General features: G+C 62.7%; 55 protein-coding genes and 1 other RNA gene (1 of these 56 only partly in view). 24 read left to right on the top strand and 32 right to left on the bottom strand.

The window, feature by feature from the left end:
- Positions 1-110: 110 nt before the first annotated feature.
- Complete coding sequence (hslO, locus tag HAQ05_RS14825; protein ID WP_190421882.1) at positions 111-1,013, bottom strand: Hsp33 family molecular chaperone HslO; 903 nt, start codon at positions 1,011-1,013, stop codon at positions 111-113.
- Between the two features lie 108 nt (positions 1,014-1,121).
- Here hslO and HAQ05_RS14820 point away from each other — a divergent pair, with 108 nt between their 5' ends.
- A complete protein-coding gene (locus HAQ05_RS14820) occupies positions 1,122-1,919 on the top strand; it encodes a phosphatase PAP2 family protein (RefSeq protein ID WP_190421880.1) in 798 nt (265 codons plus the stop codon).
- A 10-nt stretch (positions 1,920-1,929) separates the two neighbouring features.
- On the opposite strand, the gene HAQ05_RS14815 is transcribed toward HAQ05_RS14820, so the two are convergent.
- On the bottom strand, positions 1,930-2,325 hold the full coding sequence (locus HAQ05_RS14815; RefSeq protein ID WP_190421878.1) for a S4 domain-containing protein: 396 nt from the start codon (positions 2,323-2,325) through the stop codon (positions 1,930-1,932).
- A gap of 180 nt (positions 2,326-2,505) precedes the next feature.
- Between HAQ05_RS14815 and rimB the strand changes: the two genes are divergently transcribed.
- Positions 2,506-2,988: a retropepsin-like aspartic endopeptidase RimB gene (rimB, locus tag HAQ05_RS14810; RefSeq protein WP_190421911.1), complete on the top strand. Its 483-nt coding sequence runs from the start codon at positions 2,506-2,508 to the stop codon at positions 2,986-2,988.
- Complete coding sequence (rimK, locus tag HAQ05_RS14805) at positions 2,985-3,890, top strand: 30S ribosomal protein S6--L-glutamate ligase (RefSeq protein WP_190421876.1); 906 nt, start codon at positions 2,985-2,987, stop codon at positions 3,888-3,890. The genes rimB and rimK overlap by 4 nt, the downstream gene beginning before the upstream one ends.
- 31 nt (positions 3,891-3,921) lie before the next feature.
- Here rimK and HAQ05_RS14800 read toward each other — a convergent pair whose 3' ends face one another.
- Both HAQ05_RS14800 and ompR read right to left on the bottom strand, forming a co-directional pair.
- On the bottom strand, positions 3,922-5,232 hold the full coding sequence (locus tag HAQ05_RS14800) for an ATP-binding protein (RefSeq protein WP_190421874.1): 1,311 nt from the start codon (positions 5,230-5,232) through the stop codon (positions 3,922-3,924).
- A 90-nt stretch (positions 5,233-5,322) separates the two neighbouring features.
- A complete protein-coding gene (gene ompR, locus HAQ05_RS14795) occupies positions 5,323-6,063 on the bottom strand; it encodes an osmolarity response regulator transcription factor OmpR (protein WP_190421873.1) in 741 nt (246 codons plus the stop codon).
- 239 nt (positions 6,064-6,302) lie between these two features.
- Between ompR and HAQ05_RS14790 the strand changes: the two genes are divergently transcribed.
- The 3 genes from HAQ05_RS14790 to gshA all read left to right on the top strand — a co-directional run bounded on the left by HAQ05_RS14790 (position 6,303) and on the right by gshA (position 10,890).
- Entirely contained in the window at positions 6,303-8,615 is a 2,313-nt protein-coding gene (locus tag HAQ05_RS14790; RefSeq protein ID WP_190421869.1) for a Tex family protein, read from the top strand.
- Positions 8,615-8,998 (top strand): PaaI family thioesterase, encoded by a 384-nt coding sequence (locus tag HAQ05_RS14785; protein WP_190421867.1) that lies wholly within the window; start codon positions 8,615-8,617, stop codon positions 8,996-8,998. The genes HAQ05_RS14790 and HAQ05_RS14785 overlap by 1 nt, the downstream gene beginning before the upstream one ends.
- Positions 8,999-9,306: 308 nt before the next feature.
- Positions 9,307-10,890: a glutamate--cysteine ligase gene (gene gshA / locus HAQ05_RS14780; RefSeq protein WP_190421865.1), complete on the top strand. Its 1,584-nt coding sequence runs from the start codon at positions 9,307-9,309 to the stop codon at positions 10,888-10,890.
- 27 nt (positions 10,891-10,917) lie between these two features.
- On the opposite strand, the gene argA is transcribed toward gshA, so the two are convergent.
- Both argA and argE read right to left on the bottom strand, forming a co-directional pair.
- Entirely contained in the window at positions 10,918-12,237 is a 1,320-nt protein-coding gene (argA, locus tag HAQ05_RS14775; RefSeq protein WP_190421863.1) for an amino-acid N-acetyltransferase, read from the bottom strand.
- Positions 12,238-12,365: 128 nt separating this feature from the next.
- A complete protein-coding gene (gene argE, locus HAQ05_RS14770; RefSeq protein WP_190421861.1) occupies positions 12,366-13,514 on the bottom strand; it encodes an acetylornithine deacetylase in 1,149 nt (382 codons plus the stop codon).
- 137 nt (positions 13,515-13,651) lie between these two features.
- On the opposite strand from argE, the gene HAQ05_RS14765 reads away from it, so the two are divergent.
- Positions 13,652-15,019 (top strand): CYTH domain-containing protein, encoded by a 1,368-nt coding sequence (locus HAQ05_RS14765; protein ID WP_190421859.1) that lies wholly within the window; start codon positions 13,652-13,654, stop codon positions 15,017-15,019.
- Here the strand turns inward: HAQ05_RS14765 and HAQ05_RS14760 are convergent.
- Entirely contained in the window at positions 15,009-15,479 is a 471-nt protein-coding gene (locus HAQ05_RS14760) for an Lrp/AsnC family transcriptional regulator (protein ID WP_190421857.1), read from the bottom strand. The two genes, HAQ05_RS14765 and HAQ05_RS14760, sit on opposite strands and share 11 nt — an antisense overlap.
- A 124-nt stretch (positions 15,480-15,603) precedes the next feature.
- Between HAQ05_RS14760 and HAQ05_RS14755 the strand changes: the two genes are divergently transcribed.
- The 3 genes from HAQ05_RS14755 (at position 15,604) to HAQ05_RS14745 (ending at position 18,146) form a co-directional block, all read left to right on the top strand.
- Positions 15,604-15,921, top strand: coding sequence for a hypothetical protein (locus tag HAQ05_RS14755; protein ID WP_190421855.1), 318 nt, complete (start codon positions 15,604-15,606; stop codon positions 15,919-15,921).
- Positions 15,922-16,018: 97 nt separating this feature from the next.
- Positions 16,019-17,770, top strand: coding sequence for a GspE/PulE family protein (locus HAQ05_RS14750; RefSeq protein ID WP_194719608.1), 1,752 nt, complete (start codon positions 16,019-16,021; stop codon positions 17,768-17,770).
- 55 nt (positions 17,771-17,825) lie between these two features.
- Positions 17,826-18,146: a DUF2388 domain-containing protein gene (locus HAQ05_RS14745; protein ID WP_190421852.1), complete on the top strand. Its 321-nt coding sequence runs from the start codon at positions 17,826-17,828 to the stop codon at positions 18,144-18,146.
- Positions 18,147-18,153: 7 nt separating this feature from the next.
- Here the strand turns inward: HAQ05_RS14745 and gcvH are convergent, their stop codons facing one another.
- From gcvH to HAQ05_RS14705, 8 genes are all read right to left on the bottom strand, one after another.
- Positions 18,154-18,540, bottom strand: a complete 387-nt coding sequence (gcvH, locus tag HAQ05_RS14740) for a glycine cleavage system protein GcvH (RefSeq protein WP_190421850.1) — start codon at positions 18,538-18,540, stop codon at positions 18,154-18,156.
- Positions 18,541-18,587: 47 nt separating this feature from the next.
- Positions 18,588-19,670 carry a glycine cleavage system aminomethyltransferase GcvT gene (gene gcvT / locus HAQ05_RS14735; RefSeq protein ID WP_190421848.1) on the bottom strand — a complete coding sequence of 361 codons (1,083 nt, stop codon included), beginning with the start codon at positions 19,668-19,670 and terminating at the stop codon, positions 18,588-18,590.
- A gap of 129 nt (positions 19,671-19,799) precedes the next feature.
- Positions 19,800-21,395: an ABC transporter permease gene (locus tag HAQ05_RS14730; RefSeq protein WP_190421846.1), complete on the bottom strand. Its 1,596-nt coding sequence runs from the start codon at positions 21,393-21,395 to the stop codon at positions 19,800-19,802.
- 5 nt (positions 21,396-21,400) lie between these two features.
- Positions 21,401-22,402, bottom strand: a complete 1,002-nt coding sequence (locus HAQ05_RS14725; RefSeq protein WP_190421844.1) for an extracellular solute-binding protein — start codon at positions 22,400-22,402, stop codon at positions 21,401-21,403.
- A 231-nt stretch (positions 22,403-22,633) separates the two neighbouring features.
- On the bottom strand, positions 22,634-23,854 hold the full coding sequence (locus tag HAQ05_RS14720; protein ID WP_190421842.1) for a 2-octaprenyl-3-methyl-6-methoxy-1,4-benzoquinol hydroxylase: 1,221 nt from the start codon (positions 23,852-23,854) through the stop codon (positions 22,634-22,636).
- Positions 23,855-23,877: 23 nt separating this feature from the next.
- Entirely contained in the window at positions 23,878-25,074 is a 1,197-nt protein-coding gene (ubiH, locus tag HAQ05_RS14715; RefSeq protein ID WP_190421840.1) for a 2-octaprenyl-6-methoxyphenyl hydroxylase, read from the bottom strand.
- Complete coding sequence (pepP, locus tag HAQ05_RS14710) at positions 25,071-26,399, bottom strand: Xaa-Pro aminopeptidase (protein ID WP_190421838.1); 1,329 nt, start codon at positions 26,397-26,399, stop codon at positions 25,071-25,073. The genes ubiH and pepP overlap by 4 nt, the downstream gene beginning before the upstream one ends.
- 200 nt (positions 26,400-26,599) lie before the next feature.
- The gene (locus HAQ05_RS14705) at positions 26,600-27,160 is read right to left on the bottom strand and encodes a YecA/YgfB family protein (RefSeq protein ID WP_190421836.1); all 561 of its coding nucleotides are present in this window, start codon (positions 27,158-27,160) and stop codon (positions 26,600-26,602) included.
- A 161-nt stretch (positions 27,161-27,321) separates the two neighbouring features.
- Here HAQ05_RS14705 and HAQ05_RS14700 point away from each other — a divergent pair, with 161 nt between their 5' ends.
- The 5 genes from HAQ05_RS14700 (at position 27,322) to HAQ05_RS14680 (ending at position 29,470) form a co-directional block, all read left to right on the top strand.
- Positions 27,322-27,531, top strand: a complete 210-nt coding sequence (locus HAQ05_RS14700) for a TIGR02449 family protein (protein ID WP_190421835.1) — start codon at positions 27,322-27,324, stop codon at positions 27,529-27,531.
- Positions 27,528-27,845: a cell division protein ZapA gene (locus HAQ05_RS14695; RefSeq protein WP_190421833.1), complete on the top strand. Its 318-nt coding sequence runs from the start codon at positions 27,528-27,530 to the stop codon at positions 27,843-27,845. Before HAQ05_RS14700 ends, HAQ05_RS14695 begins: the two co-directional genes overlap by 4 nt.
- Before the next feature lie 31 nt (positions 27,846-27,876).
- A non-coding RNA gene (gene ssrS, locus HAQ05_RS14690) (6S RNA) lies at positions 27,877-28,055 on the top strand.
- 37 nt (positions 28,056-28,092) lie between these two features.
- Complete coding sequence (locus tag HAQ05_RS14685; RefSeq protein WP_190421831.1) at positions 28,093-28,731, top strand: 5-formyltetrahydrofolate cyclo-ligase; 639 nt, start codon at positions 28,093-28,095, stop codon at positions 28,729-28,731.
- A 286-nt stretch (positions 28,732-29,017) separates the two neighbouring features.
- Complete coding sequence (locus tag HAQ05_RS14680) at positions 29,018-29,470, top strand: EVE domain-containing protein (protein WP_190421829.1); 453 nt, start codon at positions 29,018-29,020, stop codon at positions 29,468-29,470.
- A 126-nt stretch (positions 29,471-29,596) separates the two neighbouring features.
- On the opposite strand, the gene HAQ05_RS14675 is transcribed toward HAQ05_RS14680, so the two are convergent.
- From HAQ05_RS14675 to HAQ05_RS14640, 8 genes are all read right to left on the bottom strand, one after another.
- The gene (locus tag HAQ05_RS14675) at positions 29,597-30,007 is read right to left on the bottom strand and encodes a flagellar basal body-associated FliL family protein (RefSeq protein ID WP_190421821.1); all 411 of its coding nucleotides are present in this window, start codon (positions 30,005-30,007) and stop codon (positions 29,597-29,599) included.
- Between the two features lie 58 nt (positions 30,008-30,065).
- Positions 30,066-30,752 (bottom strand): gamma-glutamylcyclotransferase, encoded by a 687-nt coding sequence (locus HAQ05_RS14670; protein ID WP_190421819.1) that lies wholly within the window; start codon positions 30,750-30,752, stop codon positions 30,066-30,068.
- 167 nt (positions 30,753-30,919) lie between these two features.
- Entirely contained in the window at positions 30,920-31,888 is a 969-nt protein-coding gene (locus tag HAQ05_RS14665) for a CDP-6-deoxy-delta-3,4-glucoseen reductase (RefSeq protein WP_190421817.1), read from the bottom strand.
- Complete coding sequence (gene ubiD / locus HAQ05_RS14660; protein ID WP_190421815.1) at positions 31,888-33,354, bottom strand: 4-hydroxy-3-polyprenylbenzoate decarboxylase; 1,467 nt, start codon at positions 33,352-33,354, stop codon at positions 31,888-31,890. The genes HAQ05_RS14665 and ubiD overlap by 1 nt, the downstream gene beginning before the upstream one ends.
- A gap of 215 nt (positions 33,355-33,569) precedes the next feature.
- Positions 33,570-35,552 carry an acyltransferase family protein gene (locus HAQ05_RS14655; RefSeq protein WP_190421813.1) on the bottom strand — a complete coding sequence of 661 codons (1,983 nt, stop codon included), beginning with the start codon at positions 35,550-35,552 and terminating at the stop codon, positions 33,570-33,572.
- A gap of 219 nt (positions 35,553-35,771) precedes the next feature.
- Complete coding sequence (gene rho / locus HAQ05_RS14650; protein ID WP_190421811.1) at positions 35,772-37,031, bottom strand: transcription termination factor Rho; 1,260 nt, start codon at positions 37,029-37,031, stop codon at positions 35,772-35,774.
- Between the two features lie 349 nt (positions 37,032-37,380).
- Positions 37,381-37,710: a thioredoxin TrxA gene (gene trxA / locus HAQ05_RS14645; RefSeq protein ID WP_190421809.1), complete on the bottom strand. Its 330-nt coding sequence runs from the start codon at positions 37,708-37,710 to the stop codon at positions 37,381-37,383.
- Between the two features lie 110 nt (positions 37,711-37,820).
- Entirely contained in the window at positions 37,821-38,519 is a 699-nt protein-coding gene (locus HAQ05_RS14640) for a FadR/GntR family transcriptional regulator (protein ID WP_190421807.1), read from the bottom strand.
- Between the two features lie 249 nt (positions 38,520-38,768).
- On the opposite strand from HAQ05_RS14640, the gene HAQ05_RS14635 reads away from it, so the two are divergent.
- The 5 genes from HAQ05_RS14635 to ppx all read left to right on the top strand — a co-directional run bounded on the left by HAQ05_RS14635 (position 38,769) and on the right by ppx (position 43,174).
- Positions 38,769-39,554, top strand: coding sequence for a transporter substrate-binding domain-containing protein (locus HAQ05_RS14635; protein ID WP_190421805.1), 786 nt, complete (start codon positions 38,769-38,771; stop codon positions 39,552-39,554).
- A 14-nt stretch (positions 39,555-39,568) separates the two neighbouring features.
- On the top strand, positions 39,569-40,234 hold the full coding sequence (locus tag HAQ05_RS14630) for an amino acid ABC transporter permease (protein ID WP_190421804.1): 666 nt from the start codon (positions 39,569-39,571) through the stop codon (positions 40,232-40,234).
- Positions 40,231-40,881: an amino acid ABC transporter permease gene (locus HAQ05_RS14625; protein WP_190421909.1), complete on the top strand. Its 651-nt coding sequence runs from the start codon at positions 40,231-40,233 to the stop codon at positions 40,879-40,881. The genes HAQ05_RS14630 and HAQ05_RS14625 overlap by 4 nt, the downstream gene beginning before the upstream one ends.
- Complete coding sequence (locus HAQ05_RS14620; protein ID WP_190421803.1) at positions 40,868-41,596, top strand: amino acid ABC transporter ATP-binding protein; 729 nt, start codon at positions 40,868-40,870, stop codon at positions 41,594-41,596. The genes HAQ05_RS14625 and HAQ05_RS14620 overlap by 14 nt, the downstream gene beginning before the upstream one ends.
- A gap of 75 nt (positions 41,597-41,671) precedes the next feature.
- Positions 41,672-43,174, top strand: coding sequence for an exopolyphosphatase (ppx, locus tag HAQ05_RS14615; RefSeq protein ID WP_190421802.1), 1,503 nt, complete (start codon positions 41,672-41,674; stop codon positions 43,172-43,174).
- Positions 43,175-43,227: 53 nt separating this feature from the next.
- On the opposite strand, the gene ppk1 is transcribed toward ppx, so the two are convergent.
- Positions 43,228-45,432: a polyphosphate kinase 1 gene (ppk1, locus tag HAQ05_RS14610; RefSeq protein WP_190421801.1), complete on the bottom strand. Its 2,205-nt coding sequence runs from the start codon at positions 45,430-45,432 to the stop codon at positions 43,228-43,230.
- 291 nt (positions 45,433-45,723) lie between these two features.
- Between ppk1 and HAQ05_RS14605 the strand changes: the two genes are divergently transcribed.
- Positions 45,724-46,311 carry a DedA family protein gene (locus HAQ05_RS14605; protein ID WP_190421800.1) on the top strand — a complete coding sequence of 196 codons (588 nt, stop codon included), beginning with the start codon at positions 45,724-45,726 and terminating at the stop codon, positions 46,309-46,311.
- A 68-nt stretch (positions 46,312-46,379) separates the two neighbouring features.
- The gene (elbB, locus tag HAQ05_RS14600; protein WP_190421799.1) at positions 46,380-47,051 is read left to right on the top strand and encodes an isoprenoid biosynthesis glyoxalase ElbB; all 672 of its coding nucleotides are present in this window, start codon (positions 46,380-46,382) and stop codon (positions 47,049-47,051) included.
- Here the strand turns inward: elbB and HAQ05_RS14595 are convergent, their stop codons facing one another.
- Entirely contained in the window at positions 47,052-47,684 is a 633-nt protein-coding gene (locus HAQ05_RS14595) for a LysE family transporter (protein ID WP_190421798.1), read from the bottom strand.
- 32 nt (positions 47,685-47,716) lie between these two features.
- Positions 47,717-49,630: an ATP-binding cassette domain-containing protein gene (locus HAQ05_RS14590; RefSeq protein WP_190421796.1), complete on the bottom strand. Its 1,914-nt coding sequence runs from the start codon at positions 49,628-49,630 to the stop codon at positions 47,717-47,719.
- Positions 49,631-49,680: 50 nt separating this feature from the next.
- Here HAQ05_RS14590 and HAQ05_RS14585 point away from each other — a divergent pair, with 50 nt between their 5' ends.
- Complete coding sequence (locus tag HAQ05_RS14585; protein WP_190421787.1) at positions 49,681-50,133, top strand: TIGR02444 family protein; 453 nt, start codon at positions 49,681-49,683, stop codon at positions 50,131-50,133.
- 4 nt (positions 50,134-50,137) lie between these two features.
- Here HAQ05_RS14585 and HAQ05_RS14580 read toward each other — a convergent pair whose 3' ends face one another.
- Positions 50,138-51,199 carry an AlgP family protein gene (locus HAQ05_RS14580; RefSeq protein ID WP_190421785.1) on the bottom strand — a complete coding sequence of 354 codons (1,062 nt, stop codon included), beginning with the start codon at positions 51,197-51,199 and terminating at the stop codon, positions 50,138-50,140.
- Positions 51,200-51,400: 201 nt separating this feature from the next.
- On the opposite strand from HAQ05_RS14580, the gene HAQ05_RS14575 reads away from it, so the two are divergent.
- Positions 51,401-52,069 (top strand): FKBP-type peptidyl-prolyl cis-trans isomerase, encoded by a 669-nt coding sequence (locus HAQ05_RS14575; RefSeq protein WP_190421783.1) that lies wholly within the window; start codon positions 51,401-51,403, stop codon positions 52,067-52,069.
- A gap of 159 nt (positions 52,070-52,228) precedes the next feature.
- Here the strand turns inward: HAQ05_RS14575 and rsd are convergent, their stop codons facing one another.
- From rsd to HAQ05_RS14550, 5 genes are all read right to left on the bottom strand, one after another.
- The gene (gene rsd, locus HAQ05_RS14570) at positions 52,229-52,702 is read right to left on the bottom strand and encodes a sigma D regulator (RefSeq protein ID WP_190421781.1); all 474 of its coding nucleotides are present in this window, start codon (positions 52,700-52,702) and stop codon (positions 52,229-52,231) included.
- A gap of 168 nt (positions 52,703-52,870) precedes the next feature.
- Positions 52,871-53,359, bottom strand: a complete 489-nt coding sequence (locus HAQ05_RS14565) for a disulfide bond formation protein B (RefSeq protein WP_190421779.1) — start codon at positions 53,357-53,359, stop codon at positions 52,871-52,873.
- Between the two features lie 112 nt (positions 53,360-53,471).
- Complete coding sequence (locus tag HAQ05_RS14560) at positions 53,472-54,716, bottom strand: heme biosynthesis HemY N-terminal domain-containing protein (RefSeq protein WP_190421777.1); 1,245 nt, start codon at positions 54,714-54,716, stop codon at positions 53,472-53,474.
- On the bottom strand, positions 54,713-55,807 hold the full coding sequence (locus HAQ05_RS14555; protein WP_190421776.1) for a uroporphyrinogen-III C-methyltransferase: 1,095 nt from the start codon (positions 55,805-55,807) through the stop codon (positions 54,713-54,715). Before HAQ05_RS14555 ends, HAQ05_RS14560 begins: the two co-directional genes overlap by 4 nt.
- A gap of 26 nt (positions 55,808-55,833) precedes the next feature.
- Positions 55,834-56,025, bottom strand: partial view of a uroporphyrinogen-III synthase gene (locus HAQ05_RS14550; RefSeq protein WP_190421775.1) — the final stretch only. 570 nt of this gene lie beyond the right edge of the window; 192 of the gene's 762 nt are visible here — the last part of the coding sequence; its start codon lies off the right edge, out of view; its stop codon occupies positions 55,834-55,836.

The raw sequence follows: 56,025 nt of genomic DNA, 5'->3' as shown, positions 1-56,025 counted from the left end.
GCTGAAAATGGGCCGGATTATGCCAGAAACGCCCGAGAAAAGTAGAGCCCTCCGGTCGACAATGGCGCTATTCCGGCGCTTTCACGCTCACTTGGCAGTGGTAAAACGCTTCAGTGACGGGTCTCTGACGGAGCTTCGACCCCACCTCCGGCAAACAGTTGCGCTACATCATTCTGATCATAAAGATAACGTTCGTTGCAGAACTGGCAGTCGATTTCGACCTGGCCGCCCTGCTCTTCGACCAACCGCAACGCATCTTCCTCACCGAGGCTGGCCAACGCCCGCGCGGAGCGCTCCCGCGAGCAACTGCACTGAAAATGCAGCGGCTGCTCTTCGAACAGGCGCACAGCCTCTTCGTGATACAGCCGGTGCAACAGGGTTTCGTTGTCCAGGCCCAGCAGTTCCGCGCCGGTGAGCGTTTCGGCCAATGCCAGCACATGCTGCCAGTGGTTCGCGCGCTCATCATCGTCGCGCTGTTGCTCGGCCGGCAACTGTTGTAGCAGCAAACCACGGGCTTGCTCGCCATCGGCCTGCAGCCAGAAACGGGTGCCCAACTGTTCCGATTGCGAAAAGTAGTTATCGAAGCACTCGGCAAGGGTTTGCCCATCGAGCTCGACGATGCCTTGGTAACGCTTGCCCCGGCGCGGGTCTATGGTCATTGCCAGGGTGCCGCCGGGCATCAACTCGCCCAACTGCGTAGCGCCCGCCAGTTGCTCGCCGTTATAGCGCGCCAACCCGCGGATTTCGCGTTCGCTGGAGCACTCTATCATCAGCAGCGGTATCGGCCCGTCGGAGCGCGCCTGTAGCACCAGCAGCCCGTCGAACTTGAGCGTGCCCACCAGCAGCGCCGCCGCGGCCATGAACTCGCCCAACAAGCGCGCGACCGGCTCGGGGTACGGGTGGCGCGCCAGCACTTCGGCATAGCTACCAGCCAGTTCCACCAGCTCGCCACGCACGTCGGCGTTGTCGAAGATGAAACGTTGGGAAAAGTCAGAAGGCAAAGAATGTGACATAGGTTCTGGAATCGTAAAAAGATGACAAAATAGATACCAATAGAAATAAAAACACTGCTTGGCGGCCTATCAGCGTGCCGCTTGAAACTGCCACCACAGAGGTATCTTATGAACAAACCGGGACCGTTCCAAGCAAGGTGGAACGCCAGCGGTCTTATTTTCTGCAACATTGCTGCCTTGGCGCTGCTGTGTTTGTGGCTATGGCCCACAACACACAACCTTATGGCAGCCTTTGACGAAGGTTTCTACCGCTTGCTGAACCAACCCTTGGCCAGCAATGCCGCGTGGCGGTACATCTGGACCGCGGGCAGCCTGCGCCCCTTCGACGCGGTGGTAGGCCTCATTCTACTGTTTTTATTGATCCGAGGTGGCTGGGCGTTCGAAGCTGCGCAGCTTCGCCAGGGGTTTTGGGGCTTCGTAGCGGTGCTATTGCTGCTGGTGGCGGTGCGCACACTGTTTTCCAAACTGTGCGACGGCCTGGGCTGGCAGCATGACAGCGTGTCGATGATGGTGCCCGATGCGGTGCACCTGAGCGACTGGTACCCGCACTTGGACAAAACCTGGCAACTCAAGGACCAATCAAGCAACAGCTTCCCCGGCGACCATGCCTCGGTGCTGTTGATTTGGGCCATGTACATCAGCGTTTCGGCCCGGCGAGCTGGGCCGGTGGTCGTGGCCTGGGCCTTGGCCGTGCTGTTCAGCATGCCGCGGTTGGTCGCCGGCGCGCACTGGGCACAGGACGACTACATCGGCGGCTTGTTGATGGCCCTGCTGGCGTTGGGTTGGGGGTATTACACACCGTTCGTGGCCCATGCCAGCCAGTGGCTGACGCGCGTAACAGCACCCGTGTTTCGGCTATTGCAACGGGTGCCGTTGATCAACCGCCTCAGCGTGGTCAGCGCCTGAGCGAAGGCGGCTAGCCGCGGTGCAGCCCGAGCAACTGGCGGCGCTGCTTCTTGGTGGGCCGGCCGTCGGTTTCGATACCGACGGCGCCGGCCTTGCGCAGGGCCGCCGCTTGCTCGCGGCGGGCCACGCTGCTGGCGGTTTCTTCATACAGCGCCTGGGCCTGCGGTGCGCCCCGGCGTACCGCCGACAATGCCTTGACCACCACCGTGCGCTGGTCAAAGCCTGCGCGGACCTGATACTCGTCGCCAATGCGCGGCTCTTTGCTGGGCTTGCAGCGCTCGCCGCGGTGGTGGACCTTACCGCTTTCTATCGCGGCCTTGGCCAGCGCGCGGGTTTTGTAGAACCTTGCCGCCCATAGCCATTTATCCAGGCGGACCTTGTCATCTTCTGCAACTAGGTTGGGCACAGCGACACCTCATCTTGAAACATAACCGCACTCTACTACCCTCGCCGGTGGATGCAATCACACCCAGGTTACGTTTACAGTTCAGCCCAGTTACGGCGACGCAGCCAAACGTATCTGCGCGCGGTCTACCCTGTGCAAGTATCGCCCTTGCCAATTTCAACCCTTAGGCAACTGAACGCATTGAAAACCTTCGACCACCTTTCAGTGATCGGCCTTCGCGAATGGGTGGCGCTACCCGAGTTGGGTGTCGCCGGCCTACGGGCCAAAATCGATACCGGCGCCAGTACCTCCAGCCTGCATGCCACGGAAATCGAACCGTTCGAGCGCAATGGCGAAGGTTGGGTGCGCTTCAACGCCCACCTGGGCTCGGTGGTGCAGTTGCGCCACCGCCGCTGCGAGGCGCCGCTGGTAGCGATGAAAACCATCAAGAGCTCCAACGGCCATGCCCAAGTGCGCTACACCATCTGCACGCCCTTGGCGCTAGGCGGCCGGGTTTGGCACGTGGAATTCACCCTCGCCTGCCGCAAGGCCATGCGCTATCGCCTGCTGCTCGGCTCCAAGGCCCTGGTGGCCGGCCAATGGGTGGTAGACCCGGGCGCCACGTATGTACAAAACAAGCCGGAGTTTCCGGTAACCATACCCTCCACCACAGGTGTTGCATGAAGATAGCCGTACTTTCGCGAAACCCGCGTCTGTATTCCACACGCCGCCTGGTCGAAGCCGGCGAGCAACGCGGTCACGAAATGGTCGTGGTCGATACGCTGCGCGCCTACATGAACATCGCCAGCCACAACCCGCAAATCCACTACCGCGGCAAACCGTTGGCGGGGTTCGATGCGGTCATCCCGCGTATCGGCGCGTCTGTCACGTTTTACGGCTGCGCCGTGCTGCGCCAATTCGAGATGATGGGCGTGTATCCGCTGAACGAATCAGTGGCCATCGCCCGCTCACGCGACAAGCTGCGCTCGCTGCAACTGCTCTCGCGGCGGGGCTTGGGCCTGCCGGTCACCGGCTTCGCCCATTCCCCGGACGACATCCCGGACCTGATCCGCATGGTCAATGGCGCACCGTTGGTAATCAAGGTGCTCGAAGGCACCCAGGGCATCGGCGTGGTGCTGTGCGAAACCACCAAGGCGGCCGAATCGGTAATCGAGGCGTTCATGGGCCTGAAGCAAAACATCATGGTGCAGGAATACATCAAGGAGGCTGGCGGTGCGGACATCCGCTGCTTCGTAGTGGGTGACAAAGTCATCGCGGCCATGAAGCGCCAGGCCAAGCCCGGCGAGTTCCGCTCCAACCTGCACCGCGGCGGCACCGCCAGCCTGATCAAAATCACCCCCGAAGAGCGCGTTACCGCCATCCGTGCGGCCAAAGTGATGGGCTTGTCGGTGGCCGGGGTGGATATCCTGCGCTCCAATCATGGCGCGCTGGTGATGGAGGTGAATTCCTCACCAGGCCTGGAAGGCATCGAAGAAACCACCGGCAAGAACGTTGCCTCGATCATCATCGAACACCTTGAGAAGAACAGCGGGCCAAACCTTACGCGTACCAAGGGCAAGGGGTAACGGCAACCCGGCTGCACGCCTGAGGCAGCGGCTATATCGCATCCCGCGGCAGCATCAGCGTCAAGGGTAAGCGCACCCGCGCCTCCAAGCCCCCGCCCTCGCGGTTGCGCAGTTCCACATTGCCGCCATGCATGGCGGCAATGCGCTTGACGATCGCAAGCCCGAGCCCGGTTCCCTTGCTGCGCGCACGGTCGCCACGGGTAAAGGGGTTGAAGATGCTTTGCAACTCCTCGTCGGCCAAGCCCTCGCCCCGGTCAAGTACGCTGAGCACCACATAGGGGGCGCCGGAGTCGCCTGCCACATGCGCGTGCACTTCTACCGCCTCGCCGCCGTGATACAGGGCATTGTCGATCAGGTTGGTGAGCAGGCGTTTGATCGCCACCCGCCGCAGCGGCACCGGCGGCATCGGCTCGAGTACCAACGCCACCTGTTGCTTGGCCTGGTTGAACGGCGCGACGGTTTCCCGTACCAAGGCGCCCAGGTCTGCTTCATCGAGGGTTTCGTCGCGGCCATCACGCATGAACGCCATGAACTGATCGAGAATCGCGTCCATGTCTTCGATATCGCGCACCATGTCATCGGTGAATTCGTTTTGGCTGCCGATCAGCGCGAGCGACAGGCGCAAACGGGTCAGTGGTGTGCGCAGGTCGTGCGATACCCCCGCCAGCATCAGTTCACGCTCGCGCCCGGCCTGCTCGACGTCTTCGGCCATCTGGTTGAAGGCGCTGTATACCTCGAGCATTTCGCTGGGCTGGTCGCTGGTAGGCAAGCGCACACTGCGGCCCTTGCCCAGCTCGCGTGCGGCGGTGACCAATAGTTTGAGCGGGTGGATCAGTTGGCTTACGAATATCCAGGCCGACAGCGTGGACAGCACGCCGATGGCCAGGAACCACCCCAACACACTCCAGATTTTTTGCCCACGCAGTGGGTGCGGATACAACGGCACCTTCATCCAATCGGGGCCCAGGCTCGGCGCGCGCACCCATAACGCCGGGGGCACATGCACCCGCAGGCGCACTTCGGTATCTTCGCCCAACTCGGCCTGCATCTGGCGCTGGTAGATTTCGCTGTAGGGCCAGTGCTGCTCGCCCTGTGGCACAGCGTTGCCGGCTACCCGAATAAGCCCAGCCGCCGAGGCGATTTTTTCACGGTTCGCTTCGTCCGCCGCCCAGTACGCGCGAAGGGTCAGGCCCACACCGTGGCTGTATTGGCGGTCGACCAGCACGTCTTCATTCATCAAGAGGTAGACAAGCGTCAAGGCCTTGGAAAACAGAACGGCGATCAGCACCAGCCACAGGGTGCGGGCAAAGAAGCTTTGGGGGAACCAGAGCGGCGCTTTCATAAAGGGTCATCAAATGGTGGGCGCAAAAACGACCTGCCCGTCGCTGGCACAATGGCCGACGACGGGCAGGTCACGTGCCGCCCTGAACACTTACTTGCCGGCGTTGCCGTCCGGCACGAATACATAGCCCACACCCCATACTGTTTGAATGTAGCGCGGCTTGGCCGGATCGGGTTCGATCATGCGCCGCAAGCGGGAAATCTGCACATCGATGGAGCGCTCCAGGGCGTCCCACTCCCGGCCACGCGCCAGGCTCATCAGCTTGTCACGGGTGAGCGGCTCGCGGGCGTGCATCACCAGTGCCTTGAGCACGGCGAATTCCCCGGTGGTCAGCATGTGCTTCTTGTCGCCGCGGGTAAGCTCGCGGGTGGCCAGCGACAGCTCATAATCACCGAAGGTCACGACTTCATCCGTGCTGCCCGGTGCCCCTGGCACCGGCACTTGCTGGCGGCGCAGCACGGCTTTGACCCGCGCCATCAACTCGTCGGGGTTGAAAGGCTTGGCCAGGTAGTCGTCCGCGCCGAGTTCCAGGCCCCGGATACGGCTCAACTCGTCGCCCTTGGCGGTGAGCATGATGATCGGTACCTGGTTGTTGGCCGCGCGCAGCCGACGGCAAGCGGACAGGCCGTCTTCGCCTGGCAGCATGAGGTCGAGCACCACGAGGTTGAATACTTCACGGCCCAGCAGGCGGTCCATTTGCTCGGCATTGGGGACGGCGCGCGCGCGATACCCCTTGCTTACGAAGAAACGCTCCAGCAGGCGGCTCAACCCCGGGTCGTCATCGACGATAAGAATTTTTTCGCCTTCAGGTGTTGAGGCAGTGCTACTCATGAAAAACTCCTGGTTAGGGGCGGGGCGTATTATGACCTGCTCGCTCATGCCCGTGCTGCAAGCATTGTTAGCAGATTTTTCACCGCTCGGCAGCCCGCCCGCTCAGCACGTTCGCCCACACGTCTGACCCACACAGCGTTCGGCTGGTTATAATGCGGCCTTTTCGAGCTCGGGCAGCGCCCGGAATGTGCCTGCCAGGCCGCTTCATGGCCCGGCCCCAAACGTTTGCAGGTGGTTTTATGGAAAGCATCAACAGCCGCATCGCCGAGGAACTCGGCGTTCGCCCCCAGCAGGTCGAAGCGGCGGTGGCCCTACTCGACGAAGGTTCCACGGTGCCTTTCATCGCGCGTTACCGCAAAGAAGTCACCGGCAGCCTCGATGACACCCAGTTACGCCACCTCGAAGAGCGCTTGCGCTACCTGCGCGAGCTCGATGAACGCCGTGCCAGCATCCTGGCCAGCATCGAAGAGCAAGGCAAGCTGACCCCGGAGTTGGCCCGCGAAATCAAACTGGCCGAGACCAAGACCCGCCTCGAAGACCTCTACCTGCCGTATAAGCAAAAACGCCGCACCAAGGGCCAAATCGCCCTGGAGGCCGGCCTCGGCGAGCTGGCCGACGGCTTGCTGGGCGACCCCATGCTGGCCCCGGAGCAAGAAGCGGCGCGGTTCGTAGACGCTGAAAAAGGCTTCGCCGATACCAAGGCGGTGCTCGAAGGCGCCAAGTACATCTTGATGGAGCGCTTCGCCGAAGACGCCACGTTGCTGGAGAAACTACGGGGTTTCCTCAAGCAGGAAGCCACGCTGAGCGCGCGCCTGGTCGCCGGCAAAGAGGTCGAGGGGGCCAAGTTCCGCGATTACTTCGAACACGACGAAGCGCTCAAGAGCATGCCGTCGCACCGCGCACTGGCGATCTTCCGGGGGCGCAACGAGGGTGTGTTGAGCGCTGTGCTCAAAGTGGGCGACGAACAGCCCGGTACCCTGCACCCATGCGAACTGATGATCGCCGAGCGCTTCGGACTCAAGAACCAAAACCGCCCCGCCGACAAATGGCTGGCCGAAGTGGTGCGCTGGACATGGAAGGTCAAGCTTTACACCAGCCTTGAAAACGACCTGTTCGGCGAACTGCGCGAAGGCGCCGAGGGCGAGGCGATCAGCGTGTTCGCGCGCAACCTCAATGACCTGCTGCTGGCCGCCCCGGCCGGCCCGCATGCCACGCTCGGGCTGGACCCGGGCCTGCGCACCGGCTGCAAGGTGGCGGTGGTCGATGCGACCGGTAAAGTGCTCGACACCGCCACCGTATACCCCCATGCGCCGAAGAACCAATGGGACCAGACCATCGCCGTGCTCGCCGCGTTGTGCGCCAAGCATGCGGTCGACCTGATCGCCATCGGCAACGGCACCGCCAGCCGCGAAACCGACAAGCTGGCGATGGAACTGATCAAAAAATACCCTGGCCTGAAAATGACCAAGGTGGTGGTGTCTGAGGCGGGCGCCTCGGTTTATTCGGCATCGGAGCTGGCAGCCCGGGAATTTCCCGACCTGGACGTAACATTACGGGGTGCGGTGTCGATTGCACGGCGCCTGCAAGACCCGCTGGCGGAGTTGGTGAAGATCGACCCCAAATCCATCGGCGTGGGCCAGTACCAACACGATGTGTCGCAACTGCAACTGGCGCGCAGCCTCGACGCGGTGGTAGAAGACTGCGTGAACGCCGTGGGGGTAGACGTGAACACCGCGTCGGTGGCGCTGCTGACGCGTATCTCCGGGCTGAATGCGACCCTTGCGCAGAACATCGTCACCCATCGCGACGCCAACGGCGCCTTCCGCACCCGCGATGAGCTGAAAAAAGTCAGCCGGCTGGGCGAAAAAACCTTCGAGCAAGCCGCAGGCTTTTTGCGGGTGATGAGCGGTGACAACCCGCTGGACGCCTCTGCCGTTCACCCCGAAGCTTACCCGCTGGTGCAGCGTATCGCCCAAGACACTGGCCGTGACGTGCGCTCGCTGATCGGCGACAGCGGCTTTCTCAAACGCCTGGACCCGAAAAAATTCACCGACGACACGTTCGGCCTGCCCACCGTGACCGACATACTCCAGGAACTCGACAAACCCGGCCGCGACCCGCGCCCGGAATTCAAGACCGCCGAGTTCCAGGAAGGCGTGGAAAGCCTGGCTGACCTGCAACCGGGTATGGTGCTCGAAGGGGTGGTCACCAACGTTACCAACTTCGGTGCGTTCGTCGATATCGGCGTGCACCAGGACGGCTTGGTGCATATTTCGGCGCTAAGCGAGAAGTTCGTGAAAGACCCGCGCGAAGCGGTCAAGGCCGGTGACGTGGTGAAGGTCAAGGTGATGGAAGTGGATATCCCGCGTAAACGCGTGGGGCTGTCGATGCGCATGGGTGACACCCCCGGTGAGAAAACCGAAGGCCCCCGTGGTTCGCGCCCGGCGGCGGCGCCCCGTGCTGCCCAGCCGCGCAAGCACGAGGCCAAGGCACCGCCCAGCGGGGCGATGGCCGCCTTGTTCGCCAATGCTAAACAACTGAAGAAACGCTGATGGACTTGCCCGACGACTACGTACAAAGCCCATTCAGCCAGTTATTGGGCTGCCGCGTGCTGCGGCTCGAAGAGGGGCTGGCCGAGGTTGGCCTGGCCCTTACCGAACCGCTGCGCAACCGCCTGGGCAAGTTGCATGGCGGCGCCATGTTCAGCCTGGTAGATGTCGCCATGGGCTTGGCATGCTCCATGTCCCATGGCTTCGACAAGGCCAGTGTGACGCTCGAATGCAAGATCAACTATATCCGCGCCGTGGCCGATGGCGACGTGGTGTGCCTGGCCAAGGTGATCCATGCCGGGCGGCGCACGCTGGTGGTCGAGGCCGAAGTGCTGCAAAACGACAAACTGATGGCCAAGGCCCAGGCCACCTTCGCGGCTCTATAGCCGAACCGCCCCAGGTTGGGTTAGTGTCGCGCCAACAGGCGCCAGTATGGTGTTTCAGAAGTTCGCACACGCATTGACGTGTGGGTGTCGCTGTCGGGCAAGGCGCCATAACGCGCTATAGCGGGGCTATGGCGAGGAGGGGCAACCACCTGGCAGCAAAAGGCACTGTCGAAAGCGTGCAGCCAACGCCTGAAACACCGCACTGGCAGCCAAGCCGAACCAGGCGACCACGCCGGTAATGGGCATACCCTTGTAACCGATCGATCCACCCCCCATATCGGGGCGATCGATGCGTGAAGGAACAAGACTTGAGCGAACTTCTTAATCGCCGCCTGCACTTGCTGGGCGAGCCTGCCAACCTGAGCCTGCTCACGCAGTGCCTGCACGGTATCGAACGCGAATGCCTGCGCGTTACGGCCGATGGGCGCCTGGCGCAGACCCCGCACCCCGAGGCGCTAGGGGCGGCGCTGACCCATGAACAGCTCACCACGGACTATTCCGAAGCGCTGCTTGAGTTCATCACGCCAGCACTGGCCGACCCGGCGGCGACGCTGCAAAGCCTGGAATCGATCCACCGCTTCGCCTATAGCGGGCTGGGCAGCGAGTTGCTGTGGAGCCCGTCGATGCCATGCGTGCTGCCGGCCGAAGAAGATATTCCGATCGCCTGGTATGGCACGTCGAACATCGGCCAGCTCAAGCATGTGTACCGCAAGGGCCTGGCGGTGCGCTATGGCAAAACCATGCAATGCATTGCTGGCATCCACTATAACTTCTCGATTCCCGACGCGGTGTGGCCTTTGCTGCGTGACGCCGAGGGCGGTAGCGGCACCGACCGGGATTACCAATCCACGGCCTATATCGGCTTGGTCCGTAATTTCCGCCGCTACAGCTGGTTATTGATGTACCTGTTCGGCGCCTCACCCGCGCTGGACGCAGGCTTTTTGCGCGGGCGGGCGCATCAGTTGGACACCTTCGATGCCACCACCCTGTACTTGCCCTATGCCACCAGCCTGCGCATGAGCGACCTGGGCTACCAGAACAATGCCCAAGCCGGCCTTACCCCCTGCTACAACGACCTACCCAGCTACACCGAAAGCCTGCGCAAGGCCGTGGCCACGCCTTACCCGCCGTACCAGGAAATCGGCACTCACAAAGACGGCGAATGGCTGCAGCTCAATACCAACATCCTGCAGATTGAAAACGAGTACTACTCCAACATCCGCCCCAAGCGCGTGACCTACCCCGGCGAGCGGCCGATCCAGGCCTTGAATGCCCGAGGCGTGCAGTACGTCGAAGTTCGCTGCCTGGACATCAACCCGTTCCTGCCCACCGGCGTCGACCTGGCCGAGGCCAAGTTCCTCGATGCCTTCCTGCTGTACTGCGCGCTGGAAACCAGCCCGCTGCTGCAAGGCAGCGAGTGTGACGCCTGCACCACTAATTTTTTGAGTGTGGTGAAGGAAGGCCGCCGCCCCGGTTTGCAACTGCAGCGCGACGGCCAAGCCATCAGCTTGCAGGCCTGGGCGGGCGAATTGCTTGAGCGAATCGCCCCGATCGCCGCCCTGCTCGACCGTGCCAACGGCGAAAGCGCCCATGCCCAGGCATTGGCCGCACAACAGGCCAAGCTTGCCGACCCTACCCTGACGCCCTCGGCGCAGGTGTTGGCCGCCATGCAAGCGAACAAGGAAGGCTTCATCGCCTTCTCCCTGCGCCAGAGCGAAGCCCACGCCGATTACTTGCGTGGGCAAGCGTTAAGCGTCGAGGAGCAACGGCGCTTCGACCAGCAGGCGCGGGAATCCATCGCCAAGCAAGCCGCCATGGAGCAGGAAGAAGTGGGCGATTTCGACCTGTTCGTGGCAGCTTACCAAGCCAGCATTTTGGCCATCAGCCATTGAGCCTATCGCTGTGCGGCATGCGGGTTTTCAACGCTTGCCGCTGTTGCCCAGCGTTTTTTCGAATATTTTCGAATTGCGTTGGTAGTTGTACAGCGAGGCCCGGGCCGCCGGTAGCCGTTCCACCCCGCTGGGGATAAACCCGCGCTCGCGGAACCAGTGCGCCGTGCGGGTCGTGAGCACGAACAGGGTGTTCAGCCCCGCTGCCTTGGCGCGCTCTTCGATGCGTTCGAGTAACTCGTCGCCCCGGCCGCCATGGCGGTACTCAGGGTTCACTGCCAGGCAGGCCAGTTCGCCCGCATCGGAATCGGCGATCGGGTACAGCGCGGCGCAGGCGATGATCATGCCCTCCCGCTCGACCACGCTGAAGTGTTCGATTTCCCGCTCCAGAACTTCTCGCGACCGGCGCACCAAAATACCCTGATCCTCAAGCGGGCTGATCAGTTCGATCAGCCCGCCTACATCGCCGATGTTCGCTTCACGCACGCGCTCGAATTGCTCCTGGGCCACCAGGGTGCCGTTACCGGCGCGGGTGAACAGCTCACTGAGCAGCGCACCATCTTCGGCATAGCTGACGATATGGCTACGGGGAACCCCGCCCCGGCAGGCCTGGGCCGCGGCATCGAGCAATTCGCCCTGGTATTCATGGGGCCCCAGGCGTTCCAGGTGTGCGGGCACCTGCAACGGGCTGATCTCACGCACCAGCCGGCCCTGTGCGTCGAGCAAGCCGGGTTCGGCGCCGAACAACAGCAGCTTATCGGCGCCAAGGTCCACCGCCGCCCGGGTGGCAACGTCTTCACAGGCGATGTTGAAAATCTCGCCAGTGGGCGAGTAGCCCAGCGGCGACAACAGCACGATGGCACGCTCATCGAGCAGGCGGTTGATCCCTTTGCGATCGATGCGGCGCACCTCACCGGTGTGGTGGTAGTCAATCCCTTCCAGCACGCCGATGGGCTTGGCGGTCACCAAGTTGCCGCCAACCACACGCAAGCGCGCCCCCTGCATGGGCGAGGAGGCCATGTCCATCGACAACCGAGCTTCGATGGCTATGCGCAGGTGCCCGACCGCGTCGATCACGCATTCGAGCGTGGGCGTATCGGTAATGCGCAGGCCGTTGTGGTAATGCGCGGGAATACCGCGGGCGGCCAGGCGGCTTTCGATTTGTGGGCGCGAACCATGCACCAGCACCAGGCGCACGCCCAGGCTGTGCAGCAACACCAGGTCATGCACGATGTTGCCAAAGTTGGGGTGCGCCACCCCGTCACCGGGCAGCATCACCACAAAGGTGCGGTCGCGGTGGGCATTGATATAAGGCGAAGCGTGGCGTAGCCAGTTAACGTATTCGGGCATCAGACAGGGGCCTGTGGCAGTTCAAGACGAAAGCGCGATGCAACGAGGTAAGTGGGTTATCGTCGTAACAGGCTTGGCGACACGCGCGTGCTCCTTGTGGCGGGAATACGTAGGTAGGCCGCGGCTATTCAAGCCGGGCCCAGGCAGTAATGTTGAATCAACTCACGCAGTAGACGCACCGTAGGCTGCAAACGTGACAATTCAAGGTATTCCCCTGGCTGGTGGGCGCAGCGGATATCACCAGGGCCCAACACCAGGGTTTCGCAGCCCAGCCTCTGAAAATACGGCGCCTCGGTGCCGAACGCTACAGCCTCCGCGCGGTGGCCGGTCAGCCGCTCGGCCACCCGTACCAGTTCGGCGTCGGCAGCCTGCTCGAAGGGGGACACTTCGGCAAACAGGGGCGCGTAATCGATCTTCACCTGGTAGCGCTCGGCCACTGGCCGCAGTTTCTGCTGGATCGCGGCGCGCAGTTGCGCGGGGTCCATGCCCGGCAGCGGGCGCAGGTCGAATTCCAACGAACACTGCCCGCAAATGCGATTGGGGTTGTCTCCACCATGGATGCAGCCCAGGTTGAGGGTGGGGTGGGGCACGCCAAATTGGGGGTTATTGTACGCCACCTGCCATTGCTGGCGTAGGGCTATCAGCTCACCCATGGCGGCATGCATGGCCTCCAGAGCGCTGTGGCCAAGGGTGGGGTCTGATGAATGGCCGCTGCGCCCCAATATATCGATGCGCTCCATCATCACGCCCTTGTGCAAGCGGATGGGCTTAAGGCCGGTGGGCTCACCAATCACCGCCGCGCGTCCCAGCGGCCGGCCGGCTTCGGCCAGGGCCTTGGCACCGGCCATCGAGCTTTCTTCATCGCAGGTGGCCAGCACCAGCAACGGTTGTTTGAAGGGCTGTGACAGCAACGGCTGCACCGCTTCGATCACCAGAGGGAAGAAACCTTTCATGTCACACACGCCCAAGCCCAGCCAACGGTCACCGGCTTCGCTGAGCTTGAGTGGGTCGGTTTGCCACAAGCTTTCGTCGAACGGCACCGTGTCACTGTGCCCGGCCAACACCAACCCCCCCGGGCCGCTGCCGAAGCTGGCGAGCAGGTTGGCCTTGCCGGGGGCGACCGGATGCACCTGGCAGTTGAAGCCCAGGTCGCCCAGCCAGTTGGCCAGCAGGTTGATGACCGGCAGGTTGGGCATATCCAACGCGGGCTGGGTGCAACTCACCGAAGGCGTGGCGATCAACGCAGCGAACTGCGCTTTAAGGGGCGGCAATGGCATCGGTTTTCTCCCGGTTCAGCCCCCATCATAGAACCATCTGCACGCTGGAATAAACCGGTTGCGGCCCGGGTGCGTTACACTGGGCGCCTTCTTCGCAGTTACGCTATTGCCCTTGCGGCGCTGGATTCCAACCTGCCATGCACAAAGAAACCGAAATCAAACTGCGGGTCAGCCGCGACACGTTGGCCGCCCTGCGCGAGCACCCCCTGCTGAAAAAGCGCAATAAAAGCGGCTGGTCGCGCCACGAACTGGCCAACCAGTACTTCGACACCCCGGCTCGTGACCTGGCCGCCGCCAAGGTCGCGTTGCGCCTGCGCAAAGACGGCGAGCAACTGATCCAGACCCTCAAAGCCCGCGGCCAGAGCGTTGCCGGTTTGTCCGAGCGCAACGAGTACGACTGGTACCTGGACAAACCCAAGCTGGACCTTAAAAAACTCACCGACGATTGTTGGCCCGCCGCCTTGGCCGAGCTCGATAAAAAAACCCTCAAACCGATCTTCACGACTGATTTCGTGCGCGAAAAAGCCGAAATCGCTTGGGGCCGTGGCAAGGCCAAGGTGGTGCTGGAAGCCGCGCTAGACCTCGGCCACGTGGTGGCGGGCAAGCACAAGGAAGAAATCTGCGAACTGGAGCTGGAACTGCGTGAGGGCGAACCGGCAGCATTGCTGGAGCTGGCCGCTGAGCTGGCGCAAACGCTGGCGCTGATGCCGTGCGACATCAGCAAAGCCGAACGCGGCTATCGCCTGTTCGACCCAGACAGCTACGCCCTGACCTTGCCGGCGCCTGAGCTGGGCGCGGAAACACCCCTGGACGACGCCTTCACCGCCCTGGCTTGGCACCTGTTGGGCAGTAGCCAGCGGCTGGCCGAGCAATACCGCTTCAACGGGCATTGGCGCTTGCTGCAAGAGTGGCTGCAGCGCCTGGTCGAACTGCGCGCCTTGCTGGGCAGCCTTGGCCTGGCGGCACCGCGCAGCAGCACCCACGAACTGCGCCGCGCCCTCGATGAGCTACTCGAAGATTGGCGCCCGCTGGTAGACGCCGGCAATGCCGATGAAGATGTGCGCCAGGGGGCGCCAGAGCAATTCGCCGAAGAGCTACACGACCCTCGCTGGGGGCACTTTTCGCTAAGCCTATCGCAATGGCTGCTGGCTGAAGCCTGGAAAACCGAACGCAAGGGGCGCGGTGCCAAGCTCGGTGCCGTGCCGGTGGCCACCTGGCTGGCTACGTTCATCGGCGACGAAGGCGCCGCGCTGCAACTCGACCTCTACCGCCGGCAGCCCGAAGACCTTGCCGAGCAACTGCCACGATTGGAGCGCCTGAAGGTGTGGCTGCGCTATGCCCGCCTTGCGCTGGAGCTACCCGAGGCCGACCGCCTGTACGGTGAGCTTAACCGCCTGCATGAGCTGGCCGAGGCGCCGATCAACGAGCAGACGCTCCAAGCCCGCGAAGCACAAGCCTTGGCGCTGTCGCGCCACCCGGGCTGGAAGCAACTGGTCAAGCGTTGACCGGCAAACGGGTGGTGGACTTGATCTCCGACAGGGCCACGGTCGAGTTCACCTCCTGTATGCCCGGTACCAAAGATAATTTTTCGAAGAAAAACCGCTCGTAGGCTTCGATGTCCGAGGTGACGATACGCAGCATGAAATCCACCGCGCCCATCAATACATAACACTCCATCACCTCGGGAAAGCCGCGAACGGCCTCGGTAAACTCCGTAAAGTTCGAGCGCCCGTGGGCGTTAAGCTTCACTGCCGCGAATATCTGGGTGTTCAGGCCGATTTTCTTGCGGTCCAGCAGCGATACCTGGGCGCGAATTACCCCCTCTTCCTTGAGCCGCTGTATCCGCCGCCAGCATGGCGACTGCGACAGCCCCACCCGCTCAGCCACCTGCGCAGTAGAGAGCGTGGCATCTTCCTGCAGCACTTCAAGAATACGACGATCGAACGAATCTAGCGTTACCCGCATAAAAATTCCCATTAATGAACGAAAGAGAATTAAATAATTCCATAAAAGGCGAAATCAGGGATAGCTAGCAAAGCAATAACCTGCCCAGCGGTGCACACTATCGGCACCGCCGGAGGAGCCGACCATGACCCTGCACAGCCTCGATACGCCCACACGCAACGACCCCTGGGCACGTGACCTTGCCACTGAATGCGTGCGCTTTGTGCTGAATGCACAGCCCCAGCCAGACGTGGCTTGCCGGGTAATGAACCTGCTCGCCATGCAGTACTTGATGGCCCACCATGCCCACCTGCAGGTGCAGCACGGGGTACTGCGTCTGGAGCTCGAAGTGGCGCAGGTGAGTTGGCACCGTGCGCAGTTGATTGCGCAGCGCATGCGTGGCCTGGTGGACGTAGACGACGTGGTACTGGAAGCGGTACGCCCAATGGCGGCCTTGGCCTGAGCGGTCATATCCTGTGACGGCTTGGCCTGGCACCCGCGCCGCTACGCACTATGCTGCACCCATCGACCACGGACGGTCATGATCTGGCAGGGTGCCCATGCTCAGCGAACCTATCGGCGGCAATCGCCCCTTACAACTGCACGCTCTGCTTCAACAATTGGCGCAGCAAACGCTTATTTCCCCCGCCGACATCACCCCTACCCTGCAGGCACACAAGCCCGGCCAACATCCGTTGCTCACCCTCGCCCAGCGGCAATTCCCAGGCCCCAAGGGCCAGCCGCTGTGCCTGGAACAGCTGACGCAATGGCTGGCGGAGCAAGCGGGCTTGCCTTACCGGCGTATCGACCCGTTCCGGCTGGATGTGGCCAGTGTGACGTCTCAAGTATCAGCCGCTTTCGCCAAATACCACCAGATCCTTCCGTTGGAGGTGGCCCCTGAGCATGTAGTGGTCGCGACTGCCGAGCCGTGGGTAACCGGCTGGGTCGCCGGGTTGGCGACCGCCACCCGGCGGCGTATCGAACGGGTGGTGGCCAACCCGCAGGTAATCGAGCACCTGATTGGCCAGTTGTTTCACCTGGCCCACTCGGTAAACGGCGCACAGCAGGCCGCCCAGGCCGGGTTGGCGGCGCTGCAGCGGTTGCCCGCACCGCCCGAGGGGGAGCAGGCTCCCGTCAGCGATATCATCAACTGGCTGCTGAACTATGCCTTCGAGCAAGGCGCCAGTGACATCCACCTGGAACCGCGCAGTGAGCAAGCGCAGGTACGGCTGCGCATCGATGGCATGTTGCTGTGCGTGTACAGCCTGCCCACGGCGGTGGCCACCGCCGTCACCAGCCGGCTCAAAAGCTTGGGCCAACTCAACCTTGCCGAGAAGCGCAAGCCCCAAGATGGCCGCTTTCGCCATACCACCGCGCAAGGCAAGGCCATCGAACTGCGGGTATCCACGTTGCCGACAGCCTTCGGCGAAAAAACCGTCGTGCGCCTGTTCAACCCCGAACTGCTGCTCCAGAACCTCCCTGCCTTGGGCCTGGCGGGTGCGCAGTTGGCGCGCTGGCAAGGCATCATTCACCAGCCAAACGGCATCATCCTGGTAACGGGCCCAACCGGCTCGGGCAAAACCACCACGTTGTACGCCACATTGCATGAGCTGGCGCGGCCGGAAGTAAACCTGTGCACCATCGAAGACCCGATCGAGGTGGTGAACCCGGCACTGAACCAGATGCAAGTGCGGCATAACATCAACCTCGGCTTCGCCAGCGGTTTACGGGCACTCATGCGGCAAGACCCAGACATCATCATGGTGGGCGAAATCCGCGACGTGGAAACCGCGCACATGGCCGTACAAGCGGCACTGACGGGCCACTTGGTGCTTTCGACATTGCACACCAACGACGCACCGGCGGCCGTTACCCGGTTGCAGGAAATGGGCGTACCTCACCACCTGATCAACGCCACGCTGCTGGGGGTGATGGCGCAGCGGTTGCTGCGAACGTTGTGCCCATATTGCAAGGCCGCGGGCGCCATCAATGAGCAGGATTGGCACGCGCTGATACACCCTTGGCGCGCCCCCGCGCCGGCGCGGGTATTCAGCCCGGTGGGTTGCGATGAATGCCATGGCACTGGCTACAAGGGCCGTATGGCGATCTACGAGATCATGTTGATGACCGACCGCCTCAAAGCCCAGGTGGGGCCCGCCACCCCGTTGGCCCGCTTACGCGCCCGGGCCTGCCAGGACGGCATGCGCCCCTTGCGCATCGGCGCCACGGTGGAATTGGCCGCCGGTAACGTGTGCGTACAAGAGGTGCTGCGGGTTACGCCCGCGGCCCAGGGAAATTCCGTGGTGTGCTGAACTTGGCAGCCTTGCCGCGGCTCAAAAGCGGTGTATATCCACAAGGAGTTCGATCATGCGCGTTAAACCCGTGATCCTTAGCGCTGCGCTGTTTTGCTTGCCTCTGGGCCCGGCAATGGCCGACTCGTTCTTGCGCAATGTGGTTTCGTCCGGCGCTACCACCGGTTCGACCTATCTCACATTCAAAGACCACAAAATGGTCGTGGCCGCCCAGGACGATGCCGGCAGTTTCGTCGCCAGCGACGGCGCCATACGCGGGCCCTTCCTCGAAGCGGCGATAGCCCGCCTGCGCAGTGACAACCCAGGGTTACAGGCCAGCGACATGGCGCTGGCCAATGCCATCCTGGCTAAAAACGCCGTGGCCGAACAGCCGTGACCAGCGGCTACTTGGTGCTGATCAGGGCTTCGTAGCCTGCAGCGTCGAGCAGCTTGTTTAACTCGGCGGCATCGGTTGGCTTGAGTTTGAAGAACCAGGCACCGTAAGGGTCGGTGTTCACTGTTTCTGGGCTATTTGCCACCGCCTCGTTGACAGCGATCACTTCACCGCCTACCGGTGCATAGATGTCTGATGCGGCCTTGACCGACTCAACCACCGACAATGGGTCATTGGCGCTTACCTTCGTGCCGACCTCCGGCAACTCAACGTACACCACATCACCCAGCGCTTCCTGGGCGTGGTGGCTGATCCCGACGGTCACGCTGCCATCGCTTTCCAGGCGAGCCCACTCGTGGCTTTCGGCGTAACGCAGTTCGGCGGGGATATTGCTCATGGGACACTCCTCAGGACTTCAGCGGCATATCGCCTGTAATAATGGGTTCACACCAGAATCTTGCCATGGCGCACGAAGGTTGGCTTGACCACCCGCACCGGCAGCCACCTACCACGGATTTCGACCTCGGCTCGCTCGGCCGTGGCCGCCGGCACCCGCGCCAAGGCGATGGATTTATTCAGCGTAGGTGAAAAACTACCGCTGGTGATTTCACCCTCGCCCACGCCTGCCACCCGCACCACCTGATGGGCCCGCAGCACCCCTCGCTCCTCGAGCACCAACCCTACCAGCCGGCTGGCTGGCCCTTGCGCCAACTCGGCCTCCAGCGCCGCGCGGCCGACGAACGGTCGGCCCCTGGGCTCCAACGCAACCGAGCCGGCCAAGTTCGACACCCAGGGGGAGTGCTGCTCGTCCAGGTCCTGGCCATACAGGTTCATTCCGGCTTCGAGGCGCAATGTATCACGTGCGCCCAACCCGATGGGGGCGATACCGGCACCGACCAACTCGTTGAACAACCCTACCGCTTGCTCAGCGGGCAACATGATCTCCAAGCCGTCTTCGCCGGTATAACCGGTGCGGGCGATGAACCAGTCGGCCTCGGCTTCGGCCCGGAAGGGCAATAGCCGATGGATCAGTTCGGCGCGCGGTTGCCCCAGCAGTTGCGCGACCTTTTCGCGAGCATTCGGGCCCTGGGCCGCGAATATCGATAATTCCGACCGCTCGCGTACTTCTACGGCGCCAGCTGGCTGATGTTGATACAACCAGGCCAATACCTTTTTACGGGTGACGGCGTTAAGCACCAAGCGAAAACCATCGGCCAAGCGGTAGATCATCAGGGCGTCGATCACCCCACCGCGCTCATTGAGCATCGCGCTGTACAGTGCCTTGCCGGGCTCATCCAGGCTATCCAGGTCATTGGCCAGCAGGCCGCGCAACCAGGCGTGGGCCTCACTGCCGTGCACATCGACCACGGTCATGTGGGACACATCGAATACGCCGCAATCGCCGCGTACCTGGTGGTGTTCTTCAACCTGCGATCCATAATGCAGGGGCATGTCCCAACCGCCAAAATCGACCAGTTTGGCCCCCATGGCCACGTGCAGGTCATACAGAGGCGTGCGCTGTCCCATGGGTTTCTCCTTCCGGGCAATGCGAAGGCACGCGCCAGAGCCATTTGCCTACGAACGGTAACGTGCCGGCAGTGGCCCGGCGGGTGCCAGGTGCCGCGCATTGTATCCGCATGCTGGGCGCCGGGCACGTTAACCCAGCCGCGCCGACCGGCGGACCAACACGATCACCGGCAGCAAGCCGACCAATACCAACGACAGCGCCGGCAACGATGCCCGCGCCCACTCGCCTTCGCTGGTCATTTCGAACACCCTCACGGCGAGCGTATCCCAGCCGAACGGGCGCATCAGCAGGGTGGCTGGCATTTCCTTGAGCACATCGACGAATACCAACAATGCGGCGCTAAGCGCCCCAGGCAGCAACAGCGGCAGATACACCCGGGCGAAAAGCGGCACGCCCGCCACGCCAAGGCTGCGCGCGGCTTCCGCAAGGCTGGGCCTTACCCGGCCCAGCGCCGCCTCCAGCGGCCCATAGGCTACTGCCAGGAACCGCACCAGGTAGGCCAGCACCAGCGCCCCCAGGCTGCCCAGCAACAGTGCTCGCCCGGCCAGCGGAATCACCAGCCAATGGTCCAGCGCACTGAATGCCAGCATCAGCGCCACCGCCAATACGGAACCGGGCAAGGCATAGCCCAGGTTCGCCAAGCCCACGCCCGCCGCCATCGCCCGCCCCGGCACGGCACGCCGGGCGAACGCCAGCAGCAAGGCCAGCAACACGGTGAGCAGCGCCGCGAGCGTGCCCAGGTAAAGGGTATGCAGCACCAGCGCCAGGTAACGCTCGTCGAAGTCAAAACGCCCGCGCTGCCAACACCAGGCCAATAACTGCAACAACGGCACCACGAACGCGCAGGCAAACACCCCCAGGCACCAGCCGCTGGCCAGGGCGGCGCGCCAACCACGCAAGTGGTACAACGCTTGGCGCCGGCCGCGTTCGCTGCTGGCGGCCACGCGGGTGCGGGTGCGGCGCTCACCGTAAAGCAACAGCATGACCGCCAGCAACAACACACTGGCCAATTGCGCGGCCGTCGATAGGCTGAAAAAGCCATACCAGGTTTTGTAGATCGCGGTGGTGAAGGTGTCGAAGTTGAACACCGATACCGCGCCGAAGTCTGCCAGGGTTTCCATCAACGCCAGGGCCACCCCCGCGCCGATCGCTGGGCGCGCCATGGGCAGCCCCACACTGAAGAAAGCGCGCCAAGGGGAGTGGCCGAGCGAGCGTGCCGCCTCTACCAACCCGCGCCCCTGGCTGAGAAACGCCGTGCGGGCCAGCAGGTATACATAAGGGTAGAACACCAGCACCAGCACCAGGATCACCCCACCGGTAGAGCGCACCCGGGGCAGCCGCACGGCGGTGCCGAACCACTCGCGCAGGGCGCTTTGCACGGGGCCGGCGAAGTCGAACACGCCTATGAACACAAAGGCCAGCACATAGGCTGGAATAGCGAACGGCAGCATCAAAGCCCAATCGAGCCAGCGCCTGCCGGGGAATTCGCACAGGCTGGTGAGCCAGGCTAGGCTCACGCCCACCAGCGTGACCCCGATGCCGACCCCCAACACCAGCACCAGCGTGTTGCCCAGCAGGCGCGGTAGCTGGGTGGCCCACAGGTGCGACCAGATCTCGCCATCGATGGCCTGCCAGCTCAACAGCAACACGCTGGCCGGCAGCAGCACCAAGGCAGCGGCCGTATACGCCAGCGCCAACCAGCGCCGTTGGGCCTGGTTACGCATGGCGGTCAATTCCAGGCCGCGCGGTCCATCATGCGGATGGCTTCGGCTTGGCGCCGGCCGGCGACTTCTACCGGTAGGGTATCGGCCTTGAAGGCGCCCCAACTGGCCACCTCGGCCGACGGCGCGACGGCCGGGTTAGCGGGAAACTCCTGGTTGATGCTGGCAAAAATAGCCTGGGCCTGCGCGCCGGTCATCCACTCCACCAGGGCCTTGGCCGCTTCCGGGTGGGGTGCATAACGGGTCAGGCCAACCCCGGACAAGTTCACGTGCACACCGCGGTCGCCCTGGTTGGGCCAATACAGTTTCACCGGCAATGACGGGGCAGCGTTGTGCAGGCGGCCGTAGTAATAGCTGTTGACGATACCGACGTCGCACTGGCCCGCGGCAATGGCCTGGAGCACGGCGATGTCGTCGGAGAACACGTCGGTGGAAAGGTTGTTCACCCACCCCTTGATGATGCGCTCGGCATGTTCCGGCCCATGGGTTTCGATCAAGGTCGCGGTAAGCGATTGGTTGTACACCTTCTTGGCCGTGCGCAAGCACAAGCGCCCTTCCCACGCTTCGCCGGCCAGCGCCTCATAGGTCGAAAGCGCTTCGGGCTTCACCCGCTCGCTGGAGTAGGCGATTGTCCTGGCACGCAAGCTCAGGCCCGTCCAAGCGTGGCTGGCGGCACGGTATTGCGGGGGAATGTTGGCGTCGATCAGCGGCGACTGCAGCGGCTGCAGGATGCCCATTTGCTCCGCCTGCCAGAGGTTACCGGCATCGACGGTAAGCAATAGATCGGCCTTGGTATGCTGCCCTTCGGCCTTGATCCGCTGCATCAAGGGCGCTTCTTTGTCGGTAATGAAGTTGACCTTGACCCCGGTACGGGCGGTATACGCATCGAAAACCGGCTTGATCAACTCGTCGATGCGCGAGGAGTACACCACCACCTCTTGTGCCCCCTGGGCGGTGGCCGCACTGCTGAGCAGCGCCAGCGCCGCCAGTAACCGTTTGCCTGCCAACATGGGTATCGCCTCGGCTGATGTTCGAAACGCGAGATGATAAGAAATCGCATTTCCCGGAACAAAGCCAAGCGGTTACGGAATGTTACTGGTGGGGTGCTCCAGATGTTTGCACATGCATGTGTGCCGGTGAACGCGTTATCGATTCCTAGCAGCGCTATGGCGAGCGGCGGCAACGCCGCCCGGCAGCAAAAGGCCTCGTAAAATAAACCAGCTAACTTCCGAGATACCCCGCTAGCGCAGCCATTGCGGCAGGTCTGCGGCTTGCCCCAGCGCTTGGCGCACGAACATGGCCTTGGCATCGGGCAGTTTTTCCACACATTTGAGCCCCGTATTGCGCAACCAGCGCCAGCCCAGCGGCTCGGCCTGGAACAACCGTTCAAAGCCCTCCATCGCCGCCATCAGGGCCAAATTGTGCGGCATCCGCCGGCGTTCGTAACGCCCCAGTACCCGCTCATCGGCCAGGCGCTCACCACGCCGGTGCCCATGCAGCAGCTCTTCGGCCAACACCGCGGCATCGAGCAGGCCGAGGTTCACCCCCTGCCCCGCCAACGGGTGGAGGGTATGCGCGGCGTCACCGATCAGGGCCAGGCCCGGTTGCACATAACGCTTGGCATGGCGCTGGCGCAGCGGCACGCACAGCCTGGGGTCGGCATCGAGCACCTGGCCCAGGCGGTGCTCGAAGGCGCCGCCCAGCGCCTGGCAGAAGCCTGGCGTGTCCAATGCCATCAGTTGCTTGGCCCAGGCCGGCGTAACCGACCAGACGATCGAACACCAATCCTGCTTGCCATCACGCAATAGCGGCAAAAAAGCCAGCGGGCCATCGTCGGTAAAGCGCTGCCAAGCGGTGCGGCAGTGGTCACCGGCGGTACGCACGCTGGTCACGATGGCGTGGTGCAGGTAATCCCATTCCCGCGTGGCGCAGCCGGCCAACTGGCGCACCGCTGAGTGCGCACCGTCGGCGGCAACCACCAGCGGCGTACGCACTTGCTGGCCGTTGCTGAGGCTAAGCAGCCAGTCGTCGCCCGAATGGCGCAACTGTGCCAGCCGCGCATGCCCCACCAGGGGTACCCTTGCAGCGTTCAGGCCATCGAGCAAGGCATCCTGGACTACCCGGTTCTCGACGATATGCCCCAGCACATCGGCCTGTACGCTGGCGGCGCTGAAGTGCAGCCGGCCGGTGCCGCTGCCATCCCATACGCGCATGTCGGTGTAGGGGCTGACCCGCCGCCCCGCCATGCCCGCCCATACGCCCAAACGCTCGAATACCCGTTGGCTGGTGGCGGACAACGCGCTAACCCGGGGTTCGAAGGCCGCTTGTGGCGCGAACGGCTGCGCCTGCGTGGCAGCGCCATCGACCACCAGTGGCTGCAGGCCATGCTGGTGCAATGCCAGGGCCAGGGTGCTACCGACCATGCCGGCGCCGACGATCACGATTTCTGCTTCGGTTTGCATGGGTGCGCCTTGAATGCTGTGGGTCATGGAAGCGACAGGCCCGGCCGGCTGCCCAGGCCCATCGCTTGGCGGGCGAAGGCGTGCCGGGCCGCAGGCAGCAGGTCGAGCGCGACCAGCCCCAAGCCGCGCCCAGCCGCCAGCCATTGGCCCGCACCGCCGAACAGGCGCGTGAGCTGGTCGGAAAAGCCCACCGTCAGCCATTGGTCGCGTTGTTGGCTGCTTTGATAGGCCTGCAAGGTAGAAAATTCACCCGGCGCCGCGGGGCTGGTGCACAGGGCCTGGGCCAGCGCCTGAACATCGCGCAGCGACAAGTTGAAACCTTGCCCAGCCACCGGGTGCAAGCTGTGCGCGGCATTGCCCAGTACCACCAGGTGCGGGCGAACCTGCTCAGTGGCGGCGACCAGGGCCAGCGGGTAGGCGCTGCGCGAGCCCACCTGGCGCAAGGCCCCCAGCCGGTAACCAAAGGCCGCTTGCAGGTGGGCCATGAAGTCACGATCGGGCAACGCCAGCAAACGGCTGGCATCGGCTGGTTTGCGGGTCCATACCAACGCACAGCGCTGCTCGGGCAGCGGCAACAACGCCAAAGGGCCTTCTTGGGTGAAGCGCTCGAACGCTTGGCCGCCATGGCCATCGCTGAAGCTCACGTTGGCAATCAGCGCGGTTTGGTCATAGGCGCGATGGTTTACCGCAACCCCCAACTGCTCGCGCAGGTTCGAACGCCCGCCGTCGGCCAACACGGCCAAGCCGCACTGGGCCACCGAGTCGTCATCGAGGCGCAGTTGATACCCGCCGGGCACCGCGGTCAGGCCCTCCACCTGCGCCGGGCAACGCCAAGTGACCACCTCGCGGTCCAGCGCCCGCCATAAGCATTGGCCGAGCCAGGCGTTCTCCACGACATAGCCCAACGCCGGCACCCCTTCCTCGCTGGCACTCAAGCGGGTGGCGCCAAAACGCCCTCGGTCGGACACATGAATACGCTCGATCGGCGCGCTGTGCTGGCTGATGGCACCCCACACGCCCAAGCGCTCGTAAATCAGCCGCGTGCCGTGGGCCAATGCCGAGCTGCGCGCATCGTAGCTGGGTTGGTAGCTGTCGCCGGGGGCGAACGGCTCGACCATCAATACCGACCAGCCACGGGCCTTCGCCTCGGCTTGCAGGGCCAGGGCCAGGCTGGCGCCGACCAATCCGCCACCGATGATCGCGATGTCGTAACGCTTCATACCGGCTGCGCCTCGGCCATCAAGGCTTCGATGTCCTCCACGGCCTTAGGTACGCCCCCGGTAAGGATTTCGCAGCCTTTGCGGGTAACTACCACATCGTCTTCGATACGCACGCCGATGCCGCGCCATTTTTTCGCAACACGGGTATTGTTCGGCGCGATGTAAATGCCGGGCTCCACGGTGAGGGCCATGCCCGGCTCCAACACCCGCCATTCCCCACCTACTTTGTAATCCCCCACGTCATGCACATCCAGGCCCAACCAGTGGCCAGCACGGTGCATATAAAATTCACGGTGCGCATCGCCGGCGATCAGCGCGTCAACCTCGCCTTCCAGCAGGCCAAGGCGTACCAAACCGGCGGTGATCACCCGCACCGTGGCTTCGTGGGCCTGGTTCCAGTGCTTGCCCGGGGCGATCTCGGCAAAGGCGGCCTGCTGCGCTTGCAGCACCAGCTCATAGATCGCCCGCTGCTCTGGCGAAAAGCGGCCGCTCACCGGAAACGTACGGGTGATGTCGCTGGCATAGCAGTCGATCTCGCAGCCGGCGTCGATCAGTACCAGGTCGCCCTTGCGCAAGGGCGCGTTGTTGTCCTGGTAATGCATGATGCAGGCGTTACGCCCGGCAGCCACGATCGAACCATAGGCCACCAGGCGGGCACCGCTGCGGCGAAACTCGTGGTCCAGTTCTGCCTCCAGGCTGTATTCGTGAAGCCCCGGGCGCGCGGCGCGCATTGCCCGCACATGGGCACGCGCCGAGATGGCGGCGGCCTCACGCATCACGTTTACTTCAGCGGCAGACTTATACAGGCGCATGTCGTGCAACAGGTGGTCGAGCGCCACGAACTCATTGGGCGGCTGGGCCCCCAGGCGCGCCTTGGAGCGGATAGTGTTCACCCATTCCATCAGGTGCCGGTCGAATTCGGGGTTGCTGCCCATTGCGGTGTATACGCGGTCCCGCCCTTCGATCAGGCCCGGCAGGATGTCGTCAATGTCGCCAATGGGAAATGCGTCGTCGGCGCCGTATTGTTCGATCGCGCCCTCCTGCCCGGCGCGCCGCCCTTCCCATAGCTCGCGCTCAGGGTCGCGGTCGCGGCAGAACAGTACGTACTCGCCATGCTCGCGGCCGGGGATCAAGGCGATGACTGCCTCCGGCTCAGGGAAACCACTGAGGTACTGGAAATCGCTGTCTTGCCGGTAAGCATGCTCCACGTCCCGGTTGCGAATGGCCAAGGCGGCAGCGGGCAAAATGGCAATGCTGTTGGGCACCATTTGCGCCATCAACGCCCTGCGCCGGCGTACGTACTCGGACTTGGGGATCTGGGCCATGGGTGAGCGGTTTCCTCAGGCAGTGAATGTAGGCTGCTGTACGCACTATCTTCCAGCGAAGGTGAGGCCGGGCGCAAACGGCCGAGTGTGAGGGTGGCGCCCACATTCGGGTTTGCTGGCGGCAAATGGGCCATCCGTGATTACATCCGTGCCAGTGTTCAACACAGCATCACCGCGCGCAGAGCCAGTTCGTAAAGAGCCTAGTGCAACGAAGGCTGGGCAGCATCAGCAGGTGTCGGTGGCTTGGCGAACTCGGTAAATAGCAACAGCGGGGCCACGCGCAGGTATTCCATCACTTCCATGTAATCGCTCTCGCCGTCTTCGGATTCCTCCAGCGCGCCTTGGACCTGGGCGATGGCGGCCAGGTCTTGGAGCACTTCGCGGGCATCGTTGCTCAGGGCGCGGTCGCCTGCCACGAGGCCGAAGCCTGCAAGGAACCCCTGGCACCATTGGCCCAGGGCTTGCGCCCGTTCAACCAAGGGCGCTTCGTCGCCGGGCAGCAACAGCACCACGGTCATGTCACCGCCGGTGAGTTCGCCCTTGACCATTTCTTGCAGGCCCAACAGGGCTTGGCGAATGTTGTCGGCGGGCTCGCTGGCCAACACGTCGGCGGCATCGGCCAGCCATGGCGCTGGGTCGAAGCCGGCACCGGCGCAGCAGCGCCCGAGCAGCAAGCCGTGCAGTTCGGCCGGCGATACAGGATGGCCGGCGCTGCCGAGCAGGGTGGCGAAGGCGTGATAGGCAGAGCTTGGGTTTGGCATGGGCAGCTAGGCGCCAGGCGGCGCAATGTCTAGAATGAAGGCCTTGTATCCTACACCGGCAGGTAAGCCAAGACCATGACCGGGGCCAGGTTGAACGCCAGCCCTTGCTGCAGGTCTTTCATTCGTTCGGATGCCTCACAACCAGGACTTCCCAGCCCCCCATGGAACAGAACGACCTGCAAGAACTGATGGCCCGGCTCGAGCGCCTCATCGACCGCGTCGAACAACTCAAGCGGCAGAACAGCCTGCTGTTGGCGCAAGAAAAACACTGGCGCGAAGAACGTGCGCTGTTGATCGAAAAGAACGAAATCGCGCGGCGCAAGGTGGAATCGATGATTTTGCGCCTCAAGGCCCTGGAGCAAGACTCATGAGTTCTAGCAATAGCGTAACGGTGCAGATTCTCGACAAGGAATACTCGATCATGTGCCCGCCGGAGGAGCGCAGCAACCTGCTGAGCGCTGCCCGCTACCTCGATGGCAAGATGCGCGAAATCCGCACCGGCGGCAAGGTGATCGGTGGCGAGCGTATCGCCGTAATGGCCGCCTTGAACATTACCCACGACCTGCTCCACCGCGAGCAAGCCCCTGAAATGGCTACCTCCGGTACCACCCGTGAACAGGTGCGCAGCTTGCTCGAGCGGGTAGACCTTGCCCTCGCACCCGACCCGGAATCGCCAAAGGGCTGATTCGGGCGATGCTTTGCGATATACTCGCTCTCGCTCCCTGGAGTATGCGCCAGTCGGTTATGTCCCTGAGCCGATACGCACAACCACGGAAATTGCACGTTGGGGCTGGTGTGCATGTCCGCCTGACGGAAAGCCTTAAAGCCTCCTGCAATCTCCACCTTGAACTTTCGGGTTCAAGGGCTACACCGACAGCGGTTCGTCGGGGAGCCCCTTCTTTGTTCACGCAGGCCCTACAAGGCCCTGGCCCATGATCGAAACCGCTGGCCTTTCACGCGCGCAACTGCGCCGCCTGTTGCGCCAAGCCCGCCGTGCCCTTGGCCCCGCCCAGCAGCGCGACGCTGCACAGCGCCTGTACCAGCAATTGGCACACAACCCGGTGTTTCGACGTGCCCGGCATGTGGCCCTGTACCTACCCAACGATGGCGAGATCGACCCAGGCCCTCTGCTGCGAGAAGCGCAGCGCCGCGGCAAAGCCACCTATCTGCCCATACTGAATGCCTGGCCACGCACCAAGATGGTGTTCCAACGTGTGCGGCCAGGTGAGCCGTTACGCCCCAATCGTTTTGGCATTCCCGAGCCCAAGGCCGCCCCACGCAAACAGCGACGGGTATGGGCGCTGGACTTGGTATTGATGCCGTTGGTGGGGTTCGACGATGCCGGCGGCAGGCTAGGCATGGGCGGTGGCTTCTATGACAGAAGCCTGGCCTACCTGAACCGCCGCAAGGCCTGGCGCAAGCCGCTGCTGTTAGGGCTGGCCCACGAGTGCCAGAAGGTCGGCCACCTGCAGCAGGCCAATTGGGACGTGCCGCTGGCTGGCACCGTGAGCGACCGAACCTGGTACCTGGCGGGCGTTAACGCAGCGGCACCGCGTAATTCGCCTCGATAGGCGCCCTGTTACCCTTGGTCCAAAAGTTTTGTGCGTAGCCGGTGGTAACGATGCCCAAACCGAACAGAAATACCAACACCCACAGCAAATCCGGCTTACGACGCATCGTGTGCCCCCCTTAAGGCCACTGAAAATCGACAGGCAGGGGGCATTTGCCCCCACGAAAAACGCGCGAATTCTCCGCCAACTGGCGACCTGGCGCAAACGCTGTTTTCAACCGACTGTCGGTTAGTTTCTAAACGGCCTGATACCCCTCGCCCCCCTACCCCATAGGACGATGTTGCACATGGCCTACTGGCTTATGAAATCCGAACCCGAAGAACTGTCGATCAGCCAACTGGCCACCCTTGGCACTGCCCGCTGGGACGGTGTACGTAACTACCAGGCCCGCAATTTCATCCGTGCCATGCGCCCGGCAGACGCGTTCTTTTTCTACCATTCCAGCTGCCCGCAACCCGGGGTCGCCGGCATCGGCCGTATCGTTGGCGAACCCTATGCCGACCCGAGCGCATTGGATTTGCAAAGCCCATACCATGACCCTAAGGCCACACCACAGAACAACCCCTGGAGCGCGATAGATGTGGCGCATGGCCAAACCTTTGCCGAAGTGATTCCCCTGGCGCGGCTCAAGGCTCAGCCTGCGCTTGAGGCGTTTGCCCTGGTGCGCAAAGGCAGCCGCCTTTCCGTGATGCCGGTAACGCCACAAGAGTGGGCGGTGATTTGCGGGTTGGCGGGCTAAATCGGGCCACCCCCGTGTGGCCCCGGAGGTTAGCTGCACCGTTTTTGGCGGTGCCAGTAATGCACACGTGCCAATGTGGAGGCGAACCTCTGAGCCAGCCGGTAGAGGCTAGGCAGCCAGCGGCGGCTATTGGACGATCAAGTTGTTGAACAACAAGTCTTCGACGATCGGCTTGCCTTCTTCGTCATTGAGCACCTGCTGGGTTTGCTTCAAGGCGTCTTGGCGCAGTTTCTCCTTACCCTCCTGGGTACTCATCGCCTCTTGCGTTTGCTGGGTGAACAACTGCACCAACTGGTTGCGAATCAGCGGTTCTTGGCGCTTAACCGCAGCTTCGGCCTCGGTGCCGGTCACTTTCAGGGCGATGTCGGCCTTATACACGTGCAACCGCGGGCTGCCATCCAGGGCATAGTTGCCCACGAACGGTGGGTTGAGGCTGTAATACACCGCTTTGTTGGCCGCATCCTTGCTGCCTTCTTCAGCGGCGGCGGCACCCAGGGGCAAGGCCAGGGCTAGAAACAGCAGAATCCAGGCTTTCACGTCGATACTCCTTGAACAATGCGCGCAGCATAGCCGCCAGGGGCGGCGCTGCCAAAACCTACAGGAGCGTATCGGCTGCCGGGCCTGAAGCGTTAGGGCTTTGCACCCTGAAACAGCGCTTGATGCGTGCTTCGAGGTTACGGTCGGGCATGGCGTGGCTGCGCAGCGCCGCAATGGTTTGCTCGACGTATTCGCGGGTGGTGCCAAAGCGCCCGCAAGCGCTGGCCAGTACCTGGATCAGCAAGTCGTCCGGCAGGTTGCCGGCATAGCTGGGCAAGTGCCGCTGCAACACAAAGCCCAGGGCCTGGACCTTGCTGCCGTCCTCAAAGTGGCAGCTAAGCCAGTGTGGGCGATACGAGGGGTAGGGCATTTCGCGCTTCCACAGGGCTAGCAAGCACGCTTGCAGGTCATCTTCGGGCAAACGGTAGGCGAAGCCGCCACAAGAACCACCACGGTCCAGGCCGAACACCAACCCTGGGTTCTGTGGCGTACCGCGGTGCTCGTGCGACCACAAATACAGGCCGCGGTGGTAGCCGAACACCCGCCCCCGGCGGCGTTCGACACTGCGGCATTCGGGGCGCCAGATCAGTGAGCCATACGCGAACAGCCATACTGGGCCGCCGCGATGCTGGGCCATGGTGTGTGCGAGGGATTGCTGCAACTGTGCTTCGGTCAACTGCGGGCCGAGATCGAGCGAAGGTGGGTAAACCACCTGGTTGAACAATGCAGGGTCGATGCACGACATGGCAGTGCCTGGTATCCCCGTATTCAGCCAGCCGGCTGAACACTCTGGTGCCTGTTGCCTTTGACTGGTTCTCACCGTAAGCCAAAGCGGCGCCCGCTGGCAACCCCTGTGCGCTTTATAACCCGCTGATTTTCGGGCGGTTATAAGCACTAAAATGGAACACGAGGTTATCCCCTGGGCGCGTAGGCGAATACATCCGCCCGCATTTGGTGCGCATCCATGCCCGCCTCCACCAGCGCATCAAGGGTGGCGTAGACCATGTTCGGCGAGCCGCTGGCATACACATGTAGGCGGCGCAGGTCTGGCAGGTCTTCGCATACCGCCTCATGCAAAAGGCCGCAGCGCCCCTCCCACGCGCACACGTCACTGACCACCTTGTGCAAGTACAGGTTGGGCAATTGCTCCCATTGCTGCCAAGGGTCTATCGGGTAGAAGTCTTCGGGGCGGCGCACGCCCCAGTACAGGTGGACCGGGTGCCTGAAGCCACGGGCCCGGCAATGCTCGACCAAACTTTGCATTTGCGCCATACCGGTGCCAGCGGCAATGAGTACCAGCGGGCCATCTGGCAATTGCGCGAGGTGGGCGTCGCCATAAGGCATGTGCACGCGCGCAATACCTTGCTGCTGCAACTGGGCCAGCAGCCTGCAAGCGCTCTCTTCGCGGCCCAGGATGTGTAACTCCAGGTCACGCCCGCCATGGGGCGCCGACGCCAGCGAGAACGCCGCCCGGTCGGCGCCGTCGCGCTCGATCAACAGGTATTGGCCGGCATGATAGCGTGGTGGTTTGCCTGCGGGGGCACGCAGCCTCACGCGAAATACATCCCCACCCACCTCGCGGCACTCCACCACCTGGCAGCCATAAGCCTTTGCCGGCAATTCGCCGAGGGCCAACACGCCGTCCCACAACACCACGCAATCCTCCAGCGGCTCGGCGATGCAGGCGAAAAACTCACCATGGTCGCGGACTTCGCCGTTCTGGCGTACCGAGCCTTCCACCAACAAGGCGGCGCATACATGGCAATTGCCATTGCGGCAGCTCTGCGGGCATTCGTAGCCCAGCCGCCGTGCGGCATCGAGGAGCGTTTCGGCGGGCAGCGTTTGAAGAACCGCCCCGGACGGCTGCAGGGTCACGCGCATCAATCTATTCCCAACTGGTTCCAGAGTTCATCCACACGTTTGCTGACCGCATCGTCCTTGACTATTACCCGCCCCCATTCCCGGGTCGTTTCACCGGGCCACTTGTGGGTAGCATCCAGCCCCATCTTGGAACCCAAGCCCGATACCGGCGAGGCGAAGTCAAGGTAGTCGATAGGGGTGTTGTCGATCATTACGGTGTCGCGCTTAGGGTCCATGCGGGTGGTCACGGCCCAAATCACATCGTTCCAATCTCGGGCATTGATATCGTCGTCTGTGACGATGACGAATTTGGTGTACATGAACTGGCGTAAAAAAGACCATACACCCAGCATCACGCGCTTGGCATGCCCCGGGTATTGCTTTTTCATGGTGACCACCGCCATGCGGTACGAGCAACCTTCTGGGGGCAGGTAGAAATCGGTGATTTCCGGGAACTGCTTCTGCAAAATGGGCACGAATACCTCGTTCAATGCCACGCCCAGAATGGCCGGCTCGTCCGGCGGCCGGCCGGTATAGGTGCTGTGGTAGATCGGGTTGCGCCGGTGGGTGATGCGTTCGACCGTGAATACCGGAAAGCGATCGACTTCGTTGTAATAGCCTGTGTGGTCGCCATACGGGCCTTCGTCAGCCATTTCGCCAGGGTGGATCACGCCTTCGAGCACGATCTCTGCACTGGCAGGCACCTGCAATTCGCTGCCACGGCATTTGATCAATTCGCTGCGGTGCCCGCGCAGCAGCCCGGCGAAGGCGTACTCGGAAAGGCTGTCGGGCACCGGCGTGACCGCGCCGAGGATCGTGGCCGGGTCCGCACCCAGCGCGACGGCGACCGGAAAAGGCTGCCCCGGGTGCTTTTCGCACCATTCCCGGTAATCCAGCGCGCCGCCGCGGTGGCTTAACCAGCGCATGATCACTTTGTTGCGGCCCAGTACCTGCTGGCGGTAAATGCCCAGGTTCTGCCGGTCTTTGTTCGGCCCGCGGGTCACGGTCAGGCCCCAGGTGATCAACGGCGCCACGTCACCGGGCCAGCAATGCTGCACAGGCAGCATGCCCAGGTCGACGTCTTCGCCCTCGGCCACTACCTCCTGGCAAGGCGCATCCTTGACCACTTTGGGCGCCATGGCGATGATCTTTTTGAAGATCGGCAGTTTCGACCAGGCGTCTTTCAGGCCCTTGGGCGGCTCGGGCTCTTTGAGAAAGGCCAACAGCTTACCGATTTCACGCAATTGGCCAACATCCTCGGCCCCCATGCCCAAAGCCACGCGACCAGGGGTGCCAAACAAGTTACCCAGCACCGGCATCGAATAGCCCGTGGGGTTTTCGAACAGCAGTGCCGGCCCCTTGCGCCGCAGCGTGCGGTCACAGATCTCGGTCATTTCGAGCACCGGGGACACCGGCACCTGGATACGTTTAAGTTCTCCGCGCCGCTCCAACTGTTGCACGAAATCCCGCAGGTCCTTGAATTCCATTGGCTACGCCATCGAAAAAGTAATGCGGTATATCCTAACCCGTTGCGCCGCCAGCGGGTGTGGTGTTTCTGAAGCCACGCAAGAGATGGCGGCTGAGCATCGTGCCGCGCAGGGGATTTCATGCCTTATTAGCAAGGCAAGGGCAACGCGGCTAGCGGCCCGCCGCCACACTGGCGCTGAGTGCCGGAACACCACCGGCGCACAGCGCGATACGTTCAAGGTTCGCCTTTGCCGCGTTCCTGCACCTGGCCCACGATAGCGCCGAACAACGGCACGAACAGGGGTGCCAGGAACTCGCCCGACGCATCACTGAGGTGGTTGTCGTCCATATACAGCGAATGGCCATTGGCTTCGGCCCGGCATTGCACGCCATCAGCACAAAGCAGCGAGGCGGGGTCGAGCACCCGCACGCCTGGGTCACGGGCCAATTCCGCGAACAACTGCGCCAGGAAAGCCTGGCGCGCCATGTGTTCGGCCAGCGGCCGCGCCATACCGGTCACCAGCCTGCCGAGCATCACCCGTCGGGCCAGTTGATAAGGCACCATATCGGCCTGCAGCGGCACCTCGGCAACCAACCACACGCGCCGCCCCTGGGCCCGAAAGCCCGCGACTTCGCGGCGCAGCGCCTCGGCGAAGCGCTGTTCGGCGCCGGCACGGTCGTAAACGCCGGCCGCGTCGCGCAGGGTGTAATTCATGTCGCCGTGCTCATCGCCATACAGGTACAGGCTCCAACGTGCCGCGAGTACCACCTCCGTAACACCGTTACGCCCTATGGTTTCAAGCACGTGCCGGGTGAAGTTGCGGCAACCCGCCGTGCCGGCCAGGCCAAGCACCGGGGGGCAGCCCGGCCGGGTCGCCAGCGAAACCGGCACGTCAAAACGCTGGGTGCTGGCGCGCAGCGCGGGCACCAAGGCCGCCGCATGGCTATCGCCCCATACCAAGGTGGTGGGCACGCCTGCGTCCTTCGGCCCCAGGCGGCACACGAATGCGTCGGCGGGCGTGTCGTCGTTGGCCATGCAGTCTTTTTGCCCGGCCTGCCACTCATGTTCGTTAGCATAACGCAGGGCCTCGGCCGGCAAGCGCCACGGCCAGCCCCCACCCTCACGGATGGCCTGCCCGACTGCGCCAACCACCAAAAGCCCGGCAAGGCTCGCCGCCAACATCTGGCGGGGCGGGGCGAGCCACCGCCACTGCCGGAAGGGTTGTTCGACCCAGCGCCAACTGGCGTAAGCCGCCACCAGGCTCGCGGCTGCCACCAGCGCCAGCGCCCCGGGGGTGAAGCTTCCCGGCCAGGTATACCGGGCCAGCACCAACAGCGGCCAATGCCACAGGTACCAAGAGTAGGAGAGCTTGCCCAGGCCAGCGCAGGGCGCCGCCCCCAAGCTGCGTAGCGTCCAACTGCCAGGGTGGGTGCCGGCCCAGATCAACAATACGCTGCCAATGACCACCGGCAAGGCGGCAAGCCCCGGAAAGGGCATGTGTGGGCGATACAGCGCCAAACTCGCCCCCACCATCACCAACCCCACAGCACCGGCCAGCCGCGCCAAAACCCTATGTGGCAACGCCGGCGCGCTGGCCAGCAGCACACCCGCCAGTAACTCCCAGGCCCGCGAAGGCAACAGAAAAAAAGCACTGCGTGGTGCCGCCGCCAGCCACCATTGGCTCAAGGCCAGGCTCAGGCCAGCCAGTAGCGCTATCCACAGCCGCCAATGGCGGCCGCTGCGCAAGGCCAGCGCCAGCACCCACGGGAACAGCAGATAAAACTGCTCTTCGACCGATAATGACCAGGTGTGCAATAAGGGTGTGGCATCAGGCCCGGTGTCGAAATAGCCGACTTTTCGCTCGAACAGCACATTGGCGACGAACATCGCCTGGTAGCGGGCGGCGCGCCCTAGCTGCTCATAGTCGCTGGGGATCATGATCCAGGCCGCCAACAGCAGGGTGGCCACCGTCATTACCAACAGCGCCGGCAATAGCCGCCTGGCCCGGCGGGCCCAGAAATCCACATAACCGAAGCGGCCCTGGGCGCGCTCAGCCAGCATATGGCCGCCAATCAGGTAGCCAGAAATCACGAAGAATACGTCCACGCCGGCGAAGCCACCGCCCATGCCCGGCACGCCAAAATGGAAGCCCACCACGGCGAGCACAGCCAATGCACGCAAACCGTCGATATCCGGCCGATACTCCTTCGCCGTCATAATCATCCTTGTCGTTTCCCTTGGCGCCGCCTGAAACAAAAAATGGCGCCTCTTATGAAGGCGCCATTGCAGTGTGGCGTGTCAGAAGTTGGCGGCCCCCTGTGGGCGGCGCCTTTTACTGCAGGGCAGCGGCAGTGTTGCCCGAGGCAACACCATTCCTGCGCCAAGGCGTGTGCGAACTTCTGGAACACCCACACCAGACCATTGAAGCAAAAAAGCTTATTTGCGCTTCATCGACAAGAAGAACTCGTCGTTGGTCTTGGTTTGCTTGAGCTTGTCGATCAGGAACTCGATCGCGGCGATCTCGTCCATCGGGTGCAACAACTTGCGCAGGATCCACATGCGTTGCAGCTCATCGTCGGCGGTCAGCAACTCTTCGCGGCGGGTGCCGGAGCGGTTGATATTGATGGCCGGGAATACACGCTTTTCTGCGATACGGCGGTCCAGCGGCAATTCCATGTTACCGGTGCCTTTGAATTCTTCGTAGATCACTTCATCCATCTTCGACCCAGTTTCAACCAGGGCAGTAGCGATGATGGTCAGCGAACCGCCTTCTTCGATATTGCGCGCGGCACCGAAGAAGCGCTTGGGCTTTTCCAGGGCGTGGGCGTCGACACCACCGGTCAGCACCTTGCCGGAGCTGGGGATCACGGTGTTGTAGGCGCGCGCCAGGCGGGTGATGGAGTCGAGCAGGATAACCACATCCTTTTTGTGCTCCACCAGCCGCTTGGCCTTTTCGATCACCATCTCGGCCACCTGCACGTGGCGGGTCGGCGGCTCATCGAACGTGGAGGCGACCACCTCGCCGCGCACGGTGCGCTGCATTTCGGTGACTTCTTCCGGGCGCTCGTCGATCAGCAGAACGATCAAGTGGCATTCGGGGTTATTACGGGTGATGTTCGCGGCAATGTTCTGCAGCATAATCGTTTTGCCGGCCTTCGGCGGCGCTACGATCAAACCACGCTGGCCCTTGCCAATCGGCGCACAGAGGTCGATTACACGGCCGGTAAGGTCTTCGGTGGAGCCGTTACCGGCTTCCATCTTCAAGCGCTCGTTGGGGAACAACGGCGTCAGGTTTTCGAACAGGATCTTGTTCTTCGCGTTTTCTGGGCGGTCGAAGTTGATCGAGTCGACCTTGAGCAGGGCGAAATACCGCTCGCCTTCTTTAGGCGGGCGAATTTTGCCTACGATAGTGTCGCCCGTGCGCAAATTGAAGCGGCGGATCTGGCTGGGCGAAACGTAGATGTCATCAGGGCCGGCCAGGTAAGAGGCATCGGCCGAGCGCAGAAAACCGAAGCCATCCTGGAGTATCTCCAGCACGCCGTCACCGGAGATTTCTTCACCGCTTTTGGCATGTTTCTTCAACAGGGCAAATATCACATCCTGTTTGCGCGAACGGGCCATGTTTTCAATGCCCATCTGTTCGGCCATTTCGAGCAGATCGGTAATCGGCTTTTGCTTGAGTTCAGTCAGGTTCATAGAGGGAATGACGTGTTCTGGATGGAGGGATTAAGCATTGGGCTTAGAAAAGGCCGCGCCGTAGGAAGGCGAAGGATCGCGTAAATTCGACTTGGAATGGGTCGGCGGCGACTAGCAGAGGGCCTTGGAGGAACCAGGGCGAGGCCGAATGTAACACCGCAATGGCCAGGCGGCAAGCACCTTGGCAGAAAAAAACCTACCGGTGCGGTGCCTCGAAGGTTCGCATAAACCGCATAAACATTGACGAGCGAACGCAGTAACGGCGCCCGCAAAAGCGCGCAGCCGACCGCTGAACCCGTGGCCGGTGCGCAACTATTCAGCGCACCTGGTCACCATGGACAGGGAGGACTCAGATATTCGCGTCGAGGAACGCCGCCAACTGTGACTTCGACAGCGCACCAACCTTGGTGGCAGCCACTTCGCCGTTCTTGAACAGCATCAAGGTGGGGATACCGCGAACGCCATGCTTGGCCGGGGTTTCCTGGTTGTCGTCGATGTTCAGCTTGGCGATGGTGACTTTGCCGTCGTAGGTACCGGCGAGTTCGTCCAGCACCGGGGCGATCATTTTGCACGGGCCGCACCACTCTGCCCAGTAATCGACCAGCACGGGCTTCTCCGCCTTCAGCACGTCGGCGTCGAAGCTTGCGTCGGTAACGTGCTTGATTTTCTCGCTGCTCATGGGTGTCTCCGTGTTTCGAAACGAAAATAAAGTTACGCCATCATAGCCCTACCTGGGCGCTGCCGAAAGGCTTCGATGATTGAGTGTCACTATAGCCTTGGCCTGCCGGGCTAATCAGTGCTGGGCACGACGAACGCTATACCGGTGCGCAATGCTGCGTTACGCACGTGGTCGCGCATGGCTTTTTGCGCCGAGGCGGCCGCGCGGCGAGCCAGCCCCCGGAGTATTTTGCGGTGCTCGGCCCAGGTTTCCATGGCCCGCTCGGCGCGTATGAATGGCAGCTTTTGGCTCTCGAGGTAAAGGTCGGCACGGGCGCTGAGTATGCCGGCGATCGCTTGGTTGCCACTGGCCCAAAGAATGCGCTGGTGAAAGTCGAAGTCCAAGCGCCCTGCGGCGTCGAAATCACCGTTGCGCAATTCGGTACGCAGTTGGCAAACGTTATCTTCGAGTATGTCCAGGTCATCGGTACTGAGGGTGGCCGCTGCCAGCCCCGCGCAAAACCCCTCCAGGGCATAGCGCAGTTGGAAGATATCCGCCGCGCCGGCCTGCGCGGCGAACGGCCAGGCCGCTTCGGGCATCGGGCCCTCTGGGGCCTGTACGAACACCCCTTTCCCCGGTTGCACGTTCACCAGCCCCAACGCGCTGAGCGACGACAGCGCTTCGCGCAACGAGGCCCGGCTTACCCCCAACTGCACAGCCAAGTCGCGTTGCGACGGCAATACATCGCCAGGGCCATAACCGTTCTCGGCGATCAGTTTGCGGATGCCGGCCAGGGCCAGTTCAGGTACGGCACGGGTAAGCGAGTTCATCGTCGGGTCAGCGCTTGAGAAAGTTGTGTTTTATAGTGATTGCGACACGACTGCAAGCCACGCCCAGAACTGGCGCAGCCCCATGTACACTGGCCCAAAACGGTGCAAGCAGCGCCAAAGGGGGTTGCGAACTGTTCAGACCAGTAAGACCGCCAAGGCCAGAGCTTCGGGCGTTTGATGCGCCCCCGCCAGTACTGGCACGGCCTGTGCACTGGGCAGTTTCAGCCCCCCCGCCCCGGAGATCTACCGATGCTTAAGCGCTCCACCGCCGTGTTCGCTGCGCTGCTTGCGGCCAGCGCCTTGTTGCAACCCTTGGCGCACGCCGACGGCTTGAGCGACATCACCCAGCGCGGCACATTGAAAGTCGCCGTGCCGCAAGACTTCCCACCGTTCGGCTCGGTGGGCCCCGACATGAAACCCCGTGGCCTGGATATCGACACCGCCGCCCTGCTCGCGCAGCGCCTGAACGTGAAGCTGGAGCTTACGCCGGTCAATAGCACCAACCGCATTCCGTTCCTGACCACCGGCAAGGTCGACCTGGTCATATCAAGCCTGGGCAAGAACCCCGAGCGCGAGCAAGTCATCGACTTTTCCAAACCCTATGCGCCGTTCTACTTGGCGGTGTTCGGGCCGCCGGACGTCGCTATCGGCAGCCTCGATGCACTCAAGGGCAAGACCATCAGCGTAACCCGCGGTGCTATCGAAGACATCGAGTTGAGCAAAGTGGCGCCACCAGAAGCGATCATCAAGCGTTTCGAAGACAACAACTCGACCATCGCCGCGTACCTCGCCGGCCAAACCGATCTGATTGCCAGCGGTAACGTGGTGATGACGGCCATCAGCGAACGTAACCCCAAACGTATCCCGGCGATGAAGATCAAGTTGAAAGACTCGCCCGTTTACGTAGGCCTGAACAAGAATGAGCCGCAGCTGTTGGCCAAGGTGAATGAGATCATCGACGCCGCCCACGCCGACGGCAGCCTCGACAAGAACAGCCAAACCTGGCTGAAGCAACCGCTGCCGGCAGACCTCTGACCTGCGAGTCACCCATGGCCTATCGCTTTGATTTCCAACCGGTACTCGCCCACACCGACCTGCTGCTCAAAGGGGCGTTTTTCACCCTTGAACTCACCGCCATCGGCGCGGTGCTAGGGGTTGCACTGGGCATTCTCGGTGGCGTGTCGCGGGCCTGGCGGCTGCGCCCGTTCGCCCAGGTGTTCGGCGTATACGTGGAGTTGGTCCGTAACACACCGTTCATCGTGCAGTTGTTCTTCATCTTTTTCGGGCTACCGTCGCTGGGGGTGCAGCTCAGCGAATGGCAGGCGGCCGTGCTGGCGATGGTCCTGAACCTGGGGGCGTACAGCACCGAGATTATCCGCGCCGGCATCCAGGCCGTTCCCCATGGGCAATTCGAAGCCGCCGCCGCCCTGGCCATGACCCGCGCCGAGGCGTTTCGCCACGTGGTGCTCAAGCCGGCGCTGGGCAAGGTGTGGCCGGCGTTGTCGAGCCAGATCATCATCGTGATGCTGGGCTCGGCGGTGTGTTCGCAGATCGCTACGCAAGAACTGAGTTTCTGGGCCAACTTCATCCAATCACGCAACTTTCGCGCCTTCGAAACCTATTTACTGACCACCCTCGTGTATCTGCTCATGGCCATTGCGGTGCGGCTGTTGCTCAACTGGATCGGGCGCCGCTTCATCATGAGGAACCGCTGATGGATTTCACCCTTTGGGATATCGTGCGCAACCTGATCACCGGCCTGCAATGGACCTTGGCACTGTCGCTGGTGGCGTTTGCCGGCGGCGCGGCGGTGGGCTTGCTGGTGATGGTGATGCGTATTTCCGACCATGGCCTGCCGCGCAACTTAGCGCGTACCTGGATCGACCTGTTCCAGGGCACCCCGTTACTGATGCAATTGTTTTTGGTGTTCTTCGGCGGTGCCCTGCTCGGCCACGACATTTCGCCCTGGGCCGCGGCGGCGATCGCCCTCACACTGTTCACCAGCGCCTACCTGGCCGAAATCTGGCGTGGCTGCGTTGAGGCGATCCCACGCGGGCAATGGGAAGCGTCGGCCACCTTGGCCCTGAACCGCTACGAGCAACTGCGCCACGTGGTCTTGCCTCAGGCCCTGCGCATTGCCATTGCGCCGACCGTGGGGTTTTCGGTGCAGGTGGTCAAGGGCACCGCCGTCACCTCGATCATCGGTTTTACCGAACTCACCAAAACCGGCGGCATGATCGCCAACGCCACCTTCGAGCCGTTCCTGGTCTATGGCCTGGTGGCCTTGGGTTACTTTCTGCTCTGCTACCCACTGTCGCTGAGTGCACGCTACCTGGAAAGGAGGCTTCATGCCGCTGCTTAGAGTGTCTGCCTTGCATAAATACTATGGCGACCATCACATTCTTAAAGGCATCGACCTGACCGTAGAGCAGGGCCAGGTGGTGGCCATCATCGGCCGCAGCGGCTCGGGCAAGAGTACGCTGCTGCGCACGCTCAACGGCCTGGAGTCGATCAACGACGGCGTGATCGAAGTGGACGGGCAATACCTGGATGCGGCCCGTGCAGATTTACGCACCCTGCGCCAAACCGTGGGCATGGTGTTCCAGCAGTTCAACCTGTTCCCGCACCTGTCGGTGGGCGAAAATGTGATGTTGGCACCTCAGGTGGTGAAGAAGGCCTCGCGCCAGCAAGCCCTGAAGCTGGCCCAGCAGGTGCTTGAGAAAGTGGGCCTGGCGGAGAAGTTCGATGCGTTTCCCGATCGCCTCTCCGGTGGCCAGCAACAGCGGGTAGCGATAGCTCGGGCGTTGGCGATGTCGCCCAAGGTGCTGCTATGCGACGAAATCACCTCCGCGCTGGACCCGGAGCTGGTCAACGAAGTGCTGGCCGTGGTGCGCCAGTTGGCGGCCGATGGCATGACCCTGGTCATGGTCACCCACGAAATGCGCTTTGCCCGCGAAGTTGGCGACAAACTGGTGTTCATGCACCAGGGCAAGGTCCATGAAAGCGGCGACCCCAAGGTACTGTTCGCCCAGCCGCAAACCGTTGAGCTGGCGCAATTCATCGGGATGCAGCAATAGCCACCACGGCGAGCATCGTTGGCGATCGGGTTGGAAAATGGCAGGATGGCGGTCTTGATTACGAGAATCGTCGACATGCCACCACTCAAAGCCAAGCACCTGTCCCTGATCGCCGCCATCGACTTGGGCTCGAACAGCTTCCACATGGTGGTCGCCAAGCCGCACCAGGGCGATATACGCATTCTCGAACGGCTCGGCGAAAAGGTACAACTGGCGGCCGGCATCGATGAAAACCGCAAGCTCACCGAAGAGGCCATCCAGCGCGGGCTGGATTGCTTGAAGCGCTTTGCGCAGCTGATCAATGGGCTGCCGTTGGGGGCGGTGCGCATCGTTGGCACCAACGCCTTGCGCGAGGCGCGCAACCGCGGCGAATTCATCCGCCGCGCAGAAGCCATCTTGGGCCACCCGGTAGAGGTGATTTCCGGGCGCGAGGAAGCACGGCTGATTTACCTGGGGGTGTCACACACCCTGGCCGATACCCCGGGCAAGCGCCTGGTCACCGACATTGGTGGCGGCAGCACCGAGTTCATCATTGGCCAGCACTTCGAGCCGTTGATGCGCGAAAGCCTACAGATGGGCTGCGTAAGCTTTACCCAGCGCTATTTTCGCGACGGTAAGATCACCCAGGCGCGCTATGCCCAGGCGTACACCGCAGCGCGCCTGGAAATCATGAACATCGAAACCGCCATTCATCGCCTGGGTTGGGACGAAGCCATAGGCTCATCGGGCACCATCCGGGCTATCGGCGCAGCGCTGAAGGCCAGCGGGCAAACCTCGGGCGAGGTCACCGCGGACGGCGTGGCCTGGCTCAAGCGCAAGCTGTTCAAGCTGGGCGATGTCGACAAAATCGACTTCGATGGCATCAAGCCTGACCGCCGCGGTATTTTCCCGGCGGGCTTGGCTATTCTCGAAGCGATTTTCGATGCTGTCGCGGTGCAGCGCATGGACCATTGCGAGGGCGCCCTGCGCGAAGGGGTACTTTACGACCTCATGGGCCGCCACCAGCACGAAGATGTACGCGAGCGCACGCTCAATTTCTTGATGGACCGCTATCACGTCGACCGTCGCCAGGCAGAGCGGGTGGAGCGCAAAGCGCTGCAGGCGTTCGATCAGGTCGCCGCGGCATGGGGCTTGGAAGGCGGCATCTGGCGCGATTTGCTCGGTTGGGCGGCGAAGGTACACGAAGTCGGCCTCGATATCGCCCACTACCATTACCACAAGCACGGCGCCTACCTGATCGAACATTCCGACCTTGCCGGCTTCTCCCGCGAAGACCAGCAAATGCTCGCGCTGCTGGTGCGTGGCCACCGGCGCAACATCCCGCGCGACAAATTCGCCGAGTTCGGCGATGACGGTATCAAATTGATCCGCCTGTGCGTGCTGCTGCGCTTCGCCATTCTGTTCCACCACATCCGTGGCACCCAACAAATGCCGGAGGTGGCATTAAAAGCCAACGGCAATAGCTTGCAAGTGACCTTCCCCAATGGCTGGCTGCAGAACAACCAACTGACCCAAGCCGATTTCGACCAGGAAGCGCTGTGGCTGGCGCGGTTGGACTTTACCCTGGTGGTGGAGTAAGCCAACCCCTGCATGCGTTGGCGTTTGCTTTGCCACCTGGCCCATGCGGCCCCTTAGCGGACAATCACCGCTTGCGTACTGAGCTTGTCGAGCAGCGCGGCCTGGGCATTGCGCGGGTTTTGGTTGCCCGTAGGCTGCAGCCGCAGGTAATTGCCATCCGGCTGCAGTATCCAGGCATGGGTATTATCGGTCAGGTAGGCTTCCACCTCTTTCTTCACCCGGGTCAGCAGCTTCTTGCCCTCGATCGGGAAGCAGGTTTCGACACGGCGGTCGAGGTTACGCTCCATCCAGTCGGCGCTGGACAGGTATAACTGCTCCTCGCCGCCGTTTTGGAAATAATAAATGCGCGTGTGCTCCAGGAACCTGCCGACCACCGAGCGCACTTGGATATTGTGCGAGACACCGGCAATGCCCGGGCGCAGGCAGCACATGCCACGCACCACCAGGTCGATACGAACCCCAGCCTGGCTGGCCTTGTAAAGCGCGCGTATCACTTTGGCATCCGTGAGCGAATTGCACTTGGCAACGATGTGCGCCGGTTTGCCTTCCAGGGCGAACTGGGTTTCCCGGGCGATCATATCGAGCATGCCCTTTTTCAGGGTGAATGGCGCATGCAGCAGTTTTTTCATGCGCAAGGTCTTGCCCATGCCGATCAGTTGCGTGAACAGCTTGCCGACGTCTTCGCACAGCGCGTCGTCAGAAGTCAGCAGGCTGTAGTCGGTGTATAGCCGGGCATTGCCAGCATGGTAATTGCCGGTGCCCAAGTGCGCATAGCGCACAATCTCGCCACCCTCGCGGCGCAGAATGAGCATCATCTTGGCGTGGGTCTTGAATCCGACCACGCCGTAGATCACCACCGCACCGGCGGCCTGCAGGCGGCTGGCCAATTGCAGGTTCGACTCTTCATCGAAGCGCGCGCGCAACTCGATCACCGCCGTCACTTCCTTACCACTACGTGCCGCATCCACCAACGCATCGACAATTTCCGAGTTGGCGCCGCTGCGGTACAGCGTTTGGCGCACCGCAAGCACGTAAGGGTCCTTGGCGGCCTGGCGGAGCAGGTCGATCACTGGGGTGAAGGATTCGAACGGGTGTAGCAACAGCACGTCTTGCTTGCTGATGGTGCTGAAGATGTTCTCACTGTTTTGCAAGATCTTCGGGATCGCCGGCGTGAATGGCGCATATTGCAGCTCTGGGTGGCTATCCAGGCTGGTGATGCTGAATAGCCGCGTTAGGTTTACCGGGCCATTGACCTGGTACAGCTCCGACTCGCTCAGGCTGAACTGCTTAAGCAAGTAGTCCGACAGGTGTTTGGGGCAGGTATCGGCCACTTCCAGGCGCACCGCGTCGCCGTAGCGGCGCGAGAACAGCTCGCCGCGCAACGCGCGGGCCAAGTCTTCGACATCTTCTGAGTCCAGCGCCAGGTCGGCGTTGCGAGTCAGCCGGAACTGGTAGCAGCCCTTGACCTTCATACCCTGGAACAGGTCATCGGCGTGGGCGTGGATCATCGACGAGAGAAATACGTAGTTGTCTCCCGTACCGCCTACGTCTTCGGGCACCCGGATGATCCTTGGCAACAGGCGAGGTGCCGGAATGATCGCCAGGCCCGAATCGCGGCCGAACGCATCGACGCCCTCGAGTTCGACGATAAAGTTCAGGCTCTTGTTCACCAGCAGGGGGAACGGGTGGGTCGGGTCGAGGCCGATCGGGGTGATGATCGGTGCGATCTCGTCGCGAAAATAGCGGCGCACCCAGGTCTTGACCTTGGGTGTCCAATGGCGCCGGCGAATGAAGCGCACCTGGTGTTTTTCCAGTGCTGGCAGCAATACTTCGTTAAGAATGGCGTACTGGCGCTGCACCTGGCCATGCACCAAATCACTGATGCGGGCCAACGCTTGATGTGGCGGGATGCCGTCGGCATTGGCCTGTTCGCGGGCGAAATTGATTTGCTTCTTCAGCCCCGCCACGCGGATCTCGAAGAACTCGTCGAGGTTGCTCGAAAAGATCAACAGGAACTTCAACCGCTCCAGCAGAGGGTTGGTCTCGTCCAAGGCCTGTTCCAGCACCCGGATATTGAATTGAAGCTGCGACAGCTCGCGGTGAATATACAGGCTGCTGTCGTCCAAGCTCGGGACCACCAGCGCCGGGGCGGGCGTTTCCACGGCTTCGGCAGGGGCGTCGGCCGGCGTATCCAACACAGGTTCCAACACGGGGTGGGCCCCTTTCACAGCAGAGTCGACGAGTGCTTCATTATTCATTTGAAATTCCTTGAGGGCCATAGCCCCTTCGGCTGATTGGGCACGCAGGCAACCGACGCCTGAAAGGGTGACGCACAGCGCGTGGCTGGGGTCACGGCATTGGCCAGCGGGCCGCTGCGAGGTCACCGATGCAAGCTGTTATAAGACGATTGCATGACAATCCGGTGATAACCCATGCAGCGCCAAATATCCGCACACCAGCGGAAATGTTCACGCCAAGACACATTTGGACACTTTCATGAATGCCCCGTAAGGGTTAGGCTGCGCGTTCATTTCGCCAGCACCTGAAAAATGCTCCAACATTTTTTGCAAAATTTTGGCTACCTGGCCCTTTTTCTCGGCACCTTCTTAGAAGGTGAAACCATTTTGGTTCTGGCCGGGTTTCTGGCGTTCCGTGGCTACATGGACATCAACCTGGTGATGCTGGTTGCATTTCTGGGCAGTTATGCCGGCGACCAGCTCTGGTATTTTCTCGGGCGCCGGCATGGCCGCCGCCTGCTGGCGCGCAAACCGCGCTGGCAAACGATGGGCGACCGGGCGTTGGAACATATCCGCAAGCACCCCGACCTGTGGGTACTGAGCTTTCGCTTCGTCTACGGCCTGCGCACGGTCATGCCGTTGGCCATCGGCCTTTCCGGTTACCCGCCACGCCGTTATTTGATCCTCAACGGCATCGGCGCCATCGTTTGGGCCGTAGCGCTTGGCCAAGCGGCTTACCATTTTGGCGCCGTGCTCCAAGGGGTGCTGGGCAATGTGAAGAAGTACGAGCTATGGGTGCTGGGCGCCCTGCTGGTGCTCGGCGCTGCGCTGTGGATTAGGCGGCGTATCAAGGCGGCACGCATTGCCCGGCGGGCCGAACAGCAGGAAAAACAACCGTAGCGCTGCGCCTGGGGAACACCGCTCGGTATCTGCGATCAACTCTCTGGTGCCTACCCAGGAGCGCGCCCATGCCTCGCAAAATCGCAGTGATCCTCTCCGGCTGTGGCATCTACGACGGTGCCGAGATCCAAGAAAGCGTGATTACCCTGCTGCGCCTCGACCAGCGCGGTTGCCAGGTGCAATGCTTCGCCCCCAACGTCAGTTTCGCCGTAGTCGACCACCTTACTGGCGAAACAACCGGCGAGCGGCGCCAAGTGCTCGTAGAAGCGGCTCGCATCGCCCGTGGGCGTGTCAAGGACGTGCGCGAAGCACGGGTGGGCGATTTCGACGGGTTGATCATCCCGGGCGGCTCCGGCTCGGCGAAGAACCTTTCCGATTTTGCCAGCAAAGGGCCCCACTGCAGCGTGCTGCCCGACGTGCTGGCATTGGCCGAAGCGTTCGCCGAGGAGCGCAAGCCGGTGGGGCTGATGTGTATCTCCGCGGCGCTGGCGGCGAAGATCTATGGGCCTACCGTGACCTGCACCCTCGGCAAGGACGACGCCACGGCCGCCGTGATCAACCAAATGGGGGCTATTCACCAGGCGTGCGAAGCCGACGACATCGTTGAAGATGTGGAGCGCAAGCTGGTGACCACCCCCGCCTATATGGGCGCGCTGTCGATCAGTGAGGCCGCCGCCGGCATCAACAAGCTGGTCGACCGGGTGGTTGAGATCGCGCGGGCTGGGCAGGGGCCCTCTTGATCAGGCCGGTGCCCGGCGCAACAGTGCAAGGCAGGCCGCTGCCGCCACGAACAGCGCCGCGAAGGTGCGGTTCAGGCGCACCTGCTGGCGTGGCGTGCCCAGGGCCCGCAACACCTGGGATGCAAGGCCGGTATAGCCTGCCATCACAATCATGTCGACGCTGACCATGGTGGCGGCAATCACTGCATACTGCGTTGGCAGCGCGGCGTGGGGGTCTACGAACTGCGGCAGCACGGCCAGCATGAACACGATGGCCTTGGGGTTGCTGGCATTCACCAAAAAGCCACGGAACACCAGCGCCAGCGGCTTTCCGATTGGCCGCACGTGCATGCTTTGGCCAAGGTCGCTGGGCAGCGCGCGCCACTGCTTGGCAGCTAAATAGAGCAGATAGAACACCCCGAACCATTTGATCACGGTAAACGCCGTGGCCGATGCCGCCAGCAGCGCGCCCACGCCCAGGGCAACGATGGCGATCTGCAGCAGCAGGCCCAGTTGCAGGCCCAGCGCGCTCCAGTAACCGCGGGCGAAGCCGTATTGCAGGCCGCTGGCCATCGACGCCACCGCGCCGGCACCTGGCGACAGGCTGATGACCCAGCACGCCAGAAAGAAGCCCAACCACGTTTGCAGCACCATCGCTCACCCCTCGAACGGGCCGGGCCCAGCTATCAGGCGTTCAACGTTTCAAGCTCGGCCTGCATGGCTTCGAGCGTTTCCATGGCGGCCAGCCAGGCTTCTTCCAGCTCGCCCTGGCGCACCTTGAACTTCGCCTGGCGGGCCAACAGCTCGCGCAGCTCATCCTTGCGCGCCGGCTCGTACACTGCGGAGTCTGCCAGGCTTTGCTCGACCTGCGCCAGCGCCTGCTGCACTTCGCCAAGGTCTTTTTCCAGGCGCTCGGCCTGTTTTTTGTGCGGCGCTAACTGCTGGCGCAAGGCAGCCGCCGCTTGGCGCTGGGCCTTTTTATCGGTTTTATCGCCAACGGCCTCGGCACCGCTGGAGGGCGCGGTGCGCTGGCGGTATTCGGCCAACCAACGGGTGTAATCGTCCAAGTCGCCATCGAAGCTGGCCACTTTGCCGTCGGCCACCAGCAAGAACTCATCGGTGGTGCTTTTGAGCAAATGCCGGTCGTGAGACACCACCAGCACGGCGCCACCGAACTCTTGCAAGGCCAGCGTCAGCGCCAGGCGCATTTCCAGGTCCAGGTGGTTGGTGGGTTCGTCGAGCAGCAGCAGGTTCGGCCGGCCCCACGCGATCAATGCAAGCGCCAGGCGCGCCTTTTCGCCGCCAGAGAAGTTCAGCACCGGCTCGTCGACCCGCGCGCCACGAAAATCGAAGCCGCCCAGGAAGTCCTTAAGGGTCTGCTCCCGCTCGTTCGGCGCCAAACGCTGCAGGTGCAACAAAGGGCTGGCCTTGTCATCGAGCGAATCGAGCTGGTGTTGGGCGAAATAACCCACCACCAGGTTTTCACCGCGGTGCAGGCGGCCGCCCACCGGCGCCAATTCGCCGGCGAGGGTCTTGATCAATGTCGACTTACCTGCGCCATTGGGCCCCAGCAGGCCTATACGCGCGCCCGGCGCCAACTGCAACTTGACCTTCTCCAGCACCGCCTTATCGCCGTAACCCAGGCGGCCCTCGGCCAGGTCAAGCAACGGGCTGGAGAACTTCAACGCCTCGCGAAAACCGAACTCGAAGGGCGAGTCGACATGCGCCGCGCTGATCTGCTCCATGCGCTCCAACGCTTTGATCCGGCTTTGCGCCTGGCGGGCCTTGGTGGCCTGGGCACGAAAGCGGGCGACGTACTTTTCCATGTGCGCGCGGCGGGCCTGCTGCTTCTCATACGCTTGTTGCTGCTGCGCCAGGCGCTCGCCACGGGTGCGCTCGAAGGCGCTATAGCCGCCTCGGTAGAGCGTGAGCTTGGCCTGTTCCATGTGGGCCACATGGTCGACTACCGCATCGAGAAAATCACGGTCGTGGGAAATCAACAGCAAGGTACCGGCGTAACCTTTGAGCCAGTCTTCAAGCCAAAGGATCGCATCGAGGTCCAAATGGTTGGTCGGCTCGTCGAGTAACAGCAAGTCGGAGGGGCACATCAGCGCTTGGGCCAGGTTAAGGCGCATGCGCCAGCCGCCGGAAAAATCCCCGACGTGGTGGCCCATCTGCGCTTCACTAAAGCCTAGGCCCGCCAGCAGCTTGCGCGCGCGCGCATCGGCGTTGTAGCCGCCGGCGGTATCGAAATCCGCATGCAACTGGCCGAGCGTGGCGCCGTCTTGCGCGGCCTCGGCCCGTATAAGGGCGGCTTGAACCTGGCGCAGGTGCTGGTCACCGTCGAGTACGTAATCCACCGCCAGGCGCTGAAGGTCATCGACTTCTTGGCGCATGTGGGCGATGCGCCAATCCTGCGGCAGGTCGCATTCACCGGCATCGGGCAGCAGTTCACCGCGCAGCAAGGCGAACAGGCTAGACTTGCCGGCGCCGTTGGCGCCGATCAGGCCGGCTTTCTGCCCTGGGTGCAGGGTCAACTCGGCGTGCTCCAGCAAGCGCTTGGGGCCACGCTGTAGGGTAAGGTTCTGGATTCGGATCATAATGGCGCCGAAGTCTACCAGCTTCGTGGCGCACTGGCGTGGGGTGTGTAATGAGCAAGGGGTTATGGGCGTTCGCCGTGCAATGGTACGCCCGCCCGGGCGTGGAACCGACATGCCTGGCGCTGCAGGCCGCCGGGGCGAACGTGTGCCTGCTGCTGTGCGCCGCTTGGCTGGGCCAGCGCGGGGTGCGTTACCAGGCCGAGCGCTGTGAGGCCCTGCAAGCCCAAGCCGGGCATTGGCATGCAGAGGTTATTGCCCCGCTACGGCACGTGCGCCAGCAATGGCGTGCCGAAGCAGCACATGACGCGGCCTTGCACGGCTTACGTGAACAGCTTAAAGCCTTGGAGTTGGCGGCAGAAAAAGAACTGTTGCAGCGGTTGGAGCGCGCCACCGCCGAGTGGCCGCCAGAGCAGGCCGAAGACCTTGAGCAGTGGTTGGCCAGCAGCTTGAAGGGCCTCAATGAAGAGGCCCTTCAGGCGTGGCTCGCCAGCGGTGGGTTCTAAACGCTCAGGATGCGCTGGGCGCTGCCGCCACAGGCGAGGTGGCGCTGCTGGCATCACTGGCCGCCGGTGCTGGAGTAGCGGCCGCGGCCGGGGCGGGCTTTTTCGCAGCAGGTTTTTTCGCTGCCGGCCGGGGCGCCGCCGGCTTGCCCGTGGTGGCACGGGCGGCGGGCTTGGCGGCGGCTGCCTTGCTGGCAGGTTTCGCGGCGGGTTTCGCAGCCGGCTTGGCGGCGCTGTTAGCGCTCGGGCTGGCGGCCACGGCTGGGGCGGCGGCAGGCTTGCTGGCGGTTTTTGCGGCAGGCTTGGCAGCGGTTTTAGCACGTGGGCTGGCAGCCGCGGCCGGGGCGGCGGCAGGCTTGGCAGTGGTTTTAGCGCGTGGGCTGGCGGCGGGCTTGGCGGCGGCAGGCTTGCTGCCGGCGACCTTGGCTGGCGGCGTGTGCTTGGCGGCTGCGCCCTTGCTCACTGGCTGGGCCTTGGTGGCGGGTGAGGCCTTGGTAGCCGATGCCGTGGCCTTGGCCTTGGCGGTGGCGGCCTTGGCAGGCGCCCGCTTGCTAGCCGCTACCTTGCTAGCTGGTACCTTGGCATTGGCGGGTGTAGCAGCCGCGCGGGTGGCCGCCGGCTTGCGTGCGGGCTTGGCGGCGGCAACCGCCTTGGCCGGGGTCGGTTTATTACGCGCGGCCAATACTTTGCCAGCAGCTTCTTTAACTTTGCCGATGCCTTGGGCAAGCTTCAGGCTCTCCTGTGCATCACGCTTGAGCGCCAGAATGTATTGGCGGGTTTCACCTTGGTGTTTGTGCAGGCCCTCAAGCAGGGCTTCGAGGTCTTTAACCGCCGTTTTAGCCTTGGCTTGGGCTTTGGCTTTACCGGCGGCCGCGGCATCTTCAACTTTGCTGCGAGACTTGTGGAGTTTCTCCTGAGCCTTCACGCGTTGTTTTTCCAACTTCGCCAGCAATTTCTCTGAATCAGCCAGGGCCTTGGCGCATGCGCTTTCCAGGGTCTCCAGCAAATTGCCGGTCAACTGTTGGAGCAGGTGCAACGGAGTGCTTACAGGCTTCTTGCTGGCCGACATGGCTTACCTCCTGACTGATATGGATAGTTGCCATGGTAGTCCCGGAACATGCCAGCGGCTAGATGATATGCCAGGCATTTTCCGCAAAAAACGCCGGTTTTTCCATTTTTTTACCGTCACGGTGGGCGCTGGCCGCCAAATACGGTTTAAAACGCCACGCGCACGGGCAATACTTTCGCCTAATGCCTCGGGAGGATATCCATGGGTTGCCGCCTGCTGTTCGCTATCGCACTGCTCGCCCCTGCCGCGTTTGCCCAAGAGGCTACCGCACCGAGCAACCATGATCTTTCTTACAGCGTGGGCGCCAGCGTTGGCGAACGCCTGCGCCAGGATATGCCCGAGCTTGACCTCGATGCGCTGCTGCAAGGGCTGCAGCAGGCTTACCAGCAACAACCGCTGGCGCTGAGCCAAGAGCGCATGCGCCAAGTGCTGGCGGACCATGACGCGCAAACCGCGGAAACCGCCAACACGCCGGTCGAAACGGCGTTGGTGGCGGAGAACCAATTTTTGAACGAAGAGCGCAGCAAACCGAATGTGCGCGAGATCAGTGATGGTGTATTGGTGACCGAGTTGTCCCCCGGTACGGGCCCCACGCCCTCGGCCAATAGCCGCGTGCAGGTGAAATACGTGGGCCGGCTGCCAGACGGCAGCGTGTTCGACCAAACCGACCAGCCTCAATGGTTCAACCTGCCCGGCGTGATCGAGGGGTGGCGCATCGCGCTGCAGCAGATGCCCAAGGGGGCCCGGTGGCGGGTGGTGGTTCCATCGGCGCAGGCCTATGGTGCGCAAGGCGCGGGCGGTTTGATACCGCCTTATACACCGCTGGCCTTCGATATCGAGTTGCTCAACGTCGCCAACCCCGGCGGCTAGTGGTTGTTTCAGACGTTCGCGCAAGCCTTAGCGTGCGAATGCTGTTAGCCGAAGGCGCCGTGACGAGTTGTAGCGAGGCTATGGCGGAGGCAGGCAACACAGCCCGGCAGCAATAAAAGGCACCCTCAAAATGGTGCAGCCAGTTTCTGCAACTTCACGTTAAGCCAGCTCGGTGTCTTCCTGGCTGTGGGCCGTATGCAGCACCTCGATCAGGCAATCCTCGAGTTCGAAACGCTCGTGCAACAAACCACCCAGGGCGTTGAGGCGCTTGCGTAACTCGGCGCGATCGGCGCAGTCGCATTGGTCGCAGTGATCGTTGAAGGTCAGCGCTTGTTCGGTCAGGGCTTCGAGCCGCGGGCAGATGCTCTCGGCCAATTCGACCGCGGCGTCGTCGCCAAAGGCCCTGGCTTCTCCGACCAGTTGTTCGTAAATAGCAAAGTGGCCGGCTGAAAAGTAGTCGACAAGCGTGCCGCAGAATTCCTGAAGTTGGCTGCGTTCCAGCGGGCTGGCTTCAGGCAGGTCGATAAGGCCCTTGAAGGTGCTAACCAACTCGCGGCGCTCCTGCAACCACCGATCGATCAGCAGGTGCACACCGCCCCAGCGCTCCTGTGCATTATGACAACTTTCCAGCATGGTCTAGTCTTCCCTATGGCCGTTGGCGCCCTTGATCCACGGCTGGCGGGGCCGTGCTCGGAACGCCGTAATGTCCAGTTCTGATGCGAGAGTATGCCCGCCGCGCGGCGCCTTCAAGCGATGCACCGCATAAAGTTCATACGCCCGTTTGATTCCACCAAGGTGCCATTAACGGCGAAACAACGGGTAAATGGCCAGGGCCCCGAGCATGCAAAAACTCAGCAGGCTCCACTCTGGCAAGGTCAGCCCCAATAGCGACCAATTCACGATACCGCAGTCGGGCGTGCCAAGCACGTAAACCTTTGCGGCTGCATACCCGGTAGAGGGTGTGAAAACGTGTTCGGCATTGAGAAAGTCCAACGCCTGCGCCGGGTCCAAATGGGCCTGCAACCATAATTGGCGCAGCGCTGAGCCGGCACCGAGCAGGCATAAACCGAGATTGCCCAATGCATAGGCGCGCGCGCCTCGCCTGGCCGGGGCGTGCAATGCGGCGATAAGGCTGACCACGGCGATGGCGGCCAGCAGGGCTCGCTGTACGTTGCACAGCGGGCATGGCGGCAGGTATGCCCAGCGCTGCAGGGAACAGGCCGCGGCCAATGCACCCAGGCAGATCAACGAAGCGGTCAGGAACGACAAGCGCACGGGTGCCGACAACATTGGGGCGGTCCTAGGAGCCGAAGAACAAGGGGGTCAACGGTAGTGGAAAGCCTCCCAGGCTTTCAAGCCGGCCTTCTGCAGAGCTGTCTGATTTCTTCGCTGCCCGCCACGATTACCCCGCTGACCGGTGGCCGGCCGGCAGGGGAAGGGCGAGCAAGCGTTCGTCGAGCAGGCCCAGGCCTTCTTGGAAAAGCTGGTTGCTACGCTCCGTATCCCCCAAGCGCCCCAACAAGCGAGCAAGTTCAGCGCAAGCCTCTGGGTCACGTTGCTGGCGCAGGCTCGCTTCGAAGTAATCTCGCGCCTTACCCCACAGGCTGTTCTGTAGGCTCAGCCGCCCCAGGGTCAACAGCAGCCCCGGGTCGTCGCCGTGCTGCTGGAGCCAGCCTTCGGCCGCCTGTAATTGCTTGAGTGGGTCGTTCGCGCGTACCAGGCCGTAAAGCCGCGCCAAGTGGCTGTCGTATTGGCGCTTGAGCGCACCGCGCAACACCTCTTCGGCCTGCGCCGAGGCACCGATGCGGCGTAACTGCTCGGCGTAAGCCAGCACCAGGGCGGGTTCCTGGCGCTGCGCGGCACTCAATTGTTGCCAGGCAGCATCCAGCTCCGCACGCCCGGTATCGCCGCCGCTACCGGCCGCCGCCAATACCAGGCCTTCGCGCCACGCCTGCTGCTCGAGGCTGGCTAAGTCCGCGGCGGGTAGCGCCTTGTGATGGCGCAGGTCGGGCATCAGCCGGATCAACGCGGCCCAGTCGCCCTGTTGCAGGTGCAGCCGGTAGAGTTGGCGCAGCACTTGAAGGTTCTTCGGGAAGCGCTCGCGCATCACGCCGAGGGTTTCCCGGGCCCCGGCGGCATCGCCCCGGTCAAGTTGCAACTGCGCATGGTTCAGTGCAATTGCAAGCTCAGCCTGGGGTTGGCGCTCCAGTGCGCGCTCGAGCAACGCGTCGCACTCATCAGCGTGGCCCTGTTCGTTGGCCGCTCGCGCAGCGCCCAAATAGTAAAACAAGGGGTAGCGCTCGGCTTCCGCGGCGATTCGCAGGTGGCGCTGCGCGCTGCTCCAGCGGCCTTCGGCCAAGTCGACCTGGCCCTGCCCGACCGCGGCCTCGATACGCCGGCGCCGGTTACGCCGCGACCACGGGTTTACGACCCGGGTCGAGGTCAACAGCAGCCGCAGCAGCCCGACCACCAATAGCACCACCAGCCCGATCGCCAGCACGGCAGCCAATGTCGACCATAGCCCGGATTCGTAGCGGAACACATGGGGGTAATCGATCAGGATATACCCCGGGTGCTTGGCGATGCCGAGCCCAAGCACCAGCGCCAACAGCACGGCAACGAAGATGATCGTGTAAAGGCGTTTCATGGCGCGCCCCCCTCACGCGGTGCGGCAGGCTCCGGCGTGTGGCGCTGTGAAAGGTAGGCGTGCAGGGCATTGATGCTGGCGGTTAGGTCGGGCACTTGCACTTCTACGGGTTTGGCTTTGAGCGCCAGCAGTTGCTCACGCAGTTGCCGGGCCTGCACGTTGTCGGGGTTGAAGCTACTGGTGAGTATGTCCAGGGCTTGGTCGAGGGCTTTTTCGTAGACGGTTTTCTGGCCGTTGAGGGCGGCCCATTGGGCCTGCTGCAAGCCCAGGTTCAGCGCCAGGCGAACCTCGGCCAGGCTTTGCCCGGCGAGCAATGGGCGCAGGTTATCGTCCGGGTTGAAATCGACCCGGAAAAACTCCGAGATCTTGCGCCAGTACAGGCGCCAGTGCACCCAGCTGTCATCGCTGGCCGGGGTGGGCGCGTCAGCGTTCTGTGCCTGGAATTGCGGGGCCAGTACCGAAAGCTGCCCGGCCTGGTCGCGCAAAGCGGCCAACTGCAGGAACAGCCCGGTGCGGTCGGGTTGTTCCACGCTACCGAGCGCAGCCAGCGCGCGGGCCAATTGTTCACGGGTGGCGAAGGCGGCCGGGTCGTCTTGCTCGCGCAGAATTTGGTCGGCACCCTCGACCAACGCTTGGGCGCTGGTGATGTCCTGCAGCGCCGAAAGCCTCAAGCTGGCCAGGCGCAGCAAGTGTTCGGCTTCGGCCAGGCGCCAATCCTGGCGGCTAGCACCCAGCACGGTTTCGAGGCGTTGGCTCAGGCGCTGCTGATCGCCTTGCAGCTCGGCAACCAGCCGCCGCCGCTGTTCGAGTTCTTGCGGCAGCGGAAACTGTGACAGGCGCGCATCAAGCTGCTGTTCTGTTTGCTTGAGGGCCTGCGACTGTGCACTGAGCGTGTCGATCTGGCTGGACTGCCGTTGGTGGCTAGCCGTGAGGGTACGCAGTTGCCACACGCCCCAACCGGCCACCGCCACGCCGAGGGCGGCGACCAGCAACGCGACGGCGGCCAGGCCCTTGCCGGGCCGACTGGGCTTGGCTTCAGCCGCTGGCGTGGGGGGTACGGGTTGTTGCGGCGGCAGTTCTTTTTCGCTCACGTCAGAATCCTTTGTCTAGGGCAGCCTCAAGGTGCCGCGCTCACTGCCAGGCGCTCGGCCAACGCGGCCGTACCGGCCCCGGCACACACGAACACATGCCGTGCACCGGCAGCCTTGGCAAGCCCGGCCACGCGCTCACTCGGCACGAACAACGCAAGCCGGGCCAATGCCGGCCAATGCTCGGCCGCTACAGCACGCAAATGCTCGAACCCCTGCCC

Source organism: Pseudomonas typographi, from assembly GCF_014694385.1.
GTDB classification, from domain to species: Bacteria; Pseudomonadota; Gammaproteobacteria; order Pseudomonadales; family Pseudomonadaceae; genus Aquipseudomonas; species Aquipseudomonas typographi.
This window is presented reverse-complemented; position numbering and strand designations above follow the sequence as displayed.

Bases quoted from the DNA above. Each gene is read 5' to 3' on its own strand.
- HAQ05_RS14705 (WP_190421836.1), bottom strand. From the start codon at position 27,160: ATGCCAAACCCAAGCTCTGCCTATCACGCCTTCGCCACCCTGCTCGGC.
- gcvT (WP_190421848.1), bottom strand. From the start codon at position 19,670: ATGGGACAGCGCACGCCTCTGTATGACCTGCACGTGGCCATGGGGGCC.
- argA (WP_190421863.1), bottom strand. From the start codon at position 12,237: ATGCCCGAATACGTTAACTGGCTACGCCACGCTTCGCCTTATATCAAT.
- HAQ05_RS14755 (WP_190421855.1), top strand. From the start codon at position 15,604: ATGACCCTGCACAGCCTCGATACGCCCACACGCAACGACCCCTGGGCA.
- HAQ05_RS14640 (WP_190421807.1), bottom strand. From the start codon at position 38,519: ATGAACTCGCTTACCCGTGCCGTACCTGAACTGGCCCTGGCCGGCATC.
- HAQ05_RS14560 (WP_190421777.1), bottom strand. From the start codon at position 54,716: ATGAAACGCCTTTACACGATCATCTTCGTTGCCGTGCTGTTGGCGCTG.
- HAQ05_RS14700 (WP_190421835.1), top strand. From the start codon at position 27,322: ATGGAACAGAACGACCTGCAAGAACTGATGGCCCGGCTCGAGCGCCTC.
- HAQ05_RS14605 (WP_190421800.1), top strand. From the start codon at position 45,724: ATGCTCCAACATTTTTTGCAAAATTTTGGCTACCTGGCCCTTTTTCTC.
- ompR (WP_190421873.1), bottom strand. From the start codon at position 6,063: ATGAGTAGCACTGCCTCAACACCTGAAGGCGAAAAAATTCTTATCGTC.
- trxA (WP_190421809.1), bottom strand. From the start codon at position 37,710: ATGAGCAGCGAGAAAATCAAGCACGTTACCGACGCAAGCTTCGACGCC.
- elbB (WP_190421799.1), top strand. From the start codon at position 46,380: ATGCCTCGCAAAATCGCAGTGATCCTCTCCGGCTGTGGCATCTACGAC.
- HAQ05_RS14785 (WP_190421867.1), top strand. From the start codon at position 8,615: ATGGACTTGCCCGACGACTACGTACAAAGCCCATTCAGCCAGTTATTG.
- HAQ05_RS14620 (WP_190421803.1), top strand. From the start codon at position 40,868: ATGCCGCTGCTTAGAGTGTCTGCCTTGCATAAATACTATGGCGACCAT.
- ubiH (WP_190421840.1), bottom strand. From the start codon at position 25,074: ATGAAGCGTTACGACATCGCGATCATCGGTGGCGGATTGGTCGGCGCC.
- HAQ05_RS14685 (WP_190421831.1), top strand. From the start codon at position 28,093: ATGATCGAAACCGCTGGCCTTTCACGCGCGCAACTGCGCCGCCTGTTG.
- HAQ05_RS14590 (WP_190421796.1), bottom strand. From the start codon at position 49,630: ATGATCCGAATCCAGAACCTTACCCTACAGCGTGGCCCCAAGCGCTTG.
- HAQ05_RS14750 (WP_194719608.1), top strand. From the start codon at position 16,019: ATGCTCAGCGAACCTATCGGCGGCAATCGCCCCTTACAACTGCACGCT.
- HAQ05_RS14725 (WP_190421844.1), bottom strand. From the start codon at position 22,402: ATGTTGGCAGGCAAACGGTTACTGGCGGCGCTGGCGCTGCTCAGCAGT.
- rho (WP_190421811.1), bottom strand. From the start codon at position 37,031: ATGAACCTGACTGAACTCAAGCAAAAGCCGATTACCGATCTGCTCGAA.
- rsd (WP_190421781.1), bottom strand. From the start codon at position 52,702: ATGCTGGAAAGTTGTCATAATGCACAGGAGCGCTGGGGCGGTGTGCAC.
- HAQ05_RS14580 (WP_190421785.1), bottom strand. From the start codon at position 51,199: ATGTCGGCCAGCAAGAAGCCTGTAAGCACTCCGTTGCACCTGCTCCAA.
- HAQ05_RS14655 (WP_190421813.1), bottom strand. From the start codon at position 35,552: ATGACGGCGAAGGAGTATCGGCCGGATATCGACGGTTTGCGTGCATTG.
- HAQ05_RS14730 (WP_190421846.1), bottom strand. From the start codon at position 21,395: ATGCGTAACCAGGCCCAACGGCGCTGGTTGGCGCTGGCGTATACGGCC.
- HAQ05_RS14635 (WP_190421805.1), top strand. From the start codon at position 38,769: ATGCTTAAGCGCTCCACCGCCGTGTTCGCTGCGCTGCTTGCGGCCAGC.
- HAQ05_RS14680 (WP_190421829.1), top strand. From the start codon at position 29,018: ATGGCCTACTGGCTTATGAAATCCGAACCCGAAGAACTGTCGATCAGC.
- argE (WP_190421861.1), bottom strand. From the start codon at position 13,514: ATGCCATTGCCGCCCCTTAAAGCGCAGTTCGCTGCGTTGATCGCCACG.
- ubiD (WP_190421815.1), bottom strand. From the start codon at position 33,354: ATGGAATTCAAGGACCTGCGGGATTTCGTGCAACAGTTGGAGCGGCGC.
- HAQ05_RS14720 (WP_190421842.1), bottom strand. From the start codon at position 23,854: ATGCAAACCGAAGCAGAAATCGTGATCGTCGGCGCCGGCATGGTCGGT.
- HAQ05_RS14820 (WP_190421880.1), top strand. From the start codon at position 1,122: ATGAACAAACCGGGACCGTTCCAAGCAAGGTGGAACGCCAGCGGTCTT.
- HAQ05_RS14565 (WP_190421779.1), bottom strand. From the start codon at position 53,359: ATGTTGTCGGCACCCGTGCGCTTGTCGTTCCTGACCGCTTCGTTGATC.
- HAQ05_RS14745 (WP_190421852.1), top strand. From the start codon at position 17,826: ATGCGCGTTAAACCCGTGATCCTTAGCGCTGCGCTGTTTTGCTTGCCT.
- HAQ05_RS14670 (WP_190421819.1), bottom strand. From the start codon at position 30,752: ATGTCGTGCATCGACCCTGCATTGTTCAACCAGGTGGTTTACCCACCT.
- HAQ05_RS14575 (WP_190421783.1), top strand. From the start codon at position 51,401: ATGGGTTGCCGCCTGCTGTTCGCTATCGCACTGCTCGCCCCTGCCGCG.
- pepP (WP_190421838.1), bottom strand. From the start codon at position 26,399: ATGGCCCAGATCCCCAAGTCCGAGTACGTACGCCGGCGCAGGGCGTTG.
- HAQ05_RS14760 (WP_190421857.1), bottom strand. From the start codon at position 15,479: ATGCGGGTAACGCTAGATTCGTTCGATCGTCGTATTCTTGAAGTGCTG.
- gcvH (WP_190421850.1), bottom strand. From the start codon at position 18,540: ATGAGCAATATCCCCGCCGAACTGCGTTACGCCGAAAGCCACGAGTGG.
- HAQ05_RS14765 (WP_190421859.1), top strand. From the start codon at position 13,652: ATGCACAAAGAAACCGAAATCAAACTGCGGGTCAGCCGCGACACGTTG.
- rimK (WP_190421876.1), top strand. From the start codon at position 2,985: ATGAAGATAGCCGTACTTTCGCGAAACCCGCGTCTGTATTCCACACGC.
- HAQ05_RS14595 (WP_190421798.1), bottom strand. From the start codon at position 47,684: ATGGTGCTGCAAACGTGGTTGGGCTTCTTTCTGGCGTGCTGGGTCATC.
- HAQ05_RS14665 (WP_190421817.1), bottom strand. From the start codon at position 31,888: ATGCGCGTGACCCTGCAGCCGTCCGGGGCGGTTCTTCAAACGCTGCCC.
- HAQ05_RS14800 (WP_190421874.1), bottom strand. From the start codon at position 5,232: ATGAAAGCGCCGCTCTGGTTCCCCCAAAGCTTCTTTGCCCGCACCCTG.
- HAQ05_RS14695 (WP_190421833.1), top strand. From the start codon at position 27,528: ATGAGTTCTAGCAATAGCGTAACGGTGCAGATTCTCGACAAGGAATAC.
- hslO (WP_190421882.1), bottom strand. From the start codon at position 1,013: ATGTCACATTCTTTGCCTTCTGACTTTTCCCAACGTTTCATCTTCGAC.
- HAQ05_RS14790 (WP_190421869.1), top strand. From the start codon at position 6,303: ATGGAAAGCATCAACAGCCGCATCGCCGAGGAACTCGGCGTTCGCCCC.
- HAQ05_RS14585 (WP_190421787.1), top strand. From the start codon at position 49,681: ATGAGCAAGGGGTTATGGGCGTTCGCCGTGCAATGGTACGCCCGCCCG.
- ppk1 (WP_190421801.1), bottom strand. From the start codon at position 45,432: ATGAATAATGAAGCACTCGTCGACTCTGCTGTGAAAGGGGCCCACCCC.
- ppx (WP_190421802.1), top strand. From the start codon at position 41,672: ATGCCACCACTCAAAGCCAAGCACCTGTCCCTGATCGCCGCCATCGAC.
- HAQ05_RS14630 (WP_190421804.1), top strand. From the start codon at position 39,569: ATGGCCTATCGCTTTGATTTCCAACCGGTACTCGCCCACACCGACCTG.